The organism is Streptomyces sp. CC228A (genome assembly GCF_021390935.1).
GTDB lineage: Bacteria > Actinomycetota > Actinomycetes > Streptomycetales > Streptomycetaceae > Streptomyces.
Map to the genome: position 1 here is coordinate 113,403 of NZ_JAJPUI010000012.1, position 57,671 is coordinate 171,073.

The 57,671-nt window shown below is 72.2% G+C and carries 36 protein-coding genes, 3 rRNA genes and 2 pseudogenes (2 of these 41 cut by a window edge); 16 read left to right on the forward strand and 25 right to left on the reverse strand.

Translation table 11 applies throughout. From position 1 onward, the window contains the following. Both L6E17_RS27530 and L6E17_RS27535 read left to right on the forward strand, forming a co-directional pair. On the forward strand, positions 1-15 hold the final stretch of the coding sequence (locus L6E17_RS27530; protein ID WP_236243371.1) for a GNAT family N-acetyltransferase. It extends 558 nt beyond the left edge of the window; 15 of the gene's 573 nt are visible here — the last part of the coding sequence; the start codon falls outside the window, past its left edge; the stop codon is at positions 13-15. A gap of 220 nt (positions 16-235) precedes the next feature. After that, positions 236-1,402 carry a winged helix-turn-helix domain-containing protein gene (locus L6E17_RS27535; protein ID WP_236243372.1) on the forward strand — a complete coding sequence of 389 codons (1,167 nt, stop codon included), beginning with the start codon at positions 236-238 and terminating at the stop codon, positions 1,400-1,402. Between the two features lie 614 nt (positions 1,403-2,016). Here the strand turns inward: L6E17_RS27535 and L6E17_RS27540 are convergent. The 7 genes and pseudogenes from L6E17_RS27540 to mtnA all read right to left on the reverse strand — a co-directional run bounded on the left by L6E17_RS27540 (position 2,017) and on the right by mtnA (position 11,690). Then, the gene (locus L6E17_RS27540) at positions 2,017-2,787 is read right to left on the reverse strand and encodes a response regulator transcription factor (RefSeq protein WP_236243373.1); all 771 of its coding nucleotides are present in this window, start codon (positions 2,785-2,787) and stop codon (positions 2,017-2,019) included. A 481-nt stretch (positions 2,788-3,268) separates the two neighbouring features. Continuing rightward, entirely contained in the window at positions 3,269-3,955 is a 687-nt protein-coding gene (gene hpf / locus L6E17_RS27545; RefSeq protein ID WP_236243374.1) for a ribosome hibernation-promoting factor, HPF/YfiA family, read from the reverse strand. Positions 3,956-4,870: 915 nt separating this feature from the next. Then, positions 4,871-5,626 (reverse strand): annotated as a pseudogene (locus L6E17_RS27550) (ComF family protein); the annotation flags it as partial. Between the two features lie 223 nt (positions 5,627-5,849). After that, positions 5,850-7,622, reverse strand: coding sequence for an LpqB family beta-propeller domain-containing protein (locus L6E17_RS27555; protein WP_236243375.1), 1,773 nt, complete (start codon positions 7,620-7,622; stop codon positions 5,850-5,852). A gap of 85 nt (positions 7,623-7,707) precedes the next feature. Beyond that, positions 7,708-9,843, reverse strand: a complete 2,136-nt coding sequence (gene mtrB / locus L6E17_RS27560; protein WP_236243376.1) for an MtrAB system histidine kinase MtrB — start codon at positions 9,841-9,843, stop codon at positions 7,708-7,710. Between the two features lies 1 nt (position 9,844). Next, a complete protein-coding gene (gene mtrA / locus L6E17_RS27565) occupies positions 9,845-10,534 on the reverse strand; it encodes a two-component system response regulator MtrA (RefSeq protein WP_187703247.1) in 690 nt (229 codons plus the stop codon). Between the two features lie 4 nt (positions 10,535-10,538). Further along, on the reverse strand, positions 10,539-11,690 hold the full coding sequence (gene mtnA / locus L6E17_RS27570; protein ID WP_236243377.1) for an S-methyl-5-thioribose-1-phosphate isomerase: 1,152 nt from the start codon (positions 11,688-11,690) through the stop codon (positions 10,539-10,541). Positions 11,691-11,884: 194 nt separating this feature from the next. Between mtnA and L6E17_RS27575 the strand changes: the two genes are divergently transcribed. The 5 genes from L6E17_RS27575 to L6E17_RS27595 are packed head-to-tail and all read left to right on the forward strand — an operon-like array spanning position 11,885 to position 17,304. Further along, positions 11,885-13,102, forward strand: a complete 1,218-nt coding sequence (locus L6E17_RS27575; protein WP_236243378.1) for a hypothetical protein — start codon at positions 11,885-11,887, stop codon at positions 13,100-13,102. 4 nt (positions 13,103-13,106) lie between these two features. Then, positions 13,107-13,805: a DUF4129 domain-containing protein gene (locus L6E17_RS27580; protein ID WP_236243379.1), complete on the forward strand. Its 699-nt coding sequence runs from the start codon at positions 13,107-13,109 to the stop codon at positions 13,803-13,805. Continuing rightward, complete coding sequence (locus tag L6E17_RS27585; protein ID WP_236243380.1) at positions 13,802-15,001, forward strand: DUF4350 domain-containing protein; 1,200 nt, start codon at positions 13,802-13,804, stop codon at positions 14,999-15,001. Before L6E17_RS27580 ends, L6E17_RS27585 begins: the two co-directional genes overlap by 4 nt. Continuing rightward, positions 14,998-15,990 carry a MoxR family ATPase gene (locus tag L6E17_RS27590; protein WP_236243381.1) on the forward strand — a complete coding sequence of 331 codons (993 nt, stop codon included), beginning with the start codon at positions 14,998-15,000 and terminating at the stop codon, positions 15,988-15,990. Before L6E17_RS27585 ends, L6E17_RS27590 begins: the two co-directional genes overlap by 4 nt. 3 nt (positions 15,991-15,993) lie before the next feature. After that, positions 15,994-17,304, forward strand: a complete 1,311-nt coding sequence (locus tag L6E17_RS27595) for a DUF58 domain-containing protein (protein WP_236243382.1) — start codon at positions 15,994-15,996, stop codon at positions 17,302-17,304. Between the two features lie 148 nt (positions 17,305-17,452). Here the strand turns inward: L6E17_RS27595 and rrf are convergent. The 4 genes from rrf to L6E17_RS27615 form a co-directional block, all read right to left on the reverse strand. Next, positions 17,453-17,569 (reverse strand): 5S ribosomal RNA (gene rrf / locus L6E17_RS27600). A 75-nt stretch (positions 17,570-17,644) separates the two neighbouring features. Beyond that, a 23S ribosomal RNA gene (locus L6E17_RS27605) occupies positions 17,645-20,767 on the reverse strand. Between the two features lie 319 nt (positions 20,768-21,086). Then, positions 21,087-22,612, reverse strand: a 16S ribosomal RNA gene (locus L6E17_RS27610). Together the 16S, 23S and 5S rRNA genes form the textbook arrangement of a ribosomal RNA operon. Positions 22,613-23,170: 558 nt before the next feature. After that, positions 23,171-24,178, reverse strand: a complete 1,008-nt coding sequence (locus L6E17_RS27615) for a stage II sporulation protein M (RefSeq protein WP_236243383.1) — start codon at positions 24,176-24,178, stop codon at positions 23,171-23,173. A gap of 168 nt (positions 24,179-24,346) precedes the next feature. Between L6E17_RS27615 and L6E17_RS27620 the strand changes: the two genes are divergently transcribed. Then, entirely contained in the window at positions 24,347-25,489 is a 1,143-nt protein-coding gene (locus L6E17_RS27620; RefSeq protein ID WP_236243384.1) for an RDD family protein, read from the forward strand. Positions 25,490-25,555: 66 nt separating this feature from the next. On the opposite strand, the gene L6E17_RS27625 is transcribed toward L6E17_RS27620, so the two are convergent. The 8 genes and pseudogenes from L6E17_RS27625 to L6E17_RS27660 all read right to left on the reverse strand — a co-directional run bounded on the left by L6E17_RS27625 (position 25,556) and on the right by L6E17_RS27660 (position 36,009). After that, a complete protein-coding gene (locus L6E17_RS27625; RefSeq protein WP_236243385.1) occupies positions 25,556-26,176 on the reverse strand; it encodes a hypothetical protein in 621 nt (206 codons plus the stop codon). Positions 26,177-27,024: 848 nt separating this feature from the next. Further along, positions 27,025-28,482: an adenosylhomocysteinase gene (gene ahcY, locus L6E17_RS27630; RefSeq protein WP_236243386.1), complete on the reverse strand. Its 1,458-nt coding sequence runs from the start codon at positions 28,480-28,482 to the stop codon at positions 27,025-27,027. A gap of 296 nt (positions 28,483-28,778) precedes the next feature. Further along, positions 28,779-29,747, reverse strand: a pseudogene (locus L6E17_RS27635) (cation diffusion facilitator family transporter); the annotation flags it as partial. 134 nt (positions 29,748-29,881) lie between these two features. Further along, positions 29,882-31,060 carry a mannose-6-phosphate isomerase, class I gene (gene manA / locus L6E17_RS27640; RefSeq protein WP_236243387.1) on the reverse strand — a complete coding sequence of 393 codons (1,179 nt, stop codon included), beginning with the start codon at positions 31,058-31,060 and terminating at the stop codon, positions 29,882-29,884. Between the two features lie 164 nt (positions 31,061-31,224). After that, positions 31,225-32,361 (reverse strand): SIS domain-containing protein, encoded by a 1,137-nt coding sequence (locus L6E17_RS27645; RefSeq protein ID WP_236243388.1) that lies wholly within the window; start codon positions 32,359-32,361, stop codon positions 31,225-31,227. Between the two features lie 870 nt (positions 32,362-33,231). Next, positions 33,232-33,414 (reverse strand): Trm112 family protein, encoded by a 183-nt coding sequence (locus tag L6E17_RS27650; protein WP_236243389.1) that lies wholly within the window; start codon positions 33,412-33,414, stop codon positions 33,232-33,234. A gap of 186 nt (positions 33,415-33,600) precedes the next feature. Beyond that, positions 33,601-34,965 (reverse strand): phosphomannomutase/phosphoglucomutase, encoded by a 1,365-nt coding sequence (locus tag L6E17_RS27655; RefSeq protein ID WP_236243390.1) that lies wholly within the window; start codon positions 34,963-34,965, stop codon positions 33,601-33,603. A gap of 609 nt (positions 34,966-35,574) precedes the next feature. Next, positions 35,575-36,009 (reverse strand): DUF3499 domain-containing protein, encoded by a 435-nt coding sequence (locus tag L6E17_RS27660; RefSeq protein WP_236243391.1) that lies wholly within the window; start codon positions 36,007-36,009, stop codon positions 35,575-35,577. 308 nt (positions 36,010-36,317) lie between these two features. On the opposite strand from L6E17_RS27660, the gene L6E17_RS27665 reads away from it, so the two are divergent. Then, positions 36,318-36,788 carry a metallopeptidase family protein gene (locus L6E17_RS27665; RefSeq protein WP_374109165.1) on the forward strand — a complete coding sequence of 157 codons (471 nt, stop codon included), beginning with the start codon at positions 36,318-36,320 and terminating at the stop codon, positions 36,786-36,788. Between the two features lie 195 nt (positions 36,789-36,983). On the opposite strand, the gene L6E17_RS27670 is transcribed toward L6E17_RS27665, so the two are convergent. The 3 genes from L6E17_RS27670 to L6E17_RS27680 form a co-directional block, all read right to left on the reverse strand. Further along, positions 36,984-38,618 (reverse strand): DUF5719 family protein, encoded by a 1,635-nt coding sequence (locus L6E17_RS27670; protein ID WP_236243392.1) that lies wholly within the window; start codon positions 38,616-38,618, stop codon positions 36,984-36,986. Further along, positions 38,615-42,478 carry a glycosyltransferase family 2 protein gene (locus L6E17_RS27675; RefSeq protein WP_236243393.1) on the reverse strand — a complete coding sequence of 1,288 codons (3,864 nt, stop codon included), beginning with the start codon at positions 42,476-42,478 and terminating at the stop codon, positions 38,615-38,617. Before L6E17_RS27675 ends, L6E17_RS27670 begins: the two co-directional genes overlap by 4 nt. A gap of 1,135 nt (positions 42,479-43,613) precedes the next feature. Then, positions 43,614-43,877, reverse strand: coding sequence for a WhiB family transcriptional regulator (locus L6E17_RS27680; protein WP_236243394.1), 264 nt, complete (start codon positions 43,875-43,877; stop codon positions 43,614-43,616). 753 nt (positions 43,878-44,630) lie between these two features. Here L6E17_RS27680 and L6E17_RS27685 point away from each other — a divergent pair. Genes L6E17_RS27685 through L6E17_RS27695 form a run of 3 tightly spaced genes read left to right on the forward strand, consistent with a single transcriptional unit; the run spans position 44,631 to position 47,489 of the window. Then, a complete protein-coding gene (locus L6E17_RS27685) occupies positions 44,631-45,167 on the forward strand; it encodes a cysteine dioxygenase family protein (protein WP_236243395.1) in 537 nt (178 codons plus the stop codon). Between the two features lie 13 nt (positions 45,168-45,180). Beyond that, positions 45,181-46,146 carry a 2-phospho-L-lactate transferase gene (gene cofD, locus L6E17_RS27690; protein WP_236243396.1) on the forward strand — a complete coding sequence of 322 codons (966 nt, stop codon included), beginning with the start codon at positions 45,181-45,183 and terminating at the stop codon, positions 46,144-46,146. Next, on the forward strand, positions 46,143-47,489 hold the full coding sequence (locus L6E17_RS27695; protein ID WP_236243397.1) for a coenzyme F420-0:L-glutamate ligase: 1,347 nt from the start codon (positions 46,143-46,145) through the stop codon (positions 47,487-47,489). Before cofD ends, L6E17_RS27695 begins: the two co-directional genes overlap by 4 nt. 205 nt (positions 47,490-47,694) lie before the next feature. Here the strand turns inward: L6E17_RS27695 and L6E17_RS27700 are convergent, their stop codons facing one another. The 3 genes from L6E17_RS27700 to L6E17_RS27710 form a co-directional block, all read right to left on the reverse strand. After that, positions 47,695-48,702: a DNA-3-methyladenine glycosylase gene (locus L6E17_RS27700; RefSeq protein ID WP_236243398.1), complete on the reverse strand. Its 1,008-nt coding sequence runs from the start codon at positions 48,700-48,702 to the stop codon at positions 47,695-47,697. A 65-nt stretch (positions 48,703-48,767) separates the two neighbouring features. Continuing rightward, the gene (locus L6E17_RS27705) at positions 48,768-49,850 is read right to left on the reverse strand and encodes an NDP-sugar synthase (RefSeq protein WP_308315943.1); all 1,083 of its coding nucleotides are present in this window, start codon (positions 49,848-49,850) and stop codon (positions 48,768-48,770) included. Between the two features lie 397 nt (positions 49,851-50,247). After that, positions 50,248-51,507, reverse strand: a complete 1,260-nt coding sequence (locus L6E17_RS27710) for a peptidoglycan recognition protein (RefSeq protein ID WP_236243399.1) — start codon at positions 51,505-51,507, stop codon at positions 50,248-50,250. 566 nt (positions 51,508-52,073) lie between these two features. Between L6E17_RS27710 and L6E17_RS27715 the strand changes: the two genes are divergently transcribed. The 4 genes from L6E17_RS27715 to L6E17_RS27730 all read left to right on the forward strand — a co-directional run. Continuing rightward, entirely contained in the window at positions 52,074-52,841 is a 768-nt protein-coding gene (locus L6E17_RS27715) for a TIGR03089 family protein (RefSeq protein ID WP_236243400.1), read from the forward strand. Positions 52,842-53,144: 303 nt separating this feature from the next. After that, positions 53,145-54,338: an LCP family protein gene (locus L6E17_RS27720; protein WP_236243401.1), complete on the forward strand. Its 1,194-nt coding sequence runs from the start codon at positions 53,145-53,147 to the stop codon at positions 54,336-54,338. A 251-nt stretch (positions 54,339-54,589) separates the two neighbouring features. After that, positions 54,590-56,395: an LCP family protein gene (locus L6E17_RS27725; protein WP_236243402.1), complete on the forward strand. Its 1,806-nt coding sequence runs from the start codon at positions 54,590-54,592 to the stop codon at positions 56,393-56,395. Between the two features lie 33 nt (positions 56,396-56,428). Further along, positions 56,429-57,671: the 5' portion of an LCP family protein gene (locus tag L6E17_RS27730; protein WP_374109166.1), read on the forward strand. Its footprint extends 542 nt past the window's final position; only the first 1,243 of its 1,785 coding nucleotides appear in the window; it begins with the start codon at positions 56,429-56,431; the stop codon falls past the right edge of the window.

Consider the following 57,671-nt stretch of genomic DNA (forward strand, 5'->3'; position numbering starts at 1 on the left):
ACGCCACGCGGCTGACCCCCGCGCCCCACACCGCACGGCGGGCCCCGACCCGGTGCAGGGGGCGGGCCGCGCCCCTGCACCGCACACCGCAGTGGGCTGCGCCCCCGCCTCGGACCACCTGGCGGACCCCGCCTCACGGAGCGCGGCTCCACCCCGGAGCGGCCGCGGCCCGCTCCGCAGCGGCCTGTGGAAAACCCGCGCCGCGCTGTCAGTACCCGCGTCTATCGTGCGGACCATGACGACGACCCTGCCGCGTCCCCTCACCGAACTGTCCGCCGACGAGGCGCGCCGCATCGCCCTGCGCGCCCAGGGCTTCCTCGGCGCACCGGACCGCCGCGCCGGGGTGCGGGGCATACTGCGCCACCTCGGTGCGGTCCAGCTCGACACGATCTCCGTGCTGGCCCGCTCCCACGAGCTGGTGCCGTACGCCCGGCTCGGCGCGGTCGGCCGCCGCACGGTCGACACCGCGTACTGGACGGAGCGGCACGCCTTCGAGTACTGGTCGCACGCGGCGTGCATCCTGCCCATCGAGGAGTGGCCGCACTTCGCCTTCCGCCGCCGCGCCTACCGGCGCCGCCCGCAGTGGTACCACGACCTGCCCGACGGCGCGTACGACGCGGTCATCGAGCAGCTGAGGGAGCGCGGCCCGCTCACCGCCACCGAGTTGGGCGGCGCCAAGAACGGCGGACCCTGGTGGGACTGGTCGGCGTCGAAGGTGGCTGTCGAGCGGGCCCTGATGTACGGCGAGGTGGTGTGCACCGAGCGGCGCGGCTGGAAGCGGGTCTACGACCTCGCGGAGCGCGCCGTACCGGCCGAGCTGCTCCACGACGAGCTGGACGACACGGAGTGCCTGCGCCGCCTGGTGGCACTGGCCGGCAAGGCCCTGGGCGTCGGTACGCGCGCGGACATCGCCGACTACCACCGCCTCAAGGGCGAGCAGTTCGACGCGGTGGTCGCGGACTCCGGCCTGGTGCCCGTGCGGGTGGAGGGCTGGGACAAGCCCGCCTGGGCCGACCCGGACGCACTGGCGGACGAGCCGCGCGGGCGCCACCGCACGACCCTGCTGTCCCCGTTCGACTCCCTCATCTGGGAGCGGGCCCGCACGGAACGCATCTTCGGCTTCACCCACCGGCTTGAGGCGTACGTACCGAAGCAGAAGCGGATCCACGGCTATTTCGCGATGCCGCTGCTCGCCGGGGGGAAGCTGCTCGGCCGGGTCGACCCCGCCCGCGAGGGCACCACCCTGGTGGCCAAGCAGGTGTCGTTGGAGAGCCCGAAGGCGGTCGCGCCCATGGCACGCGCCCTCCGGGAGGCAGCGGCATGGGTGGGTTGCGACACGGTACGGATCGAACGCGTGGACCACCCCGAACTGGCCCAGCCCCTCACAGCAGCCGTGTCATAGCCGACCCCGCCGCCCGCTGCCGGGCTTGAGGTGTCACGCCGCCGCCGGACCGGCACCCCCTGCGGAACGGGCACTGGGCGGGACGACTGGCCTGGACGCACGGCTTTCGGAGGTGGCGGCGGGTATTGGCCCACGGCTACCGCAGGGGCGGGCCTGGGCTGGTGGCTTCGGTGCGGTGACGGGTGTCGGCCGGCGGCTACCGCGCAGGGGCGGGCGGGCTACGGCCGGACGGCATCGCCCCGGTCAGCGGCGGCAGAGGCGGACGGCGGTCCCGGCCGCGGCCCGCCACTCCGGGCGGCTGACGGCAGCCGGTGGCTGCCGGGCCCGACGGCTGACGGGGCCGGTGGCTGCCAGGCCCGACGGCTGACGGGGGCCGATGGCTGCCAGGCCGACGGCTGACGGGGGCCGATGGCTGAGGCGGCCTGCGACCGCGAGGCAGCCCTGGGCGGACGGCGGCGGCAGGCGGAGGTGCGGTACGGCTCCCCGGCCTGACACGGCCTCGCAGCCTGTCTCGGCCTGGTGGTCTGGCGGCCTGCTGGCCTGTCACGGCCTGGTGGCCTGCGGAAGGGCACCCGTCCGTCGCCGGGTCGCGTCCCACCCGCACGCTACGTCCGTCACCGGATCTCGAGGATCTTCTCCCGCATCGCGTACACCACCGCCTCCATCCTGGAGTGCAGCTGCAGCTTCTCCAGGATGTTGCGGACGTGGTTCTTCACCGTGTTCTCGGAGATGAACAGCTCCTTGGCGATGTCCCGGTTGTTCATCCCGGTCGCCACCAGTTTCAGCACCTCCAGCTCCCGATCCGTGAGCCGGGGCGCGGGCACGAGGCGCCGGTCGTCGGTGCGCTGGATCATGGACTTGAACTCGGTGAGGAGCTTGGACGCCATGGACGGGCTGATCTGCGACTGGCCGTCGGCGACCGCCCGGATCGCCGTGGCGACCTCGTCGGTGGAGATCTCCTTGAGGAGGTAGCCGGTCGCACCCGCCTTGATGGCGTCGTAGAGGTCCGCTTCCTCGTCGCTGATCGTCAGCATGATGATCTTGGCGCTGGGGGCGACCTCCTTGATGGAGGTACAGGCCTCGATACCGCCGCGCTTCGGCATCCGCACGTCCATGAGCACGATGTCCGGAAGCAGGTCGGCGGCCTTGTCGACGGCCTCCGAGCCGTCGCCCGCCTCGCCCACCACCTGGATGTCCTCCTCCTGTGCGAGGACGATCTCCAGGCCGCGCCGGAAGAGCGCGTGGTCGTCGACGACGAGGACCCGGATGGGCTCCTTGCGGGACGCTTCCTCATCCCGGTCGTCGGGGCCGCCCCGCGCGCCCGTCCCGTACCCCGGGGCGCCGGAGCCGCCCGGATGGTGCACCGGGCCGAAGCTTTCCGCCATGGTTCCTCCCCCTGCAGGCCGGGGCCCTGAAGTTCACGGTCAAGACCAACGGCTGCCCGTCACGGCCCCGTTGGCACGCGTCGCCATGATTTCATGCCCGGACGGCGAAGCGGTGATCCGTCGGTGGCACGGGGGTGCCCCTGGGGGCGCACGAGGCGCTTCCAGGGGCACTCGATCGATGCAGGATCAGTCAGATTCGATCACGATCCGCCACAACCGGTCGAGTCGGCTCACGCCCAACCAGCCGGAATGACGTGCCGCTCACTCATTCACCCGTCCTGTTCGGTTCGCTTCCGTTTCCGGTCACCCGGCCACCTTCCGCCCGGATCCATTACCGGGCGCGTACGGCAGATCCGATTCACTCGATCCATTCGCCCGTTCACCCGTTCGCCCGAGCCCTTTCCGGCTCACGGGTGTGCGTCGACGTCCCGTGTTCCGTCGGCCTCCGCGTTCCGTACTCCGTCGCGGCCTCCGCGTTCCGTCAGCCTCCGAGCGCTCCGCCCAATTCGCGGTTCTCCACCGCCAGCGGGTCGTGCTCCAGGTGGATCACGCCGTAGTCGTAGGCGTGGCGCCGGTACACGACGCTCGGCTGCTTGGTGTCCGCGTCGACGAACAGATAGAAGTCGTGCCCGACCAGCTCCATCTCGTAGAGCGCCTGGTCGAGCGACATGGGGGCGGCCCGGTGCGTCTTCTCACGCACGACGAGGGGCCCTTCGCCCTGGACCTCCAGTGACCCCATGCGGGTCGTGGGGACAGCCTCCGTGTCCTCTTCCATGACCGCGACACCGGCTCCGTTGAGCCGGGCGACACCCGGCACCGCGTCGGCCACCTCCGCGGCGGTGAGACGGCCGGCACCGCGGCGCGTGTGGCGCTTGTCGTGCTGCTTGCGCAGCCGCGCCTCCAGCTTGGCAGTCGCGAGATCGAGCGCGGCATACGGGTCGCCTGCAGCCGCCTCCGCCCGGATCACCGGGCCACGGGAGTGAAGGGTGATCTCCACGCGGTCCGACCGGTCGGCCTGCCGCGGGTTGTGTTCCTTGGACACCTCGACGTCCAGGCTGATCACCTTGCCGTCGAGCTTCTGGATCTTCTCCAGCTTCAGCTTCTCGGCCACGTGCTTGCGGAACCGCTCGGGCACCTCGGTCTTGCGGCCCTTGACGACGATGTCCACGCAGAACTCCGTTCCCGGATCGCCCCGACCAGCTCACCAGCCGGCGGGCATCTCCCTTGTGCACCAGACCCCGGTGAGCACCGGGGCCTCGGACTTGGCGACTTCGCTCTCCTCCTCCCCAGTCGACAAGATCCCCACCCCACAACATCGAAGTGCTGGCCGGCTCCGGATTCCGGCCGGACGCATGGCGGCGCATTCGGTGAAGGGCGGCATTCGCCATTCCTGTACAACCGAACATAGCTCGCTCGGACGGCTCTCGGCACCCGCTACCAGCACAAACCTCCAAACAGATGCCCTTGGTCCCTCATCACCTGCAACGTTGCAGTTTTCTCAGGGGTTCCGGTTTATTTCGAACGCTTTTGGAGAGGCTGCAACGACAGCCGCGCCCGCCAGCACCAACCCGCCGCCCCACCCCGCACCACCCGCGACCGCGCAACCCGTCCTGTCCGCGCACAGCTGAAGCACACCCACTGCGCAGGGCCCCGCCCCACCCCGACGGGAACCCTCCTCCCGGTGGAGTCCGGCACAACCTCGACCGGACATGACCTCCCCTGGCGCGGCACGGTCCAGACCGGAGTCCCCCTCCTGGTATCCGGCACCACCGCGGCCACGGACCACCGCAGCATGCTCAGCACAGCCCCGGCCGGAGCCTGCCTCCTGGGATCCGGCCCCACCCCGACGGGAACCCGTCGCCCGCACCCCGGCACCGCCCAGACGTGAGACCGCCTCCCGCCCGGCACCGCCCAGACCGGAGACCACCTCCACGCCCGCCGGCCGCGCCTCGGCCGCGTACCGCCCTCCCCCACTTCCAACGACGGCAGCGCCCCGCGCCACGCCGCACCCGCACCCGCACCCGCACCCGCACCCGCACCCGCAGAGGACAGTGCCCGTGTCGGCCTCCAGCAGCCGACACATGGCCTCGCGGACGGCTCGCGCCGCCTCGGCCAGGGACGCGCCCGTGGTCATGAGGTCGTCGACGAGGACGACTCGTCCACCACGGAGCAGCCGTTCGCGCCCCCGCGCCACTTCGAGAGCGCCAGCCAGGTTCGCCAACCGCCCCGGCGCATCAAGACCCGCTTGGTCGGCAACCGCCCGCCGCTGCCGCAGCACCGGTACCACCACGGCCGCCGCACCCCCTCGCCGCAACTCCCCAGCCGCCGCCCACGCGATCCGACGCACCGCGTCATGGCCCCGAGCCCGTACAGCCCGCCGCGCCGACGGGACGGGCACCAGCAGCAGTTCCTGGCGGCTGCCCTGGGGGTGGGGCCCCTCCCCTCCCCCTCCCTCCCCCCACCCGCCGCTCCTCCTCCCCCGCCGCGTGCCGCGCGCCGTCGCTGTGCCCGCTGCCGTCGTGGATCCGGCGGCCGCGGTGGTCGGCGCGTCGTGCAGGGCCAGCACCGCCCCTGCGAGGGCCGCACCCAGGGGTGCAGCCAGGGCGAGGGCGCCGCGCTCCTTGTGCGCGAGGAGCGCGGCCCGGACCCCGTCCTCGTAGGGTGCGGCAGCCCGTACTTCCGGCAGGCCTGCCGGTACGGGTGAGGGTTGCACCCGTGCGGCGGGCCGTCCGCGCAGTGCCGAGGTGCAGGCGGCGCACAGTGCCGTGCGGGGGCGGCCGCAGCCGGCGCAGGCGGTCGGGAGGACCAGCCCTGTGAGTTCCTGCCACCATCCCCGCATGACGTCCACTGTGGCGGGCGGCCACGGCGGCTGCCACCCCTGTGGATAACTCACGGTCCGACGGGCGATGGAGGCGAACAGGCGGGAGGCACGGGTACCCAGCCACAGGCCCACAGGCCCCACAACGGCCCACGGCAGAGAGAGCCACAGAGCCACAGAGCCACAGAGCCACAGAGCCACAGAGCCACAGAGGAACCGGAATGCGCCCCTCGGGGTGGCGGGCTCAGCCCGGGTAGATGGGGGCTGAGCCCTTGTCGGTCACCGGCTGCCAGTTGGCGCCGCCCTGGAGGCGGACGATGCCGTCGTCGGTGGCGGCGACGAGGGGGACGCGTTCGTCGTTCGCGGCGGCCACAGCCGTGACCTGGTTCAGGCCGGGGATCACTGCAGCGGCTGAGCCGTCCGTCTGGAGGTAGCGGATCTGCTGGACGCCGCCGTCGAGCTTGCCGAGGACGACGAGGCGGCTCGGACCCGCCCACGACATGGACGTCACGGAGTCCATGCGGGGGGCGATGGGCTGGAGGTCGACGACGGAGATCTTCTGCCCGTCGCCGGAGCCCTGCCGTTCGACGCGCCCGATGTGCAGGGTCGTCTTTCCGTCCCGCTGGAGCCGCAGCGCCATGCGGACGCCGTCCTTGGAGACGCGGAGCTCCTCGACGCGTACGTCGCTCGTCAGCCACGGGGCGGTGACCGGGCGTGGCGTGCCGGTGCCGCCGGGAACGATCAGGAGGCGCGGCTCGGCGGGGTTGCGGTCGGCGACCCACAGGTCGTCGCGCCCGTCCCAGCTGGGAGCCGACAGCCGCTGCTCGGGCTTCGCGCCCTTGCTGTCGATGATCGCTTCGGGGAGGTCGCCGTCGGCGACGATGGAGGCCACGCGCAGGGAGCGGCCGTTCTGGGTGACGGCGGCGGCGCGTTGCTCGTCGCGGCTGACGGCGGCCTTCTCGATCTGCAGTTGGCCGTTGCCGAAGGGTCCGTAGACGGGGCGCGGGTCGGCGCCTTCCTTGGCGCCGGGGCGGAGCTGTGCGAGGCGTCCTTCGGCGTCGACGAAGTACGGCGTTTCGCGCAGGGCCGTGGCGTGGTCGACGACGAAGTCGCTGCGCTGGTCCTCGCCGAGTACGCACAGGGTGCTGCGGCCGTCGGAGTGGAGGAGTTCGACCTGCTGGACCTTGGTGGAGGCGAGGTCGGCCACGGTGAAGAGGATTTGTGCGGCCATCTCGCGGCACTGGTCGCGGCCGACGTTGTCGGCTTTGTCGTTGAGGGGGATCTTCAGGGTGTTGCGGTCGTCGGTCGTGAGGGACGTGACGTCCTTCCTGAGTTCCGTGCCGGTCGGGAAGCGGGAGTCGACGACGGGTTCCAGCCAGTTGGTGGGTCCTTCGAGCAGGGCCTTGACGCTCTGCGTGAGGGAGTCCATGTGGGTGACGGGGTCCTGCCGCTTGCGGATGTAGACGGGGTCGGCGAGGACCCAGTCGCGGCCGGACGCGAAGTAGTACTTGTTGACGGAGCGGTAGTTCCGCTGGAAGTCGGACTGACCCATGACGAGGCCCTGCGGCAGGCCGTCGATGCGCCATTCCTTGGCTTTGCCGTCGGCGGAGCGCTGCTGGACGAGGCGGATGGTCTCGTTGTACGCCGCGGGGGCGAGCGGCTGGTAGGCGCGCCGCGCGTCGACGAGGGCGATCTTCTGCCCGGTCAGGGGGTAGAGCAGGGCCTGGGGCTCGTCGGGTGCGCTTCGGTCGTGCTGGCGGCCGTGGTCGGGTCGGGGTACGGGGGCGGCGCTGAGGACCGTGGTGTGTTCTTCGGGCCGCCATGTCTGGGCGGCCTGTTTGGTGAGGTACTTGCGGGCGGTGTCGAAGCCGGGATCGTCGCCGGTCATGGCTTCGAGGAAGCCTTCGACGATCTCGCTGGGTTCGGCGTTGTCGCGGGGCGGCACGGGGTAGACGCGTACCTGCGAGTCGCCTTGCCGGGAGGCTTTGACGGGGTTGACGTCTCCGCTGTCGGGCATGGAGGCGCATCCGGCGAGCAGGGCGGCGATGCAGCCCAGGGTGGCGGCTCGTGTGCCCCTTCGTCCACGGCTGTGCTGACGGCGGTCAGCGCCCACGGGTGGTGCCCTCCTGTGTGGTTCCGGTGGTGTCCGTCGATGTGCGCGGTGCGTTCGGTGTGCCCGGTGCGTCGGGGGGTGGGGTGGCTGCCGGAGGGCTGCCCTGGTCGGGGTCGTGGTCTGCCGGGGTGCCGCTGTCCGGTGTGCTGCGGTCGCCGTGGGTGTCGCTGTCCGGTGTGCTGCGTTCGCCGTGAGTGCGGGCGACGACGCGGGTGCCGTTGCCGGGGAGGGCGGTGGGGTCCGCGGACGGGGTCGGCTGGTGGGTGGGCAGGGGGAGGCCGCTGCGGTGCTGGTGGCTCGGGGGTGCTGCGGGGCGGGTGGTGCCCTGCGGGGTGGTGTTGCCGGTGGGGGTGCGCTGCTTGCGGCGGGAGTCCTCGGGTTCGAGGGGTATGGGGGAGCCGCGCAGGGGTTCGTCGGCGGTGCGGGGCAGGGTGAGCCGGAACTGCGAGCCGCCGCCGGGTTCTCCCCATGCCTGGAGCCAGCCGCCGTGCAGGCGGGCGTCTTCCAGGGCGATGGACAGTCCCAGTCCGGTGCCGCCGGTGGTGCGGGCGCGCGCGGGGTCGGCGCGCCAGAAGCGGTTGAAGACGCGGGTGGCTTCGCCGGGTTTCAGTCCGACACCGTAGTCGCGTACGGCGACGGCGACGGCGCCGCCCGCGGAGGCCAGTTTGACGACGACATCGCGGCCTTCGCCGTGTTCGACGGCGTTGACGACGAGGTTGCGCAGGACGCGTTCGAGGCGTCGGGCGTCGGCTTCGGCGATGACGGGCTGGTTGTCGCCGGTGACGAGGATGCGGCCGCCTTTGTGCTCGGCGAGTGGCTGGGCGCCTTCGATGACGCGGCGGACGACGTCGCGCAGGTCGATCGGTTCTGCTTCGAGGGCTGCGGCGCCGGCGTCGAAGCGGCTGATTTCGAGGAGGTCGCCGAGCAGGGACTCGAAGCGGTCGAGCTGGTCTCCGAGGAGTTCGGCGGAGCGTGCGGTGACCGGGTCGAAGTCGCCTCGGGCCTCGTGGATGACGTCGGCGGCCATGCGGACGGTGGTGAGCGGGGTGCGCAGCTCGTGGGAGACGTCGGAGACGAAGCGGCGCTGCATCCGGGAGAGGTCCTCCAGCTGCTGGATCTTGTGCTGGAGGTTCTGCGCCATCTTGTTGAACGCTTCGCCGAGGCGGGCGATGTCGTCTTCGCCGGTGACCTTCATGCGTTCTTGGAGGCGGCCGGCGGAGAGGCGTTCGGCGACGCCCGCGGCCATGCGGACGGGTGTGACGACCTGCCGTACGACGAGCCAGGCGATGGCGCCGAGGAGGCCGACGACGAAGAGCCCGGCGGTGGCGATGGTGGTTTTGACGAGGGTGAGGGAGGCCTCTTCCTGGGTGAAGGGGAAGAGGTAGTAGAGCTCGTAGGCGTTGCCGTCGACGTCGTTGAGGCGCTTGCCGATGACGAGTCCGGGTTCGGAGTGCTGCCCGTCGGCGTACTGGATGCGGGTGTACGTCTGGTGCGTGTCGGAGCTCTGGGAGACGGCTTCGCGCAGGGCGACGGGGATGCTCTCGATGCGGACGCCGCCGGAGGCGCGGGCGCCGCGGCTTGGTGCGCTTCCGGCGGTGTCGGAGCTGAGGGCGACGACGTCGAAGGCGCCCGCGCCTCCGCTGGCGAGTTGGACGACGAGGTCGGAGCGCCAGTTCAGCAGGGAGCGGGAGGTGGCGGAGGGGGTGTCGTCCCCGTCGGTGCCGGCGGGGGGCCGGGCGGCTGCGGCGGCTTCGTCCTGGGCGGCGGAGAAGCCTCCGGCGGCCTGGGACTGGGCGGCTCGTTCCTTGGTCTCGAGGAGGCCGTTGCGCACCTGCCCGATGACGACGAACCCGAGGAGGAGGACGACGCCGAGGGACATGAGCAGGGTGGCGGCGACCACGCGGAGCTGGATGTTGCGCCGCCACAGCCGTACGGCGGGCAGCAGGGGCCGGCGGAGCCAGCGTGCCAGGAGGCGCAGGACGGGGCCGCCGGGGGCGGCGTCCGTCAGGAAGGGGCCGCTGTGGCGGAGGCGGGTGAGGCGTGAGGGGGTGTGCCGGGTCGCGGCAGCCCGCTCTGCGCGGGCCGCGGGGTGCCCGGCTTGGGGAGCGGAGCTGCCGCGGGGCATGTCAGTTCGGTCCCGCCTTGTAGCCGACGCCGCGGACGGTGACGACGATCTCGGGGCGCTCGGGGTCCTTCTCGACCTTGGAGCGGAGGCGCTGGACGTGGACGTTGACGAGGCGGGTGTCGGCGGCGTGGCGGTAGCCCCAGACCTGTTCGAGGAGGACTTCGCGGGTGAAGACCTGCCACGGCTTGCGGGCGAGGGCGACGAGGAGGTCGAACTCGAGCGGGGTGAGGGCGATGGACTGGCCGTCGCGCTTCACGGAGTGGCCGGCGACGTCGATGACGAGGTCGCCGATGGTGAGCTGCTCGGGGGCGGGCTCTTCGGACCTGCGGAGGCGCGCCCGGATGCGGGCGACGAGCTCCTTGGGTTTGAACGGTTTGACGATGTAGTCGTCTGCCCCCGATTCGAGACCGACGACGACGTCGACGGTGTCGCTCTTGGCGGTGAGCATGACGATCGGCACTCCGGATTCGGCGCGGATGAGCCGGCAGACCTCGATGCCGTCCCGGCCGGGCAGCATGAGGTCGAGCAGCACCAGGTCCGGCTTGGTCTCGCGGAATGCTGCGAGTGCCTTGTCCCCGTCCGCTACGAACGACGGCTCGAACCCTTCACCACGCAGCACGATGCCGAGCATCTCGGCGAGTGCGGTGTCGTCGTCGACGACAAGGACGCGTCCCTTCATAATCGACATCATCCCATTAGCTAATCGTTACCTGGCGTGACCTGGCACACAGCTCTGCGATTCCTGCCCCGGTCACCGGTGATACCACTCCGGCTTCGGTAACGATCGCGGTCACCAATTCGGGCGGCGTCACGTCGAACGCCGGGTTGTACGCCTGTGTTCCGAGCGGCGCCCATTGTGCCCCTGCGCCGGTGCCTGCTGTCGCGGCCCGGGACGCCCCTGGGGGCGTGAGCTGCGTCACTTCGCTGCCGGGGCGCTGCTCGATCTCGATGGACGCCCCGTCGGGGGTGGTGAGGTCCACGGTGGTGAGCGGGGCGACGACGATGAACGGTACATGGTGGTAGCCGGCGAGAACGGCGAGCGGGTAGCTGCCGACCTTGTTGGCGACGGAGCCGTCGGCGGCGATGCGGTCGGCTCCGATGAGGACGGCGTCGACCTTCCCGGCGGCGAAGAGGGACCCTGCGGCGTTGTCGGTGAGGAGGGTGTACGACATGCCGCTGCGTGCGGCTTCGTACGCGGTGAGCCGTGCGCCCTGCAGCAGCGGCCGGGTCTCGTCCACCCAGAGCCGCCGCAGCCGCCCGGCGCGGTGGGCGGCGAGGGCCACGGCGAACGCGGTGCCTTCGCCGCCGGACACGAGGGCGCCGGTGTTGCAGTGGGTGAGGATGCGGTGGCTGCCGCCGGGGAGCAGTTCGCCGAGGAGGGCGAGGCCGCGGGCGGCCATGGCCGCACTGGCCTCGGCGTCCTCGCGGTGGAGCTGCCGTGCTGCGCTGAGGGCGGCCTGCGCGGCCGCCTCGGGCGTGGCGCCGTGCTGCTGGGCGGACCGGTGGGCGTCGAGGGCGGTGCGTACGCCGTGGGCGAGGTTGACGGCGGTGGGGCGGGCGTCGGCGAGGAGGCCGGCGGCTTCCTCCACGTCGTAGCCCCGTGCGGCAGCGAGGGCGACTCCGTAGGCGCCGGCGATGCCGAGTACCGGCGCGCCCCGCACGGCGAGGGTCTGGATGGCGCGTACGAGGGCGGGCACGTCGGTGCAGACCAGTTCGACCTCTTCGGCGGGGAGCCGGGTCTGGTCCAGGAGCACCAGGACGGGGCCCTCCGGGGGCTCGTCCCACCGCAGCACCGGTGGTGCCGGCGGTTTCCGGTCGACAGATGTTGCTGCGTCCTGATCAGCCATTCGCTCAGTCTGCCGCGTGAGCGGGTGACATTGAAGGTGTCGGGGGGTGACGTGCGGAGGCGAGGGCCCTGGCCTGCACGTGGGGGGCGCGTGGCACGATGGCTGGCAGCCCGGTGCCCCTTGGGGTGACCGGGTGCCGTGACCGAGCAGGCTCGATGAGCGGGCCCCGCGACCATGCCACGAGGTGGACGACCGTGAACGACTCTCCGGGCTGGGCCTCGCCCGGGTCTTCTTCCCCGTCCGACGGCCAGGGCGAGGGCGTGCAGCGCCCTGCCGGGGACCGCGGGCCTGCGCCGCAGTGGTCCGGGGACCAGCCGCCTGCCGGCCAGTGGTCGCCTCCGGCGGCTCCGGGGCCGTCCGGGCGGGTCAGGCCGCCCCAGCCGGGCTGGGGTGGCGGCCCTTACGGCGGCTGGGGCCGCCCTGAGGCGCCGAAGCCGGGCGTCATCCCGCTGCGCCCGCTGGGGGTGGGCGAGATCCTGGACGGGGCCGTGTCCACGCTGCGCGCGCATTGGCGCACGGTGCTGGCCATCTCCGTCACGGTGTCCGTCCTTGTGCAGGTGGCGCAGGTCCTCGTCGACCGGTTCCTGCTGCCGAAAGCTCCGGCGATCAGCCCGGACGCGAGTCAGTCCGAGCAGCTCGACCAGGCGGCCGAGGCGCTTCGGGTCAGTCTGGTGTCGATGGTGCCGCTGATCCTGCTGGGCTTGGTGGCGTCTTTCTTCACGACGGCTCTGCTCACTTTCGTGGTGAGCCGGTCGGTGCTCGGCAAACCGGTCACGTTCGGTGAGGTGTGGCGTGATGCGCGGCCTCGCTTCGTCCCGCTGCTGGGCCTGACCCTGCTGCTGCCGTTGATCAGCGTCGCGGTGATGGCGGCGGGCATCGTGCCGGGCGTCCTCGTCGGCTCGGTCGGGGGTGCGCTGCTGGCGGTCTTCGGCGGGTTCGCGGCGCTGGCCGTGATGCTGTGGCTGGTGGTCAGGTTCAGCCTGGCCTACTCGGCGCTGATGCTGGAACGCCAGGGCGTGCTGGCGTCGCTGCGCCGTTCGGCGCGGCTCGTGCAGGGCTCGTGGTGGCGTATCTTCGGCATCCTGCTGCTCACGGCACTGCTCACCATGGTGGTGGCGCTGATCGTGTCCGTGCCGTTCGTCCTCATCGCGGCGCTGGTGGACGGTGAGGGCTTCGCCTCGGCGTTCTCCGGCAGCGCTCCGCAGTTCGGCTGGGCCTTCCTCATCATCACGGGTATCGGTTCCGTGATCTCTTCGGCGATCATGTACCCGATCTCCGCCGGCGTGACGGTCCTGCTGTACGTGGACCAGCGCATCCGCCGGGAAGCGCTCGACCTGGAGCTCGCCCGGGCCGCGGGCGTGCCCGGCTACGGCCCTGCCGCGCCTGGCGGCGACATCCTCCCGAGGAGCTGATGCGGTGCCGACCACGGGGGGAGCGTCGCCGGTGCTGCGTGTGCCGGCGCGCGCGCAGGGCGACGGGGTCCCGGTGGACGTTCCGCGGGTACCGGCACGTGAGGCGGCCGAGCGGGAGCTGTCCAGGCCGATATACGGCAAGGACGAGCCGAACGTCCTGATGCGCGCTCTCGACGCCTTCTGGGAGTGGCTGAACGACTTGTTCGACACGGCGTCGACTGCTGCACCCGGAGGGCTGCTCGGTGTCGCCGTGATCGTCCTCGTGGTGGTGGGCCTGGTGGCCGCGCTGTGGTGGCGGCTGGGCACGCCGCGCCGGACGGCGGGAACGGCGGACGCGCTCTTCGAGGACGCTCCCCGCACCGCGTCGGACCACCGGGCCGCCGCCGAGCGCCACGCGGCCGCCGGCCGGTGGAACCATGCCGTACAGGAGCGGATGCGGGCCCTGGTGCGCTCTCTGGAGGAGCGCACGGTGCTGGACGCCCGCCCGGGACGCACCGCGGACGAGGCCGCCGCGGAGGCCGGCCGGGCACTGCCGGGCCACGCCGGCGAGCTGCGCGCCGCAGCCCGCGAGTTCGACGAGGTGACGTACGGGGGCCGCACCGCCGACCGGCGCACGTACCGGCTTCTGAAGGACCTCGACCGGGCCGTGGAGCGCGCGAAGCCGCTGCTGGACGGTGCCGTCGGCCGGGGAGCCGCCGAGTGACCGCCACCGGTACGTCCTTGTCTCCCGGCGGCCGCCAGGTGTGGGCCCGAGCCCGGGGTGTCCTCCTTGTCCTCGCTCTGGTCGTCGTGGCGGGCATCGCCTTGGCGCTGGCCCGGAGCACGGAGCACCACGGGCGGCTCGATCCCCGCTCCGCGGACCGGAACGGCAGCCGCGCCGTCGCCGAGCTGCTGAAGGACCACGGGGTGTCCACCCGTGTGGTCACGTCCCTTGACGAAGCGGTGGCCGCCGCCGGCCCGCAGGTGACCCTGCTGGTCGCCGGCCCCGATCTCCTCACCGACGGCCGGCAGACCGCACTGCGCGAGCGCACCGCGACCGCCGGGGGCCGCACCGTCCTGGTCGCTCCGGGATGGCCGTCCACGGCGGCGCTGGCCCCCGGGGTCACGGCCGACTTCCCTTCGGGCAGCGAGGTCCTGGAGCCCGGCTGCACGCTCCCGGAGGCGGTTCGCGCAGGCTCTGTCCGCCTGGGCGGCGAGCGGTACGAGGTCGGCGACGCCGTCGACGCGGAGACCTGTTACGCCAGTGACGGCCTCCCCACCCTCGTGAGGCTGAACGACCCGGCCGGCGGCGACACGGTGCTCCTGGGCTCCCCCGACATCCTCTTCAACCACCGCCTCGCAGAAGACGGCAACGCCTCGCTGGCCCTGCAACTGCTCGGTTCGCGTGAGCATCTCGTCTGGTACCTCCCGTCACCTGCGGACTCCTCACCCGGGGGCGACGGTGACACCGACGCCCCCGGCGGGGAGCAGAGCTTCTTCGACCTGATCCCGTCGGGATGGCTGTGGGGCGCCCTCCAACTGGTGGTGGCCGGCGTCCTGGCGGCGATCTGGCGGGGCCGACGCCTGGGCCCCCTGGTCATGGAGCGCCTCCCGGTCGCCATCCGCGCGTCCGAGACCACCGAGGGCCGCGCCCGCCTGTACCACCGGGCCCATGCCCGTGACCGCGCCTCAGCCGTGCTGCGGTCGGCGGCCCGCACGCGCCTCGCCCCGCTTGTCGGGGTCCCGACGAGACAGGCGCATTCCGCTGACGCCTTGCTGCCCGCCCTGTCGGCCCGGCTGGTCGACAGTCAGCGCGACGTGCGGGAGCTGCTGTTCGGGACGACCCCCGCCGATGACGCCGAGCTCGTCCGGCTCGCAGACCAACTCGACGCCCTCGAAAGAGAGGTACGCACCTCATGAGTGCCCCGACCCCCGAGACCGCCGACACCTCGGACGCCGCCCGAGCATCCCTCGAAGCGCTGCGCACCGAGATCGCGAAGGCCGTGGTCGGGCAGGATCCCGCTGTGACCGGGCTGGTCGTGGCCCTTCTCTGCCGCGGCCACGTCCTCCTGGAGGGCGTACCCGGAGTCGCGAAGACCCTGCTCGTGCGTGCGCTCGCTGCCTCCCTCGAACTGGACACCAAGCGGGTCCAGTTCACCCCTGACCTGATGCCGAGTGACGTGACCGGCTCCTTGGTCTACGACGCCCGGACCTCGGAGTTCTCCTTCCAGCCGGGTCCTGTCTTCACCAACCTCCTGCTCGCGGACGAGATCAACCGCACCCCTCCCAAGACCCAGTCGTCTCTGCTGGAGGCTATGGAGGAACGTCAGGTCACCGTCGACGGCGTGCCCCGCCCGCTGCCGGAGCCGTTCCTCGTCGCCGCGACACAGAACCCGGTCGAGTACGAGGGCACGTATCCCCTCCCCGAAGCCCAACTCGACCGTTTCCTGCTGAAACTGACCGTCCCTCTGCCTGCCCGTGACGACGAGATCAACGTCCTCATGCGTCATGCCGAGGGCTTCAACCCTCGTGACCTGAAGGCCGCGGGCGTACAGCCCGCCGCCGGCCCCGCTGACCTGGAAGCAGCGCGCCGCGCGGTCGCTGCCACCTCCGTCGCCCCCGAAATCGCCGGCTACGTGGTCGATATCTGCCGTGCCACCCGTGAATCCCCCTCACTCACTCTCGGCGTCTCACCCCGAGGCGCCACCGCCCTGCTCTCCACCGCACGCGCCTGGGCCTGGCTCACCGGCCGCGACTACGTCATCCCCGACGACGTCAAGGCCCTGGCCCTGCCCACGCTCCGCCACCGCATCCAGCTCCGCCCGGAGGCGGAGATGGAGGGAGTCACCGCGGACTCGGTCATCAACGCGATCCTCGCCCACGTCCCCGCGCCCTCGCTGAGGCAGTGACCCATGGCCCTGACCGGACGCACCGCGCTGCTGGCCGCGGTCGGCTCACTGCCCGTCGGCCTCCTCGCCCCCAGCTGGACGGGGATGCTCGCGGTCAACGCGCCCCTCTGCCTCGCAATTCTGTGCGACTACACACTGGCCGCGCCAGTGCGTACGCTCCGATTCACCCGATCTGGTGACACATCTGTTCGACTGGGTGACGGTGCCGAGGTGCAGCTCACCGTGGCCAATCCGTCGCGGCGCCGCCTGCGCGCGCGGGTCCGCGATGCCTGGCCGCCCAGCACCCTGCCCCCTGATGCCGGCGACGGTTCCGCACGGCATGACGTCACCGTGCCGGCGGGGGAGCGGCGCCGGCTCACCACGGTGCTGCATCCGACACGCCGCGGGGACCACGAGGCCGACCGCGTCACCGTCCGCTCGTACGGGCCGCTCGGTCTGGCCGCCCGGCAGGGCAGCCATCGCGTGCCGTGGAAGCTGCGGGTTCTGCCCCCGTTCACGAGCCGCAAGCACCTGCCGTCCCGCCTGGCCCGTCTGCGGGAGCTGGACGGCCGCACGAGCGTGCTCACCCGCGGCGAGGGCACGGAGTTCGACAGCCTCCGCGAGTACGTCCCCGGAGACGACACCCGGTCCATTGACTGGCGGGCGACAGCACGCCAGTCCTCCGTGGCCGTCCGCACCTGGCGCCCTGAGCGCGACCGGCACATCCTGCTGGTCCTCGACACCGGACGGACCTCGGCAGGCCGGGTCGGGGACGTCACACGCCTCGACGCCGCCATGGACGCCGCCCTGTTGCTCACCGCGCTGGCGTCCCGCGCAGGCGACCGCGTGGAGCTCCTCGCGTACGATCGCCGCGTCCGCGCCCGCGTTCAGGGCCGCTCTGCGAGTGATGTCCTGCCGTCCATGGTGGACGCCATGGCGACGCTGGAGCCCGAACTCGTCGAGACCGACGCGCGCGGCCTCAGCTCGGCGGCTCTCACGAGCGCTCCCCGGCGTTCTCTGATCGTCCTGGTGACCGGCTTGGACACCGCACCGGTCGAAGAGGGTCTGCTGCCCGTACTGCCTCAGCTCACGCAGCGCCATACGGTGCTCGTGGCGTCCGTGTCCGATCCGTATGCCGCGAAGATGGCCCGGGCCAGGGGCAGTGTCCAGGCCGTGTACGAGGCCGCGGCCGGCACCCAGGCCGAGGCTCAGCGGCGTCTCACGGCCGAGCAGCTCCAGCGCCACGGTGTGACGGTCGTGGACGCGACTCCGGAGGACCTTCCGCCGGCCCTGGCCGATGCTTACCTGGCGCTCAAGGCCGCAGGTCGTCTCTGAGGCCCGTCAGTCCCCTGTGCGCCCCGCTCCGGGGAGGCCCGTGCACCGACCGTCCGTAGCGTCGGTGTGCGGGCCCCCTTACCGGACTGAAGTTGTCCGGAAATGCAGGAAGCCCCGCACCATAAGGTGCGGGGCTCCCCCACAAATTGTTCGGCGGCGTCCTACTCTCCCACAGGGTCCCCCCTGCAGTACCATCGGCGCTGAAAGGCTTAGCTTCCGGGTTCGGAATGTAACCGGGCGTTTCCCTAACGCTATGACCACCGAAACACTATGAAGATAACAACTCAACCGGCAAAGGGAGTTCGTTACTTCAGAACTAACACAGTGGACGCGAGCAACTGAGGACAAGCCCTCGGCCTATTAGTACCGGTCAACTCCACACCTCACGGTGCTTCCATATCCGGCCTATCAACCCAGTCGTCTACTGGGAGCCTTACCCCATCAAGTGGGTGGGAATACTCATCTCGAAGCAGGCTTCCCGCTTAGATGCTTTCAGCGGTTATCCCTCCCGAACGTAGCCAACCAGCCATGCCCTTGGCAGAACAACTGGCACACCAGAGGTTCGTCCGTCCCGGTCCTCTCGTACTAGGGACAGCCCTTCTCAATATTCCTACGCGCACAGCGGATAGGGACCGAACTGTCTCACGACGTTCTAAACCCAGCTCGCGTACCGCTTTAATGGGCGAACAGCCCAACCCTTGGGACCGACTCCAGCCCCAGGATGCGACGAGCCGACATCGAGGTGCCAAACCATCCCGTCGATATGGACTCTTGGGGAAGATCAGCCTGTTATCCCCGGGGTACCTTTTATCCGTTGAGCGACGGCGCTTCCACAAGCCACCGCCGGATCACTAGTCCCGACTTTCGTCCCTGCTCGACCCGTCGGTCTCACAGTCAAGCTCCCTTGTGCACTTACACTCAACACCTGATTGCCAACCAGGCTGAGGGAACCTTTGGGCGCCTCCGTTACCCTTTAGGAGGCAACCGCCCCAGTTAAACTACCCATCAGACACTGTCCCTGATCCGGATCACGGACCCAGGTTAGACATCCAGCACGACCAGAGTGGTATTTCAAGGACGACTCCACCTGAACTGGCGTCCAAGCTTCACAGTCTCCCACCTATCCTACACAAGCCGAACCGAACACCAATATCAAACTGTAGTAAAGGTCCCGGGGTCTTTCCGTCCTGCTGCGCGAAACGAGCATCTTTACTCGTAGTGCAATTTCACCGGGCCTATGGTTGAGACAGTCGAGAAGTCGTTACGCCATTCGTGCAGGTCGGAACTTACCCGACAAGGAATTTCGCTACCTTAGGATGGTTATAGTTACCACCGCCGTTTACTGGCGCTTAAGTTCTCAGCTTCGCCCCACCGAAATGGAGCTAACCGGTCCCCTTAACGTTCCAGCACCGGGCAGGCGTCAGTCCGTATACATCGCCTTACGGCTTCGCACGGACCTGTGTTTTTAGTAAACAGTCGCTTCTCGCTGGTCTCTGCGGCCACACCCAGCTCCGGCAGCACGTGCCATCACCAGACATGGCCCCCCTTCTCCCGAAGTTACGGGGGCATTTTGCCGAGTTCCTTAACCATAGTTCACCCGAACGCCTCGGTATTCTCTACCTGACCACCTGAGTCGGTTTAGGGTACGGGCCGCCATGAAACTCGCTAGAGGCTTTTCTCGACAGCATAGGATCATCCACTTCGCCACAATCGGCTCGGCATCAGGTCTCACCCTTACATGAGGGACGGATTTACCTACCCCTCGGGCTACACCCTTACCCCGGGACAACCACCGCCCGGGCTGGACTACCTTCCTGCGTCACCCCATCACTCACCTACTACCAGTCCGGTTCACCGGCTCCACCACTCCGACCTCGTCCGAAGACTCAGCCGACGGCTTCACGGGCTTAGCATCGCTGGATTCAGCGTTGGCGCTTCAAAGCGGGTACCGGAATATCAACCGGTTGTCCATCGACTACGCCTGTCGGCCTCGCCTTAGGTCCCGACTTACCCTGGGCAGATCAGCTTGACCCAGGAACCCTTAGTCAATCGGCGCACACGTTTCCCACGTGTGTATCGCTACTCATGCCTGCATTCTCACTCGTGAACCGTCCACAACTACCTTCCGGTGCTGCTTCACCCGGCACACGACGCTCCCCTACCCATCACAGCGGGCGTTGGCCCTCATGCTGCAATGACACGACTTCGGCGGTACGCTTGAGCCCCGCTACATTGTCGGCGCGGAATCACTTGACCAGTGAGCTATTACGCACTCTTTCAAGGGTGGCTGCTTCTAAGCCAACCTCCTGGTTGTCTCTGCGACTCCACATCCTTTCCCACTTAGCGTACGCTTAGGGGCCTTAGTCGATGCTCTGGGCTGTTTCCCTCTCGACCATGGAGCTTATCCCCCACAGTCTCACTGCCGCGCTCTCACTTACCGGCATTCGGAGTTTGGCTAAGGTCAGTAACCCGGTAGGGCCCATCGCCTATCCAGTGCTCTACCTCCGGCAAGAAACACACGACGCTGCACCTAAATGCATTTCGGGGAGAACCAGCTATCACGGAGTTTGATTGGCCTTTCACCCCTAACCACAGGTCATCCCCCAGGTTTTCAACCCTGGTGGGTTCGGTCCTCCACGAAGTCTTACCTCCGCTTCAACCTGCCCATGGCTAGATCACTCCGCTTCGGGTCTTGAGCGTGCTACTCAACCGCCCTATTCGGACTCGCTTTCGCTACGGCTACCCCACACGGGTTAACCTCGCAACACACCGCAAACTCGCAGGCTCATTCTTCAAAAGGCACGCAGTCACGACGCAAGGACAAGTCCCTGCGCGACGCTCCCACGGCTTGTAGGCACACGGTTTCAGGTACTATTTCACTCCGCTCCCGCGGTACTTTTCACCATTCCCTCACGGTACTATCCGCTATCGGTCACCAGGGAATATTTAGGCTTAGCGGGTGGTCCCGCCAGATTCACACGGGATTTCTCGGGCCCCGTGCTACTTGGGTGTCTCTCAAGCAAGCCGCTGATGTTTCAGCTACGGGGGTCTTACCCTCTACGCCGGACCTTTCGCATGTCCTTCGCCTACATCAACGGTTTCTAACTCGCCCTGTTGCCGGCAGACAACAGAAGAGAGATCCCACAACCCCGCATGCGCAACCCCTGCCGGGTATCACACACATACGGTTTGGCCTCATCCAGTTTCGCTCGCCACTACTCCCGGAATCACGGTTGTTTTCTCTTCCTGCGGGTACTGAGATGTTTCACTTCCCCGCGTTCCCTCCACACTGCCTATGTGTTCAGCAGCGGGTGACAGCCCATGACGACTGCCGGGTTTCCCCATTCGGACACCCCCGGATCACAGCTCGGTTGACAGCTCCCCGGGGCCTATCGCGGCCTCCCACGTCCTTCATCGGTTCCTGGTGCCAAGGCATCCACCGTGCGCCCTTAAAAACTTGGCCACAGATGCTCGCGTCCACTGTGCAGTTCTCAAGCAACGACCAGCCACCCATCACCCCGCCACACAAGCAGCGAGTTCACTGGGGCCGGCGCATGAAGGGCAAGCAACGCTCGCACCCTCAGACACCCAACAGCGCGCCCGACCCGGCCACGTCCGAAGATCACACGTTCCACGCCCCTGACGAGGCAGTACTAGCGGTCTTCGACCCATGCACCAGGCCGAATAGTCAACGTTCCACCCATGAGCAACCAGCATCAGACACTCGCTGATGTACTGGCCTCTGACCAAGCACCAGGTGCTCGGTGAGAAGTGCTCCTTAGAAAGGAGGTGATCCAGCCGCACCTTCCGGTACGGCTACCTTGTTACGACTTCGTCCCAATCGCCAGTCCCACCTTCGACAGCTCCCTCCCACAAGGGGTTGGGCCACCGGCTTCGGGTGTTACCGACTTTCGTGACGTGACGGGCGGTGTGTACAAGGCCCGGGAACGTATTCACCGCAGCAATGCTGATCTGCGATTACTAGCGACTCCGACTTCATGGGGTCGAGTTGCAGACCCCAATCCGAACTGAGACCGGCTTTTTGAGATTCGCTCCACCTCACGGTATCGCAGCTCTTTGTACCGGCCATTGTAGCACGTGTGCAGCCCAAGACATAAGGGGCATGATGACTTGACGTCGTCCCCACCTTCCTCCGAGTTGACCCCGGCGGTCTCCCGTGAGTCCCCAGCACCACAAGGGCCTGCTGGCAACACGGGACAAGGGTTGCGCTCGTTGCGGGACTTAACCCAACATCTCACGACACGAGCTGACGACAGCCATGCACCACCTGTACACCGACCACAAGGGGGCACCTATCTCTAGATGTTTCCGGTGTATGTCAAGCCTTGGTAAGGTTCTTCGCGTTGCGTCGAATTAAGCCACATGCTCCGCCGCTTGTGCGGGCCCCCGTCAATTCCTTTGAGTTTTAGCCTTGCGGCCGTACTCCCCAGGCGGGGAACTTAATGCGTTAGCTGCGGCACGGACGACGTGGAATGTCGCCCACACCTAGTTCCCAACGTTTACGGCGTGGACTACCAGGGTATCTAATCCTGTTCGCTCCCCACGCTTTCGCTCCTCAGCGTCAGTATCGGCCCAGAGATCCGCCTTCGCCACCGGTGTTCCTCCTGATATCTGCGCATTTCACCGCTACACCAGGAATTCCGATCTCCCCTACCGAACTCTAGCCTGCCCGTATCGACTGCAGACCCGGGGTTAAGCCCCGGGCTTTCACAACCGACGTGACAGGCCGCCTACGAGCTCTTTACGCCCAATAATTCCGGACAACGCTTGCGCCCTACGTATTACCGCGGCTGCTGGCACGTAGTTAGCCGGCGCTTCTTCTGCAGGTACCGTCACTTTCGCTTCTTCCCTGCTGAAAGAGGTTTACAACCCGAAGGCCGTCATCCCTCACGCGGCGTCGCTGCATCAGGCTTTCGCCCATTGTGCAATATTCCCCACTGCTGCCTCCCGTAGGAGTCTGGGCCGTGTCTCAGTCCCAGTGTGGCCGGTCGCCCTCTCAGGCCGGCTACCCGTCGTCGCCTTGGTGAGCCGTTACCTCACCAACAAGCTGATAGGCCGCGGGCTCATCCTGCACCGCCGGAGCTTTCCACCACCATCAGATGCCTGAAGTGGTCGTATCCGGTATTAGACCCCGTTTCCAGGGCTTGTCCCAGAGTGCAGGGCAGATTGCCCACGTGTTACTCACCCGTTCGCCACTAATCCCCACCGAAGTGGTTCATCGTTCGACTTGCATGTGTTAAGCACGCCGCCAGCGTTCGTCCTGAGCCAGGATCAAACTCTCCGTGAATGCTTCCCGGTGATCCGGGTCAACACTCGCGTTGAGCGGAACCGGGAGAGGAATAATCTCCCGGTTCACAGCGTCCTCGCTGTGTTTTTCAAAGGAACCTCGTCTCCAAGAGACGGGGTTATCAACATATCTGGCGTTGACTTTTGGCACGCTGTTGAGTTCTCAAGGAACGGACGCTTCCTTCGTACTCACCCTCTCGGGCTTTCCTCCGGGCGCTTCCCTTCGGTGTTTCCAACCTTACCAGATCCTTTTTCCGTTCCGTTTCCGGTTCGGATTTCGTTTCCGGTGGTCGTTGGAGGGCCTTTGCCTTTCGGCTGATCCGACTTTATCAGATTCTTTCGGGACCGAATTTCTTCGGCTCCGCATCCGATGCGGAGGAATCATCGGCTCCGGCTTGCCGTCGGAACGGCTTCGCAGCGGAGCGAGAGAGAGACTAGCTGTTACAGTCGGAGCTGTCCAGCTCCACGCAACCGTTTGAATCTACCTCCCCACGCCACCCGTGTCAACGGGTTTTGCGGGCGAAGAGAAGAGTAACAGGTCGCTGCCGTGCGGTGCACATCAGGCTGCGGTCGGCACCGAGGCGCTGCGGTCGGCGGCTTCGACGTCGCCCGCCTCACCCTCCCTGGCGGCGCGGCCGCCTAGTACGTACACGTACAGGAGGAAGGCCAGCTCGGCGAGGACGCCGATGGAGATGCGGGCCCAGGTGGGGAGGCCGGACGGGGTCACGAAGCCCTCGATCACGCCCGAGACGAACAGCACCAGGGCGAGGCCGATGGCCATGCCGATGGCGGCGCGGCCGCGCTCGGCGAGGGCTGCGCGGCGGGTGCGCGGGCCGGGGTCGATGACCGTCCAGCCCAAGCGCAGGCCGGTGCCGGCGGCGACGAAGACGGCCGTGAGTTCCAGCAGGCCGTGGGGCAGGACCAGGCCGAGGAAGGTGTCCAGGCGGCCCGCCGAGGCCATGAGTCCGATGCCCACGCCGAGGTTGAGCATGTTGATCAGGAGCACCCAGAGCACGGGGACGCCGAGGAAGGCGCCCAGGGCCAGGCAGAGCGCTGCGGCGCGGGCGTTGTTCGTCCACACCTGGGCGGCGAAGGACGTCGCCGGGTTGCTGGAGTAGTACGTCTCGTACTGCCCCCCGGGCCGGGTCATCTCGCGCAGCTCGTCGGGGGCCGCGATCGCGGCCTGGACCTCCGGGTGGGTGCCGATCCACCACCCGATGACCGCCGCGACGACGACCGACAGCACCGCCGTGGGGATCCACCAGTGGCGCGAGCGGTAGACCGCCGCGGGGAACCCCGCGGTGAGGAAGTGGGCGGCGTCCCGCCAGGAGGCGCGGCGGGTGCCGGTGACGGTGGACCTGGTGCGGGCGACGAGCCGGGTGAGGTGTGCGGTGAGTGCCGGGTCGGGGGCGGACGACTGGATGGCGGAGAGGTGCGTGGAGGTGCGCTGGTACAGGGCGACCAGTTCGTCGGCCTCGGCTCCGGTAAGGCGGCGGCCCCGGCCGAGCAGGTGCTCAAGGCGGTCCCACTCGGCTCGGTGGGCGTTGACGTAGACGTCGAGGTCCATCTTCGGCTGCTGCTCCTGGCCCGGGTCCGTACGGCTGGTCGTGCTGCTGCTCCTACGCGCGCATGGTGCACAGGGTGCTCGTCCTGCTGCCTGCTGCGGCGCGCTGTCCGACAGCTTGGCAGACTGGCGTTCGGAGGGGTCGGGCAAGGTCGATGAAGGGTGGGCGCCGTGAGTGAGGTCGTGACGGGGGACGCCGTCGTCCTGGGGCTGCGGCCGGCCCGGCTGCCCAGCAGGGCGCTCGCACTGTTCGTCGACCTGCTGATCGTGTGGACGGCGTTCCTGCTCGTGTCCCTCGTCCTGGCGTTCGCCACGTCGGGTCTCGACCCCGCGGCGGTCATGGCGGTGTCGATCGCGGCCTACATGCTGGTCCTGGTCGGTGCGCCGATAGCCGTCGAGACGCTGAGCCACGGGCGGTCGGTGGGGAAGCTGGTGTGCGGCCTCCGGGTGGTGCGGGACGACGGCGGGCCGATCCGGTTCCGGCACGCGCTGGTGCGGGGGCTGATCGGTCTCGTGGAGATCGTGATGACCTTCGGTGTGGTCGCTTGTATCGCGTCGCTGGTGTCGGCGCGGGGGCGGCGGGTCGGGGACGTGTTCGCGGGAACGCTGGTGGTGCGGGAGCGGGTTCCCGCCGCGCGGACCGCTGCGGTGCCTCCGCCGCCTGCGTGGCTGGTGGGGCGGTTCGCGCAGCTGGACCTGTCTGCGGTGCCTGACAGCCTGTGGCTGGGTGTCCGGCAGTACCTGACGCGGATGGGCCAGCTGGATCCGGTGGCGGGGCAGGCGCTGGCCGAGCGGCTGGCCGGTGAACTCGCGGCGCGGACGGGGACGCCTCCGCCTGCCGGAGTGCCTGCTGCGGCTTATCTGGCCGGTGTCCTGTACGAGCGGCAGACGCGGGACGCGCGGCGGGTCGCCGCGGCGGCGTCTTCCGGTGCGGGTGGGGGTGCGCGGGCGGCTGCTGAGGCCGGTGCGGGTGTTGCCCCTGCTGCGCTGGCGGCTTCCGGCGGGGGCGCGGGCTACGGCACGGGGGCGGGTGCGGCTTCCGGTGCACGTGTGGGATCTGGTGCAGGAGTGGGTCCTGGTGGGGGTGGGGGCCCTGGTGGGGGTGGGGCTGCTGCTCCTGGTGGTGTGGGAGCGGCTGCTTCCGGCTGGGCTGGAGGGGCGGGCGCTTCCGGCTGGGCTGGAGGGGCGGGCGCTTCCGGTGGTGCGGAGTCTGGTGCGCGTGCTGGTGCGAGGTCTGCCGGGGCGAGCGAGGTGACGGGGAACGCGGAGGGGAAGCGGCAGGCTCCCCCCACTGGGTTCGCTCCGCCGGCCTGACCGACTTCGGTTTCCCTGCTGCCCAGTGGGTGGGCGTGCATGGCTCTTGGCCTTCCGGCCGGTCGGTCAGCGCTCGGGGAAGGCGGAGGGCGGAGTCTGCAGGTCCTCCAGTTCGACTCCGGGGGCTGCCAGCACCACGTCCCCGGCGATGTGGATCATGTGCTGTTCGCCGGTGTCCAGGGCTGTGACCTGGTACGCGTCCACGATCAGGGGGCCGTTGTCAGTGGCGTGCGCTTCACTGGTCACCAGGGCCCAGGACTGGTCGACGGTGAGAGGTGCGAGGACCGGGTCCGTGAACGCCACCAGGCGGACGCGGGTCGCACCGGAATCGGGGGTGAGGCGGAGCAGGCGGGATGTCGCGACGAGGAATGCCGGGGACGTGCCGGTGAAGGCGTGGGCGCGGACGTTGCCTTCTGTGGCGTGGGTCCCGGTCGGGTCGGTCCTGACCCAGGTGACGCCTTCGAGGGCGGCGCCGCGCACTTGCCAGCCGCCGGCGTGGAGCTCTATGCGGAGGGGACGGCCGAGGTCGTCGAGGGTGAGGTCGACGGAGCCGGCGTGGTCGCCGGAGGGGGTGGTGATCTGCGAGACGTAGCGCCAGCCGGTGGGGCCGGGCGCGCAGTGGAAGTGCTCTTCGCCGAGGGGGGTGTGGTCGTGCGGGTCGTGGAGCGAATAGCGGCCGCGGGGCATGGGTCCTCGAGGGCGTCGGTGTGGAGGGGCAGGAGGGTGTGACGGTCGGGGTGTGGCCGGAGTGAATGTGGCCGGAGTGAATGGTGTCGGGGATTGGGGGGTGTCGGGGGTTAGGGGTCAGGGGTGTCGGGCGTCGTTGGTGGGGCTGCGGGCTTGGCGGTCAGCGGTGTGGTGTCGCGGAGGGGCTCAGTGATGCGGTTGTCGGGGCGCTGAGGGAGTCGCGTCGTGAGGCGCAGACGGGGCCGTCCTGCGGGGGCGGGCACGCGGGGCCCTCACATGCGGGGGCGGGCACGCGGGTCCCTCGCATGCGGGGTCGTCGCCCAACGGTAGTCGGGTGGGCCCCGTGGGGCCCATGTGGCTGCGGCGGTCGCTGCGCGAGGCGTTCGGGCCGGTCCGGGGGGCTGCCAGCTGCCGGGAGGTCGGCCAGGATGGGCTCCGGCCGACCTCCCGGCGCCGGGCGCACGGGCTGGGGGCCCGCCCAGCGCCGGGGCTGCCGGTGCGCCTCCGGCCCCCACGGGTCCGCCGGGCACGGGGCGACGTACGGGCCAGCCGAACACGTACGGGTAGGCGGGCACTTACCGGCCGGCTGTACACGTACCGGCTGGCCGGACACGTGCGGGTCGGCGGGCGCGTACCGGCTGGCCGGGCGCGTACGGGCCGGCGGGCGCGTACGGGTCGGCGGGCGCGTACGGGTCGGCCGAACACATACGGGACGGCGGGCGTGTACGGGTCGGTGGGCCGTGCGGCCTGACTTGCAGCATGGTGCCGGGGAGACAGAGGGCGCGGGAAAGGGGAAGGCCCCCCGGCGGGCTGCGCGGGGGGCCTTGGGTGGGGCTGGGGGGGAGGCGTCAGTAGCGGTAGTGGTCGGGCTTGTAGGGGCCTTCGACCTTGACGCCGATGTAGTCCGCCTGCTCCGGGCGGAGGGTCGTGAGCTTCACGCCGAGCGAGTCGAGGTGGAGGCGGGCGACCTTCTCGTCCAGGTGCTTGGGGAGGACGTACACGTCGGTGGGGTACTGCTCGGGCTTGGTGTACAGCTCGATCTGGGCCAGGGTCTGGTCCGCGAAGGAGTTGGACATCACGAACGACGGGTGGCCGGTGGCGTTGCCGAGGTTCAGCAGGCGGCCCTCCGACAGCACGATGATGGTCTTGCCGTCGGGGAAGGTCCAGGTATGGACCTGCGGCTTGACCTCGTCCTTGACGATGCCGGGAATCTTGGCGAGGCCGGCCATGTCGATCTCGTTGTCGAAGTGGCCGATGTTGCCGACGATGGCCTGGTGCTTCATCTTGGCCATGTCCGAGGCCATGATGATGTCGCGGTTGCCGGTGGTGGTGATGAAGATGTCGGCCGTCTCGACGACCTCGTCGAGGGTGGTGACCTGGTAGCCGTCCATCGCGGCCTGGAGGGCGCAGATGGGGTCGATCTCGGTGATGATGACGCGGGCGCCCTGGCCGCGGAGGGACTCGGCGCAGCCCTTGCCGACGTCGCCGTAGCCGCAGACCACGGCGACCTTGCCGCCGATGAGGACGTCGGTGGCGCGGTTGATGCCGTCGACGAGGGAGTGGCGGCAGCCGTACTTGTTGTCGAACTTGGACTTCGTCACCGCGTCGTTGACGTTGATCGCGGGGAAGAGGAGGGTGCCGTCGCGCTGCATCTCGTACAGGCGGTGGACGCCGGTCGTGGTCTCCTCGGTGACGCCGCGGATCTCAGAGGACAGGCGGGTCCACTTCTGCGGGTCCTCGGTGAGGGTGCGGTTGAGGAGGCGCAGGATGTGGCCGTACTCCTCGCTGTCCGCGGTGGCCGGGTCCGGGGCGGCGCCGGCCTTCTCGAACTCGACGCCCTTGTGGACGAGGAGGGTGGCGTCACCGCCGTCGTCGAGGATCATGTTGGGGCCGCCGGTGGGGCTGTCCGGCCAGGTCAGGGCCTGCTCGGTGCACCACCAGTACTCCTCCAGCGTCTCGCCCTTCCAGGCGAAGACGGGGACGCCCTGCGGGTCGTCCGGGGTGCCGTCGGGGCCGACGGCGATGGCGGCGGCCGCGTGGTCCTGGGTGGAGAAGATGTTGCAGGAGGCCCAGCGGACCTGGGCGCCGAGGGCGACCAGGGTCTCGATGAGGACGGCGGTCTGCACGGTCATGTGCAGGGAGCCGGTGATGCGGGCCCCGGCGAGCGGCTGGGACTCGGCGTACTCCTTGCGGATCGCCATCAGCCCCGGCATCTCGTGCTCGGCGAGGGTGATCTCCTTGCGGCCGAACTCGGCCAGGGAGAGGTCGGCGACCTTGAAGTCCTGTCGGTTCTCGACAGTCGTCATTTCGAGCTGCTCCTCGTTGTCGTGGCGAGGTGGGTACGGCCGGCTCCGCGGTGGCGGGCATGCGGGCGGTGTACGGCTCGTCGTGGCCGTACGCGGGCATGCTCGGCACGCGCGGAGCAGTCGTCGGAGGCCCTCTCTCCCTCGGCCGGCCCTGGGGGCCGCCCGACCGCCATCAGCAGCGACGTCTGGCTCTCGGTGTCTGCCATCGAATCTACACCGGTCGGGGCGGCGGCATTCAAGTGCGCCGTGGGGTGGGGGGCCTGGCGCCCCGCCGTTTCGGTGGCGGGGCGGCAGGGTCAGGAGGCGGCGACCGAGGTTCTGACGATGTCGGGTTCGAGGTGGATGACGCGGGCGGTGGGGACGGCGGCGCGGACGCGGGCTTCGGCGGCGTCGATGGCGGTGGCGAGGCGGGCGGCTGTGTCGTCGCTCTGGACGGCGATCTTGGCGGCGACGAGGAGTTCGTCGGGGCCGAGGTGGCGGGTGCGCATGTGGATGATGCCGGTGACGGTGGTGTGGTCGACGAGGGCTTCCTCGATCTTCTTGACCTGGTCGAGGCCGGCTGCTTCGCCGAGGAGGAGCGACTTCGTCTCGACGGCGAGGACGAGGGCGATGAGGTCGACGGCGAGGACGAGGGCGATGAGGTCGACGGCGAGGAGGATCAGCAGCACGCCGATGCAGAGGGTGCCGATGCCATCCCAGACGCCGTTGCCGGTGAGGAGGGCGAGGCCGGTGCCCCCGGAGGCGAGGCCGACGCCGCCGAGAGCGAGGATCAGGCCGACGAGTGCGCCGAGGTCCTCCAGGAGGACGACGGCCAGTTCGGGAGCCTGGGCGTGGCGGACGAAGTTATTCCAGGACCGGTCGCCACGGAGCCGGTTGGACTCCTTGATGGCGGTACGGAAGGAGAAGACCTCGGCGGTGATCGCGAAGACGAGGACGCCGACGGGCCAGTGCCAGGCCTCGGTCTCGTGCGCGTGGTTCATCTTCTCGTAGCCGCCGACGGAGAAGAGCGCGATGGAGGCGAGGAAAGGCGTGGATGCAGCGCTCGCGGCCGTAGCCGAAGGGGTGCTGGGGGGGTCGCCTCCCGTTTGGCCTTCTTGCCGCCCGGCAGGAGGAGGCCCTGGTTGCCGGAGTCGGCGAGCGAGTGGACGCTTTCGGCGAGCACCGACGACGAGCCGCTGGAGGGGAATGCCACGAACTTGCTCACCGCGATGGCGAGGTTTGGCGGCGAGTGCCGCCGCGCTCCCCTTGGCTCCGCCTGCCGCGCTCTTGCGGGTCGTGTCCCTTCACCTGGTGATGACGCGGCCGTGCATGCGGCAAGGGGGCGGGGGTGCCGAGGTGTGTGCCCCCGGTGCACGGCGGGACACTCCTGCGTGAGCGGGCGGCGGGCGGCGGCGCCGTGTCAGAGGGCGACGGTGGCCCGGAAGACGGTGCCCGTGCCGGAGAGTTCGACGCGTTCGCCGGCGGGCACGTACACGGACTGGCCCGGGTCGAGGGTGAGTCCGCTGAGGTGCGGGGTGCCGGCGGTGGCGAGGACGACCTGGGCGGAGGGGACGGTGAGGTCGACGGGGGCGGCGCCTTCGGGCCGTACGAAGCGGGAGAGCCGGAAGTCGTCGACGGGGGCCTCGTACAGTTCCTCGCCGGACTCGGACGCCTCGGGGCGCAGGATGTCGGGGGCGGCCGCGTCGAAGCGGACGACGCGGAGGAGTTCGGGGACGTCGACGTGCTTAGGGGTGAGGCCGCAGCGCAGCACGTTGTCGGAGCTGGCCATGATCTCGACGCCGAGGCCCTTGATGTAGGCGTGGGGCACGCCGGCGCCGAGGAAGAGGGCTTCGCCGGGCTGGAGCCGTACGTGGTTGAGGAGCAGGGCGGCGATGACGCCGGGGTCGCCCGGGTAGTGGTGTGCGAGGTCGGCGTACGGGGTGAGGTGGCCGCCCGTGCGGGTGCAGGCGGCGGCGGTGGCGGCGACGGTGTCGGCCATCGCGTCGGGGTCGGCGGTGAGGACGGCGGTGAGGACCTCGCGGAGTGCGGCGTCCTCGGGGTGGGCGCGCAGGACGTCGACGTACGGCTTGAGGGAGTCGACGTCGAGGGAGGCGAGGAGGTCGGCGGTCTCGGCGGGCGGGCGGAAGCCGCAGAGTCCCTCGAAGGGGGTGAGGGCGCAGATGAGTTCGGGCTTGTGGTGGGGGTCCTTGTAGGTGCGGTGGGCGGCGTGGAGGGGGATGCCGGCCTGCTCTTCCCGGGCGTAGCCGGCCTGGGCCTGGGCGCTGTCGGGGTGCACCTGGAGGGAGAGGGGCGCCGCGGCGGCGAGGATCTTGAGGAGGAAGGGCAGGTGGGGTCCGAAGCGGGTGGCGGTCTCGGGTCCGAGTTCACGTTCCGGGTCGGCGGCGATGACGTCGGAGAGCGTCCGGTCGTGCGGGGTGCCGTCGGGGCCGGTGCGGGTGACGCGGGAGGGGGCTGCGGGGTGGGCGCCCATCCACATCTCGGCCTGCGGCTCGCCGGTGGGGGCGGTGCCGAGGAGGTCCGGGATGGCCGTGGTGGAGCCCCAGGCGTAGGGGCGGACGGTGTTGGAGAGGCGGTCCATGGCGCTGTTCCCTTGGTTCGTTGCTGGTCGGGCTGGTCCCAGGGTGCGGCTCCGGGGTGGCGGGTGGTTGGCGCCGGGGTGTGGTGGGGGTGTCTTCGGTGGCGCCGGCGGGTGGTTCCGGCGCCGGGGTTCGAAGCCGACGGTGGCGTGGGCGGGGCTGCGGGTCAGCCGGTGCCGGCCGCGAGGGCCAGGTAGCCGGCGGCGAAGTCGGTGACCGCGAGGAGTTCGGCGAGGGCTTCGAGGTCGGTGCCGGGTTCGGGTTCCAGTTCGCTGACGGCGGTGCCGTTGCCGAGGGCGAGTTCGCGGGCGGCGGGGGCGGCGGTGAGGCCGCCCTCGTCGGCGGGCCGGTCGCGCAGGAGGACGACACGGGCGTGGAGGGCCTGCGCTTCCTCGACGCGGTCGCGGAAGAAGTCGTCGGGGTCGGCGCCGGCGGCGAGGGCGCCGGCGAGGAGTCCGCCGTGCGCGGGCAGTGCTTCGGGGAGCTGGGCGGCCAGGGCGGGCCGGCAGGCGAGTTCGGCGAGTACGGCGGTGAAGCGGCGGCCGACGGGGGCGGCGTAGGGGCCTTCGGTCCAGATGAGCGGCAGCGAGTCGGCGAGTTCGGCGGCCAGCGTCTTGGCGGGGTTGCCGTAGGTGGCGATGGCGGGGCCGCAGCGTTCGGCGATGCGGTCGAGGCGGTCGGCGACCTTCTCCAGGGTCTCGGCGGGCGCGGTGATCAGGCCGACGCGGTCGAGGAGGGCGAGGAGGGGCGTGAACAGCGCCCACAGCGCGCCGGGGCTGGCGGCCTGGGTGTCCTCGTACTCCTCGTGGGGGGCTGTGGCGAGGGGGACGGCGAGGCCGTGGCTGCCGTGGACGGCCTCGGTGAGGGGGGAGCGGCGCGGGGCGACCGTGACGACGGTGACGCCGCGGCGGTACGCCTGCTCGGCGAGTTGGGCGAGGCCGGGTTCGGAACCGTCGGTGGTGGCGAGCAGGAGGAGGTCGACGGAGCCGGTCCAGCCGGGAAGGGCCCAGCGGAGGGCGCCCGCGGCGGGGGCGACGCCGGTGGGGTGGAGGCGGGTGACGGGTGCGGACGCCCCGGCGAGGGCGGCGACGAGGTCGGCGACGCCGGTGGCCGCCGTGCCGGAGCCGGCGATGAGGACGGCGCGGGGGCGGCCTTCCGGGTTGAGGGCGCCGACGCCGGCCTCGGTGGCGTGCCGGGCGGCGGTCCGGACGCGGGCGCCCGCTTCGGCGGCTCCGCGCAGCAGGCCGCGGTGGTCGGCGCGGGCCAGTGCCTCGGGGTCGTCGAGCAGCGACTCGTCGAGCATGGGTGGGGCCTCCGATCGCCGGGGCGGATACGTACGCGGGGTGCGGCGCCTGTCCGGTGCGGCCGGGCGGGCGCGAGGTGCGGGTGCGGTGCGGGTTCCGGGCTGGTTGCGGGGCGGGGCTGGTGGCCGGGTGCCTGGGGCCGGGAGGTCCCGGGCCGGGTCGGGCACCGGGGTGCCGGGGCCGGGGGTGACGGCCCGGGAAGGGCCGGGCGGGTGCCGGTGGTTCGGATGGTCGCGGGTGGCGGACTGGGCGGTTCCGGAGTCGCGGGCCGCCGACGGGTGATGCGGAGGGCGGTCAGCGGTGGGCGGCTGCCGGGTGGGGCTGGTCCGGTGGTGGGTGGTCCTGTGGTGCGGGGGGCTTGTCGGCGGTGGCCGGTGGCCGGGTGGTGGTCCTGTGGTGCAGGGGGCTTGTCGGCGGTGGGCGGCGGCCGGGTGGTGGCCTTGTGGTGCCAGTGGTTGTCGGCGGGGGCGGCTGCCGGGAGGGGCGGGTGATACGGGTGGCGTGCGGTTGACCGGACGGGGCCCCGCGGGGCGTGCCGCCGGCTCGGGGTCTGCCGGGCTCGGTCGCCCGGTGCGGCCGTCCGGTACGGGCGTCCGGCCGGGACGAGTGGGTCGCCGGGGGCGCGGTCGGCGCGGTCGGGAGGTGACGGCGCAGTCGTACGGGGGCCGTGCGGGCGGTGCCGTGTGCCGGGCAGGCCCTGGGCGGTACGGACTCTCGGGCCGCTGTACCGGATGAGGCACCGCACCCGGGGCGGCAGCCGGGCCCGGCCCGTCCGTGCGTCACCGGTCCGCGGTCCGGTCGGACCGTACCGGCCGGTGGCCGTCGGTGGCCGTCGGCGGCCGTCGGCGGTCCGCATGTCCGGCCGGGCGTCAGGACGGGCGGCGGGCCTCGTCGACGAGGAGGACGGGGATGCCGTCGCGTACCGGGTAGGCCAGGCCGCAGTCCTCGCTGGTGCAGACCAGTTCGGGGGCCTCGTCGGCCGTGTGGTCGCTCAGCCGGGCGTGGCAGGCCGGGCAGACGAGGATCTCCAGGAGGCCGGCTTCGAGCGACATGGGAGGTTTCCCTTCGGGTCGGTACGTCGTGGTGCTGGTGGGTGCGGTGCTGCGCCGCCCCCCGGCGCCGCCAGCCTACCGCCGGGGCGCCAGGGGCGCGGCCCGACCTGTCCGGGCGGGTGGGCCGCGCCTTCACGTGCCCTGGGCGGGGCCGCGCCGGGTGGGGCGGGGCGTACGCGGACGGGGTCAGGAGCCGCGGACCAGGGAGAGGACCTCGTCGCGGATCTTCGCCATGGTGGCTTCGTCCTGGGCCTCGACGTTGAGGCGGAGGAGGGGCTCGGTGTTGGAGGGGCGGAGGTTGAACCACCAGCCGTCGCCGTTGACGGTCAGCCCGTCCATCTCGTCGGTGGTGACACCGTCGCGGGATCCGAAGGCCGCGCGGACGGCGTCGGTGCGGGCGGTCTGGTCGTCCACCTTCGAGTTGATCTCGCCGGAGGCCGCGTAGCGGTCGTACGAGGCGACGAGCTCCGACAGCGGGCCCTCCTGGCCGCCGAGGGCGGCGAGGACGTGGAGGGCGGCGAGCATGCCCGTGTCGGCGTTCCAGAAGTCGCGGAAGTAGTAGTGCGCCGAGTGCTCGCCGCCGAAGATGGCGCCCGTGCGGGCCATCTCGGCCTTGATGAAGGAGTGGCCGACGCGGGTGCGGACGGGGATGCCGCCGTTCTCGCGGACGACCTCCGGCACGCACGACGACGTGATCAGGTTGTGGATGACCGTGCCGCCGGGGTGCTTGGCGAGCTCGCGGGCGGCGACGAGGGCGGTGATGGCGGACGGCGAGACCGGTTCGCCGCGCTCGTCGACCACGAAGCAACGGTCGGCGTCGCCGTCGAAGGCGAGACCGAGGTCGGCGCCCTCGGCGCGGACGCGGGCCTGGAGGTCCACGATGTTGGCGGGGTCGAGCGGGTTCGCCTCGTGGTTGGGGAACGTGCCGTCCAGCTCGAAGTACATCGGGACGAGGGTGAGGGGCAGCCCCTCGAAGACGGTGGGGACGGTGTGGCCGCCCATGCCGTTGCCCGCGTCGACGACGACCTTCAGCGGCCGGATGGACCTGAGGTCGACGAGCGACCTCAGGTGGTCGGCGTAGCCGGTGAGGGTGTCCTGCTCGGTGACGGTGCCGGGCGTGTCCGCCGGGGCCGGGGCGCCCGACTCCAGCCACTCCTCGACGAGCGCCCGGATGTCGGCGAGCCCGCTGTCCTGGCCGATGGGGGCCGCGCCCGCGCGGCACATCTTGATGCCGTTGTACTGGGCGGGGTTGTGCGACGCCGTGAACATCGCGCCCGGCAGGCCGAGGTGCCCCGAGGCGAAGTAGAGCTGGTCGGTGGAGCACAGTCCGATGACGGTGATGTCCGCGCCCTGGGCGGCGGCGCCGCGTGCGAAAGCGGCGGTCAGGCCGGGCGAGGACGGGCGCATGTCGTGGCCGACGACGATCGCGTCGGCTCCGGTGACTTGGGTGAAGGCGGCACCGAACAGCTCGGCGAGCGCCTCGTCCCACTGATCCGGCACGACTCCGCGCACGTCGTACGCCTTGACGATCTGCGACAGATCAGCAGCCACTGATCAACCTCCTGCGAGCCCTGTATGGAGTACACAACCTACCCGGGGGGTGCAATGGGGGCGTACGGAGTGTCAGGGTTGCGCCACTGTGGCGTGAACCGCGCGGTGCCGGGCGACGGGGGTGGCGCCGTGCACGCCCGGACACCCGGGCGTGCGCCGGTCGGCCTTCCTGCGGCCCGCGTGCGGGGGCGGTCCTGCGGCACCCGGGCGGGCCCCCGGGACCTGCGGGCTCGGCGGGAGGTACGGAACCGTCTGCCGGGACGGGGCGGGGCGAGCGGACGGGAGGCGTGGGCGTGGGGCGTACGGCGTCAGGCGTCAGGCGTCAGGCGTCAGTGCGGTGCGGCCGCGGGTACGGCTTGGGGCGGGCGGCCTCGGACGCCGCGTGCAGGTGGCAGACGTCGGGTGCAGGCGGCAGACGTCAGGTGTGGGTGTAGGACGTCAGGTGCAGGCTGAAGACGTCAGGTGCAGGTGTAGGACGTCAGGCGTCGGATGTCGGGCACGGGCTTCGGGCGCCAGGTACGGGCGTAGCCGGAGGGCGTCAGGGGCCGAGTGCGGGCGTAGCCGGAGGGGCCAAGCGTCGGGCGCCAGGCGCAGGTGACCCGGAGGGCGTCAGGCGTCAGGGGAGCGGAGGACGCGCAGGTGGCCGCGGCGGCCCACCTCCACCGGGTCGCCGCCGCGACTGCCGCCGGCCTTGCCGCCGCCTGCCTGGGCCGCGCGCTCCTGCGGACGGGCCGCTTCCCGGACCGCGTTCGCCAGGGCCTCCAGGTCGTCGCCGCTGGGCCGGGACGGTGCGGAGCCGTCGGAGAGCCGGACGACCTCCCAGCCGCGGGGCGCGGTGAGGCGTTCGCTGTGCTCGGCGCACAGGTCGTAGCAGTGGGGTTCGGCGTAGGTGGCGAGCGGGCCGAGGACCGCGGTCGAGTCGGCGTAGACGTACGTCAGCGTCGCGACGGCAGGGCGGCCGCACGCGGTGCGCGAACAGCGACGTACAGGGCTCACGACGTTGGACGGTACCGCACTCTTGAGCGGGCCGCGACGACTCTCCACCAGGTCACTCGGCCGTGTCGCCGTGTGATGTCCCCCACATGGGTGTTCGAGGCGGGCCTCGCGACCTGCGACGGAGGCGGTAAGGGTGTGCGGCGGGCTACGCCGTGTGGCGGATGAGGCGTGTGAGGCGCTCGGGCCGGTGCTGCGCACATCCGGCCGTTTTCCGCCCCCGCGGTGCGCGAACCCGCCTGCGGGGGCGGACTCACCGGGCGAAGGGCGTTGCCGTGCGCAGCGCGTCGGAGGACCGGGCGCGCCCGGGTCGCCGCTGCGGTGAACGCGGTGCGCCCGGGAGAGCTACGCTGCGTCAGGTGAAGGACAGTGCCGTGCCTCCCCCGGCCGCAGCCGGCGGGACACCTGGAGGGAACCCCCGGCCGACCGAGCCGCGGCCGCGCCGCCGCGACCGCCACGGACGGGGGATGCGCGGCCCCGTGGCGCCGCCGCAGGTGCCGCTGTCCGTGACGCGGGCGGACACGTTCCGGGACCTCGTGCAGGACTCGGTGGAGCGGTTGGAGCGGCGCTGGCCGCAACTGGCGGACGTGGACATCCACGTCCTGGAGGTGCCGACCTCGCTGGACGGTTTCTCCGTGCCGCTGGGCAGTGCGGCCCCGGCCACGCGCGACCAGCCGGCGCGGATCGTGGTCTACCGGCGGCCGGTGGAGCTGCGGGCGAAGACCCGGGACGAGCGGGCGCTGCTGGTCCACGAGGTCGTGGTGGAGCAGGTGGCGGAGCTGCTCGGGCTGGCCCCGGAGTCCGTCGACCCGCGATACGGCGAGGACTGAGGCACCGCCCGGACCGACGCGAAACCCGAACGCCCGAGGCACCGCCCGGACCGACGCGAAACCCGAACGCCCGAGGCACCGCCCGGACCGACGCGAAACCCGAACGCCCGAGGCACCGCCCGGACCGACGCGAAACCCGAACGTCCGGGGCACAGGTCGGGCACCCGGGGAAGGAGCCCGCGGTGCCGCGCGGGCTCAGTCCAGGACCGTCAGGTCCTGCTCCGCGCGGGGGACGGCCACGCGGGAGCCGTCGTTCGCCAGGGGCTGGAGCGTGAACATCTGCACCCCGTCCTCCGTCTGCGTCAGCATGCGCGAGGCGTGGACCGGGCCGCCGGACTCGGTTTCGACCGTGAGGGCGTACGTGCCCTTCAGCCCTGCCGGGACGGGGGCGGTGACCGCCTGGGTGGTGCCGCCCTTGACCGTGTACGTCTCCGTGGCCGGGGTCCCTCCCCCGGTCCCCGCGGACGCCGTCACCTTGACCTTGGCGGAGTCCTTGCCGGGGACCGTGAGGAACAGGGTCGCGCCCTTGGCGGTGTTGCCCGCCACGGTGGCGCGGTCGCCGACGGGCGCGCTCGCGGGGAGGAAGGCCACTTCCTGCTTCTCGCCGGTGCCGCGGATCACCCGCAGGGCCGCCACGACCGGGGTGGCCTGGCTCGGCCGGGCCGGTGTCAGCAGCAGCGAACCCGGCTCGCCGCCCGTCAGCGCCTTCAGGTCGGCGGCGGCCGTCATCCCGGACTTGATGCGGATGGTCTGCTGCACCGCCGGGGTGATCGTGCCGTTGGCGCCCATGAGCTGGATCCTCAGCTCGGCATCGGTGTCCCCGGGGGCGTACGCGATCAGCTGGACGGATGTGGCGTCCGCCGGGATGCCGGGCAGGACCAGGGTGGCGGCGGGTCCGGCGGACGCGGTGAGCCAGTCGCTGCCGAGCTGGTCGACGGCGGACTGCACGGCGGCGCCGACCCGGCCGCTGCGCGTGGTGACGTGGGCGGTGACGTCGGTGGCGGCGGCGTCGGCGGTGAGGGTGGACAGCAGTACCGGCACACTGGACCGGGCGGGGACACCGACGCCGTCGGTGAGCTGGGACTTGAGGGGGCCTTCTGGGCCGTACAGCTCGATGTCGACGACGGCGGCGGTGTCGTCGGGGTTGGTGAGGTGGACGTAGTCGCGGCGGTTCTCGGCCGTGGACACCCCGGGGAACCAGAAGTCCGTGTCCGGTGCGGTGCAGCTCAGGCCGAGCAGCCCGCGGGCGCCGCCCGCCGGGACCAGGGTGGTCTGCTGGGTGGTCCAGCCGGGGGCGAGGCGGCCGGAGGCCAGGCCGACGAGGGCGGGGGCGGCGGCGCCGTCGGCCTCCGCGGAGACCGGTGTGCCGGGGGTCGTGGCGGTGAGGACGGCCTTGTCCGCGGCGGCGTCCCGCTTCGCCCGTGCCTGCTGGTCCTTCTGGTCCTCCCCGTCCGCGGCGGGCTGCTCGGCCGGGTCCTCCGGCTTCTCGTCCTGCGGGTCGTCCGGCTTCTTCGCGGCGGCCGCGGCGTCCTTCGAGGCCGCCGACGGCTTCAGCTCCGCCTTGCCGGCCTCCTCGCCCTGCTGCCCGCCGGTCTTGCCGCCGCCGGCCGCCTTCGCGTCCTGCGGGGTGTAGGAGGTGTACGTCGTCTCCGCGAGCTCCGAGGTGCTGGGCGCGGGGCAGAGGAGGCTGCTGCGCTCCACGGGCAGCAGCGCCGGCGCCGCGGTGCCCGTGGCGGTGTCGCCCTCCCCCGGCGCCGCCACGGCGGCGAGGCCCGTGAGGGCGGCGAGGGCGGTGGCGGCCGCGAGGAGGGAGAGGGTGCTGCGGTTCACTGGTGGCTGCTCCCGTCGGGACGCGGCTGGTTCTCGTGGCCGTACGGGTCGTACGGGTCGTACGGGGGCTGGGGGCCGGGGTCGTGGCCCTGCGGCTGCCCCCCGTACCGGGTCGCCCCGTGGGAGGGGTCGCTGTACGGCTGGTCGCTGGAGGACCGGTCGTTGTGGGGCGGTTCGCTGTAGGGGGAGTCCGCGTACCCGGTGTCCCCGTAGGTCCCGTCGCCCTGGGGGCGGCCGTACGTCCGGTCGGCGTACTGCTGGTCGCCGCGGCCCTGGTCGGGCTGCGGGGCGTACTGCTGCTCGCCGTGCGGCGCGTCGTACGGCTGCTGCCCGTACGCGGCGGACGGGTCGTGGCCGTACTGCGGGTACTGCCGGTCGTACGACTGCCCGCCGTACGGGTCCTGGTGGTCCTGGCCGCCGTTCCAGTCGCCGTACTGCCGGGCGCCGGTCATGGCGTACGGGTCGGCGTCCTGGAACTGGGCCTCGCCGGTCTCCGCGGGTACGTCCCCGGGGTCGCCGTCGCCCCCGGTGCCCGCGGCAGGGGTCCGGCCCGCCTGCTCCGCCTCGGCGGCGGCGCGCAGGCGGCGGGCGCGGCGGCCGTCGCCCGAGGCGTCCTGGGCGGGCAGGGCGACGGCCTCCTCCGGCAGGTCGTCGTCGACGGTGCGGCGCCGCCCCGGCAGGGCGAGGACCAGCAGGACGACGGCCAGGGCGCACTGGGCCCACAGCCAGGCCGTGCGGCCGACGGGTGCTTCGTGGGTGAGGTCGAGGCGGCCGCCCTGCGCGGGCAGCTCGAAGCCCTGGGCCCAGCCGTCGACGGTGGTCTTCTTCAGGGGCGTGCCGTCGAGTGTGGCCCGCCAGCCGTCGTCGGCGCGGTCCGCGATGCGCAGCACCCGGCCCGCGCCGCCCGCCGGGATCTCGGTGTGGGCCTCGACGGGTCCCGAGGCGACGGGCAGGGGCTCCGCGGCCGCCTCGGCGCGCTCGTCGGCGCCGGGGACGATGACGGCCCGGGCCACCTGCCGGTCGACGCGCCACAGGGCGCTGCCGTCGCGCTGGCTGAGCCGGCTGAGGCCGGGGGTGGCGTCGAGGACGCGGCTCATGGTGCGGGGCGCGCCGTCGCGGACCAGGACGTAGCGGATGGCGAAGCCGCTGAGCTCGGCGGTCTGGTCGGCGCCGGAGCCGGCGACGAGGTGGGCGACGACCTCGTCCAGCAGCGGGTCGCCGCCTGAGGCGGCGGTGAGTTCGGCGTCGCCGAGGCGGACGCCGGAGCCGCGCACCAGGGCGTAGTCGACCTTCGCGGTGGACGTGCCGTCGAGGACGAGGGTGCGGGGCTGGTCGCGGGTGATGCTCTCCTCCGCGACGAAGGCCGGCACCTGGGTGGGGTCGCGGCGCTCCAGGGGGCCGGCGGCGCCGCCGATCATCCAGGCGGCGGCCGATACGAGGGGGCCGACGGCGGCCGCGAGGGCGACGAGCGCGGCGACGGGCTGCCGCCAGCCGAAGCTCTGGGCGGCGACGCGGCTGCGGGCGCCTTCCGCGCCGACCATGCCGGCGGCGAGGAGGGCGATGCCGTACACGAGGGTGGCGGGCCCGGCCCAGCCGGCGGCCCGGTCGCCGGAGCCGTTGGTGAGCACGGCGGCGAGCAGACCGGTGAGGGCGACGGCCCAGGCGGTGCGGACGGCGAACCGGCGTTCGCTGCGCAGCAGGGCGCCCAGCGCGGCGAGGACGACGCCGATGAGGACGAGGCCGCTGACGGTCCGCGGCCCGCCGGGGCTGATGCCGAGGAGGTCGAGCGGCCCGGCCGGCCCGGTGGCGAGCTCCGCGCCGGCTTCGGTGAGGAAGGCGGCGGGGCGGGTGAGCAGGTCCAGTGACCAGGGGGCGAGGACGAGCAGCGGGGTGCCTGCGACGGCGAGGAGGCGGAGCCCGTAGGCGGTGATGTCGTCGCGGCGCAGGACGAGCGCGGCGATGCCGAGGACGACGGCGAGCGGCCACACCAGGGGCGTGAAGGCCATGGTGAAGGTGAGCAGGAAGGTGTACGCCCAGGTGGCGCGCCAGGAGCCGCGGGGGGCGCCGGGCCCGCCGTCGCGCAGTCCGTACGCGGCGACGGCGGCGCGGGCGACGAGCGGCAGGAGGACGGCGAGGACGGCGGTGCCGAGGCGGCCGGTGGCAAGGGCTCCGGTGGCGGCGGGCAGGAAGGCGTAGGCGACGGCTCCCCAGGCGCGCAGGACGCGGGACTCCACGAGGGAGCGGGACGCGAAGTACGCGGTGATGCCGGCGAGGGGGACGGAGCAGACCAGGAGGACGGTCAGTGCCAGGCCCGTGGAGCCGGCGAACAGCCCGGAGAGGGCGGCGAGCAGCGCCAGGTAGGGCGGGGCGCTCTGGGTGCCGCCGGTGCCGAGGGGGTGCCAGGCGTCGGCGTAGCGGCCCCAGAGGTCGCCGACTGTGTCGGGGACGGGCAGGAGGGCGCCGCCGGCGAGGGAGCCGCCGCCGAACAGGCCGCGGCAGGCGACAAGGGAGACCAGGAGGAGCAGCGCGAAGAGGACCGGGCCCGGCTTGCGGCCGATCTTCTTGAGGCGGGCGAACTGCTCGACTTCCAGGTAGTCGGCGTCGTCGCCGCCGGGCCCCGACTCGACGGCGCCGTGGCGGGAGCCGCCGGAGTCGGTGTCGCGGCCGACGAAGTGGGACGCGGCCTGTTCGACCGCGGCGCGGACGGTGGCGCCGGGCGGCGGGAACAGCGGCCGCAGTTCGGCCGGGTCGACGGCGTCGGCGGCGCGGGCGCGGCGGGCGGCGATGATCCGTTCGGGGCGCAGGAGGACGGCGAAGAGGCCCATGACCTCGTCGACGGCCTGGACCGGCGCCTTGCCCACGAGGTAGGCCAGGGTGCGCAGGAGGGTGCCGAGGACGAGGCGGACGAAGACGTACGGCAGGGCGATGCCGCGGGTGTTGGCGAGCAGGGTGTAGACGGCGCCGGCCTTGTCGACGCGGTGCGGGTTGGACGCGGTGCGGCCGACGCAGTCGACGGTGCGGCGCTCGCGGGAGGCGGCCTCGGCGTGGCGCAGGACGGCGTCGGGGGCGACGAGGACCCGGTGGCCCGCGGCGTGGACGCGCCAGCACAGGTCGACGTCGTCGCGCATGAGGGGCAGCCGGCGGTCGAAGCCGCCGAGTTCCTCGAACACGTCGCGGCGGATGAGCATGCCGGCGGTGGAGACGGACAGCACGGGCCGGATCTGGTCGTGCTGGCCCTGGTCCTGTTCGCGGCGGTCGAGCCCGGTCCAGCGGCGGCCGCTGCGGGCGATGGTGACGCCGACTTCGAGGAGCTGCTTCTTGTCGTACCAGCCGCGCAGCTTGGGGCCGACGACCGCGGCGTACGCGTCGGAGTCGGCGACGCGGAGCAGTTCGGCGAGGGCGTCCGGGTCGGGGGCGCAGTCGTCGTGGAGCAGCCACAGCCACTGGACGGGTTCGCCGTGCGGGAGCTCCGGCATGTCGTAGGCGTCGTCGCGCCAGGTGCGGCTGACGGGGTCCCAGCCGCTGGGCCGCTTCAGGTACGGCAGGTCGTCGGGGCCGAGGACGGGCGCGGAGCGGGCCGCCTCGTCGACGGCGGCGCCGAAGCCGGTGCGGCGGGCGAGGTGCAGGACGCGGTCGTCGCCGATGGCATCGCCGAGGAGCCGGGCGGAGTCGTCGGCGCTGCCGGTGTCGGCGGCGACGACGTTCTGCACCGGACGCTCCTGGCCGAGGAGCCCGGCGAGGGCGTCGGGCAGCCAGCGGGCGCCGTCGTGGGAGACGAGCACCGCGGTGACGACATGCCGGGGGAACTCGGGCTGCTGCGGCGCAGGAGCGGAGGAGAACGCGGCGGTGTTGGCGGACATCGGGGTACGGGCCCTCCGGCCAGGGGGGCGCCCCCGGCTCGGGGGCGTCGGAGCGTCTGACGGGGCTCCACACTAATGGCTGGCACGGTGGCGGTCCGCCGCCTGTGGACAGACCGCGCTCGCGGGTGGTCCGGTACCTGTGGACAGACCGTGCCGGCCTGCGCGCCCGCCCGCTCCCCCGCTCGCGCGGACGCCGGCACCCGCCCGTCCGGGGACCACGCGGGGCCCTCGCGTGTCCGGCCAGGTCGGCGAGGCACCCGGGCGCCCGCCCGCCGGCAGGCCGGGCACCGCCTCTGGGGTCCTCTACCGACACCCGTCCGATGCCGCCCGCCCGCCGACAGGCTGGGCACGGACTGCCTCCATGGGCACGGACTGCGTCAGCACGGACTGCCGCCGCAATGGGCACGGACTGTGTCAAGAGGGGGGTGCACCGCCCGCCGACGCCCCGCCGCCCCTCCCCTCAGCGGTTCCCGCCGACCCGCGGCGGGCGCCCGCCTGACCCCGTGGGAGCCGCATGCATGAGCGGCGGGGAAGAACCCCGCTCCGGGGGCCCGCGGCGACAGGGCCAAGGGGCGCCGCCGCCGACGCCTGCCTGTTCGCTGCGCCGTGCCGCGGGCTCGCCGGGCGAGCGCGGAGGTGGCGGTGGCGGGGGCGGTGGCGGTCAAGCGGGAGGCGCAGGCCCGGGAGTGGTGGGCGCCGTCGCGGTGCCGGGTTTCGGGCGGCCGGGCGGTCGTGCGCCGGGGTACGGGCGGTCGGGCGGCGCCGCGTCATGGCGGGGGCTGCCGCGGCGCGGTGGCGCGAGGACCGGCGGTGTGCGGGCCCGTGCGAGCGGAGAGGTGGCCGGTCCCCGCCGGGCCGCCCCGAGCGTGCGTGCCCGCAAGGAGCCCTCCACGGCGATCTCACGGAACCCGCCGAGAATCCCTGGGCGTGTGCGCCCGCGGGGAGCCCGCGTCGTCGTGGACGCCCACCTTCTCCACGCCGAGTGGGCGTGCGCGCCCGCGGGGAGCCCGTCCCGCTCCGGGTGCCGCCCTCGGGGCGTTGCCCCTGCACGTCATGACGGTCCGTCACCAGCGTGGGGGCTTGCAGCCGCACGGGGGTCGCCCGGTCGGCGATCACGTACAGTGATCAGAAGGGGTCAGACGGCGGCCTTCTTGAGGCGGCGGCGCTCGCGCTCGGACAGCCCGCCCCAGATTCCGAAACGCTCATCATTCGCAAGTGCGTATTCCAGGCATTCCGATCGCACTTCGCAGGCGAGGCACACCTTCTTCGCCTCGCGGGTCGACCCGCCCTTCTCGGGAAAGAAGGACTCCGGATCGGTCTGGGCGCACAACGCGCGCTCCTGCCAGCCGAGTTCCTCATCCTCGTTCTCGACCAGCAGTTCCTCGAACAACTCGGTCATGTGCGCCCCTCGTCGGTCATTACGTCCCCGTGATGCCGCCGTTTCCGTTTTCGGCCGAACGACACGAGTGAAATTACAAGTGTGAGGCTCCGGGGCAGTCAAGCCGAGATCTGCTATTGAGCCCGGTATTCACTCTGCGGAACCAAGGCCATGCAGAAAGTGTTCAAATCGGCATAAACGAGACACAGGACTCCTGCCGCCCCGACGGCTCCGCTCGCGGCGCCTCCGTCAGGGAGGACGTACGCGGACTCGATCTTGTTGCGGTCCGTACCGCGAAGCGATCCGGATCACAGTCGGGTCACGGGACCTTCCCAGCTCCCTCACGAAGCCACCCTGCGGCCGCCTGTCCCCGGGTTCCGCCGGGACAAACCTTTCTGCTGAGCGTGCAACCGGATGTGGTGAAAGATCGCCGCCAAACCGGCCATCGGGTTGACAGACGCAACGGCGGTCGGCCACTTTGGGGGCATGCCAGCGACCGCAGTGCCCTCCGCGACCCACGGTGACCGTGGGTCGCGCCGCGCTGTCCACGTGCCCGCCCACGTGAGCTGTTGTCGCTGCCGCCGCTGTTGCTGTTGACGCCGTAGGGCTCCAGCCGCTCTCCCCCTTCCGCGCCGCCGCGCGCCCGGTCCGCTTCCGCGTACCCGGACGGCCCCGTGCCGCCGTACCCGCGCGGGACGTGTCCCCCTCTCGTCGATCTTCGTTCGCCTGGTGTCGACCGCACCGCACCTCTCAGCCGAGGAACCACCGCAGCCCATGAACAGCGACAGCGACCTCCAGATCGCCGGCGACATCCTCGCCGTCCAGCACCTCCTCCAGCCGGCCAAGCCGCACCCCACCACCGTCGCCGAGTTCGCCGCGCTGGCCCGCGCCGTCGCGGCCGACCGGGACCGGTGGGCGCCCCTCGTCGCGTACGACGCCACCACCCGCTGGTACCACCGGCTGGAGACCGGCCCCGGCTACGAGGTCTGGCTGCTGTCCTGGCTGCCCGGCCAGGGCACCGGGCGCCACGACCACGGCCGGTCGTCGGGCGTGATGACCGTGCTGGAGGGAGAGCTGACGGAGCACACGGACCGGGGCGTACGCCTGCTCGACGGAGGCGCGCGCGGGGCGTGGGGCAGGGTCTTCGCGCCCGGCCAGGTGCACGAGATCGTGAACGACTCGCTCGAACCGGCGGTCAGCCTGCACGTCTACTTCCCGGGACTGACCGAGATGCCGATGCACCCGAAGCAGTCCGCGGCCGCAGCCGCCGCGACTTCCGGGCCGAGCACCCGGGCGGTCGTGTCCGCCTGACAGACTGCACGGCATGCGCATTGTGGTTCTGGCCGGCGGCATCGGCGGTGCCCGTTGCCTGCGCGGCCTCAAGGCGGCCGCGCCCGACGCGGACATCACGGTCATCGGCAACACCGGTGACGACATCCATCTGTTCGGGCTGAAGGTCTGCCCCGACCTCGACACGGTGATGTACACCCTCGGCGGTGGCATCGACGAGGAGCAGGGCTGGGGGCGGGCCGACGAGACCTTCCAGGTCAAGAGCGAACTCGCGGCGTACGGCGTCGGGCCGGAGTGGTTCGGGCTCGGGGACCGCGACGTCGCCACCCACATCGTCCGCACGCAGATGCTGGGCGCCGGATACCCGCTCAGCGCCGTGACCGAGGCGCTGTGCGACCGCTGGAAGCCGGGGGTGCGGCTGCTGCCGATGTCCGACGACCGGGTGGAGACGCACGTCGCCGTCGAACTCGACGGGCAGCGCCGGGCCATCCACTTCCAGGAGTACTGGGTGCGGCTGCGGGCCTCCGTCGACGCGCACGCGGTCGTACCGGTGGGCGCGGAGCAGGCCAAGCCGGCGCCGGGGGTACTGGAGGCGATCGCCGAGGCGGACGTGGTGCTGTTCCCGCCGTCGAACCCGGTGGTGAGCATCGGCACGATCCTCGCCGTGCCCGGCATCCGGGAGGCCATCGCGGAGGCCGGTGTGCCGGTCGTGGGCCTCTCGCCGATCGTGGGCGGCGCCCCGGTGCGCGGCATGGCCGACAAGATGCTCGCCGCCGTGGGCGTCGAGGCGACGGCCGCCGCCGTGGCCGAGCACTACGGCTCCGGACTGCTGGACGGCTGGCTGGTGGACACCGCCGACGAGGAGGCGGTCGCCGGGGTCGAGGCCGCCGGCATCCGCTGCCGGGCCGTGCCGCTGATGATGACCGACGCGGCGGCCGCCGCCGCGATGGCCCGCGAGGCCCTGCGGCTCGCGGAGGACGTCCGAGAGGTGCGGGGATGACCCCCGGGGACGGACTCGCAGACCGGCCGGCGGGCGGGGCGGAGGCGGCGTACCGGGTGTGGGCGCCCGGCGGGCTGCCCGAGGTGCGGGAGGGCGACGACCTGGCGAAGCTGATCGCCGCCGCCGAGCCAGGCCTCGCGGACGGGGACGTGGTCCTGGTCACCTCCAAGATCGTGAGCAAGGCGGAGGGGCGGGTCGTCGCCGCCGGCGACCGCGACGCCGCCATCGACGCCGAGACGGTACGGGTGGTGGCCCGGCGCGGCACGCTGCGCATCGTCGAGAACCGCAACGGGCTCGTCATGGCCGCCGCCGGGGTCGACGCGTCGAACACCCCCGCCGGGACGGTCCTGCTGCTGCCGGAGGACCCCGACGGCTCCGCGCGGGCCATCCGCGCCGGCCTGCGGGACGCCCTCGGCGTCACCGTCGGCGTCGTCGTCACCGACACCTTCGGGCGCCCCTGGCGCAGCGGGCTGACGGACGTGGCGATCGGGGCGGCCGGGGTGCGGGTCCTGGACGACCTGCGCGGCGGCACCGACGCCTACGGAAACCCGCTCGTCGCGACCGTCGTGGCGGGGGGCGACGAACTGGCCGCCGCCGGGGACCTCGTGAAGGGCAAGACGGCCGGGCGGCCGGTCGCCGTCGTCCGGGGCCTGCCCCACCTCGTCACCGCGGACGGCGACGACGGGCCGGGCGCGCGGGCGCTCGTCCGGGACCCGGGCAGCGACATGTTCCGGCTCGGCACGTCGGAGGCGGTCCGGCGGGCGGTGACGCTGCGGCGCACCGTACGGGCGTTCACGGACGCGCCCGTGGACCCCGGAGCGGTGCGGCGGGCGGTCGCGGCGGCGGTGACGGCGCCCGCGCCGCACCGCACCGCGCCGTGGCGGTTCGTGCTGCTGGAGTCGGCGGACGCGCGGCGGCGGCTGCTGGACGCCATGCGGGACGCGTGGGTCGCCGACCTGCGGAAGGACGGCCTCGACGAGGCCGCCGCCGCCCGGCGGATACGGCGCGGCGACGTGCTGCGCAACGCGCCCTGCCTGGTCGTGCCCTGCCTCGTCACCGAGGGCGCCCACTCCTACCCGGACGCGCGCCGCGCCGCCGCCGAGCGGGAGATGTTCGTGGTGGCCGCCGGTGCCGGGGTGCAGAACTTCCTGGTGGCGCTGGCCGGCGAGCGGCTGGGCTCGGCGTGGGTGTCGTCGACGATGTTCTGCCGCGACGTCGTACGGGACGTGCTGGGCCTGCCGGACACCTGGGACCCCATGGGCGCCGTCGCCGTCGGCCACCCGGCGCAGCCGCCGGCGGACCGCCCGGCGCGCGACCCGGAGGACTTCGTCACGGTGCGGTGACGTCCGGGGCGGGCGGCGCGGGCTGCTGCACGGGGCGCTCCGACCGGACCGGCTCGCCCGGCGGTGGTCGGCGGTGGTCGGCGGCGGTCGGGCTCCCGGCGGGGTGGCGCCGGGAGCCGCGGCCGGAGGCGCCGCGGCCGGAGGGCCCGAACGGCGCGTCCTCGGCGGGGACCCGCGCCCAGGGTTCCGGGCCGGCGGCGCCGTCCTACAGCGCCGCGATGTCGCCGGGTGTCATGCGGGGCGCCCTGCGGGGCGGTGTGCGGCCGCTGAGCAGGATGAGGCGGGCCGCCCGGTGGCGCTGGCCCGCGTACGGCTCCAGGAGGCGGAGCATCTCGGTGTCGTCGGCGTCGCGGTTGCCGGCCAGGGCGTGGCCGACGATGCCGGGCAGGTGGTAGTCGCCGACGGACACCGCGTCGGGGGCGCCGTTGCTGCGCTGCACGGTCTCGGCGGAGGTCCACGGGCCGATACCGGGCACCAGTTCCAGGCGGCGCCGGGCGGCCTCGGGCTCCATCGCGGCCGCCTCCTCCAGGCGGCCGGCCACCCGCACCGCCCGCAGGACGGTCGCCGACCGCTTGCCGTCCACGCCTGCGCGGTGCCACTCCCAGGACGGCACCAGCGCCCAGGTCCGCGGCTCCGGCACCACGTACAGCCGCAGGTCCGCCGCCGCTGCCGGGCCGGGGGCCGGCTCGCCGTACGCGCGGACCAGGAGCCGCCACGCGCGGTACGCCTCGTCCGTCGTGACCTTCTGCTCCAGGATCGACGGGATCAGCGACTCCATGACCAGGCCGGTGCGGACCAGCCGCAGGCCGGGGCGGCGGTGCCGGGTCAGGGCGAGCAGCCGGTGGCGCGGCGTGAACGCCTCCGGGTCGTCACGCCCGCCCAGCAGGTCGGGCAGCGTGTCCAGCAGCCATGCGGCGCCCGCGCCCCACGCCTGCGCCTCGACGTCGGCGCCCCGTGCGGCGACCCGCAGGGTGCCGGGGCCGTCCGGGGTGCGGCAGGTGCGCCAGACGGCGCCGTCGGGAGCCGTGCGGAAGGTCGGGTCGGCGGGTCCGCGGCGCAGCGGGGCCAGGGTCAGGGCCGGTTCCAGCGGCCAGGGCGGGGTCCACGTGCGGGTGCGGGCGCTGCTCCCCGGCCGGGCCGGTGCGGGGCGGGCGGGGTGCGGGAGCCGCCCGCCCGCGAGGGCGCCGGCGCGTGGAGCGTAGCGGCCTGCCACCGGGCCTCCGGGGGTTCTCGCTGCGGGTGTCGGACCCGAACAGCGTAGCCCCGGCCCGCTCCGCCCTACTGGTCCGAGGAGAAGCGGACGGAGCCGGCGGCCAGGTGGGCGCCGCACCAGACCCGTACGCCGCCGCGCAGTTCGTTGTCGGGGCCCACGTGCGCGCCGTCGCCGATGACCGCGCCGTACAGCTCCGTGCGGGCGCCGATCCGGGCGCCCTCGCCGACCAGGGAGTCGACCACCACAGCGCCCGGCTCCACGGTGGCGCCCGCCATGACGACGCTGCCGTCCACGGTGGCGCCCGCGCCGACCACCGCGCCCGCGCAGACGACCGTGCCGCCGGTCAGCTTGGCGTCCTGGGCGACCTCCGCGCCCTCGATGACCAGCCGCTCGCCGCGCCGGCCGGGCACGGCGGGGGACGGGGCGCGGCCGAGGACGAGGTCGGCGGAGCCGCGCACGAACGCCTGCGGGGTGCCGAGGTCCAGCCAGTACGTGGAGTCGACCATGCCCTGGAGGTGGGCGCCGGCGGCCAGCAGGTCCGGGAACGTCTCGCGCTCGACCGAGACGGGGCGGCCGGCGGGGATGGTGTCGATGACGGAGCGGCGGAAGACGTACGCGCCGGCGTTGATCTGGTCGGTGACGATCTCCTCGGGCGTCTGGGGCTTCTCCAGGAACGCCGTGACGCGTCCGGTGGCGTCGGTCGGGACGAGGCCGAAGGCACGCGGGTCCTCGACGCGGGTGAGGTGCAGGGAGATGTCGGCGCCGGACGTGCGGTGGGTGTCGACGAGGGCCCGGATGTCGAGGCCGGTCAGGATGTCGCCGTTGAAGATGAGGACCGGTTCGTCCGGGCCGGAGCGGAGTCGCGAGGCGACGTTGCGTATCGCGCCGCCGGTGCCGAGCGGCTCCTTCTCGGTGACGTACTCCAGGTGCAGGCCGAGCGCGGAGCCGTCGCCGAAGTACGGCTCGAAGACCTCGGCGAGGTAGGAGGTGGCCAGCACGATGTGCTCCACACCGGCCGCCCGTGCCCGGGCGAGCTGGTGGGTGAGGAACGGCACGCCCGCGGCGGTCACCATCGGCTTGGGCGTGTTGACCGTCATGGGCCGCAGCCGGGTTCCCTTGCCACCGACCAGAAGGATCGCTTCTGTCACCTGTCGTCTCTGCTTCCTACTGGGGCCGGCCGATGAGTCACGCTCTGCGTCGTGGGGGGTCGTCTGCGTCCTGCGGTCTGTGGCCTGCTGTCGGGTCTGCTGTGTGCTTGTCTGCTGTGTGCTTGTCTGCTGTGCGCTTGCGCTGTGGGTCGTCTGCTGCGGGTGCTGCGGTCTGTCGTCGCGGGCGCGGGGCGCCCCGCCGGGAGCGCCTCGCGCCGTACGGCCGCGTGCCCGGGGTGGGGCCCCGGCGCCCTGTCCGGGCGCCTTTCCCCCGGGCTCGTCCGGCCGGTCCCCCGTCCGGAATCGCGGTCATACGATCAGTACGAGCGGACAGTGTAGGCAGAACGCGGAGCGCCTGCTCAGGGGGCTGACGGAGTGGTCCGGAACTGACGCGCCCTCAGCTCCTTCCCTGGTACGCGGCGGCGGCGGTGCGGATCGCGCCGAGCTTCTGGTAGAGCTTCGCCCCCGGGCATTCCGTGGCGTATCCGTCGCGGTGCCCGGAGACGGCCTTCAGTTTGGCCTTCGTGCCCTTCTTGTACAGGTTGCCGCCGCCGGACGTCAGGGTGGCCGTGCCGCGCGGGTCCCTGCCGTGCAGCCCGAGTTTCCACGCCGTCAGCTTGGCCGCGGCGGTGGTGACCGCGGCCGGTGGGGCGCTGGAGGTGAACGTGCCGAGGACGGCGATGCCCGTGGTCTGGGAGTTGAATCCGAGCGTGTGCGCGCCCTGCACGGGCTTGGCGACCCCGCCGGCCCGGCCTTCGTAGATGGTGCCGCACTTGTCGATGGCGAAGTTGTAGCCGATGTCCCGCCAGCCCAGGCTCGTCACGTGGTAGCGGTAGATACTGCGAAGGACGGAGGGGGCCTGCGCACAGGTGTAGTCGTTGCCCGTGGCGCTGTGGTGGACGAAGGCCGCCCGCACGGTCGAGGTGTAGAGGAACGCGCTCTCGCGCAGCGACTCGTCCGCGCCCCAGCCCTTCCGAGTGACGATCTTGGGCTTGGGGGCGGTGTGGGCCGCGGCCGCGTCGGCCTCCGCAGCGGTCCCGGCGTCTCCCTCGGCCTCCGCGGCGGCCCCGGCGTCTCCCTCGGCCTCGGCCTCGGACGCGCCCCGGCCTCGCCCCCGGCCTCGGCTGCGCCGGCCTGCGCGACCGGGTCGGCCGCGGGCTGCCGACCGGTGCCGGGCCCGGGTCCGGGGCCGCCGGCGGGGCGGACCCGGCGGCGGATCCCGCGGGCGTCGGGGCGGGGTGGCGGTCGCCGCTCCGGCGGCCTGCGGCCGCGCCGTACCGGCCGCGGCCGTGGCGGGGGCCGCACCTGTGGCGGAGGAGGCGGCCGTGGCGGCTGGGCCGACGGTGCCGGGCGCACTGCCCGCGCCGGGCGCGTCGGCAGTCCCGGGCGTGTCGGCCGCCGCCGTCGCCGCGCCGGAGGTCCCCGTACCGGCCGCGCCCGCGCCGGAGGCCGCCGTACCCGCGGTGCCCGTACCGGACGGGGCCGTACCGGACGGGTCCGTACCGGCCGACGTGCCTCCCGGGCGGGAGGCGCTCGCCGCGGGCTCCGGGTCGGTGCCCGGGTCGATGAGGTCGACGCGCAGGCCGCGCGGCAGGTCCTGCGCCGAGGCCCCGCCGGTCGGCCGTACGCGGACCTCGACGCCGTCCGCGGCGCCCACCCACAGGGGGCGGTGGCGCCGCGCGGCCTGCCCGCGGCGGCCTCCGCCGTGCCCGGGTCGGCGCCGTGCTCGTGGTAGTGGGTCTCCAGGTCCCGCCAGGGCGACCAGGCACCGGTCCCCGCGGCCCGGGTCCGCACCTGGACCGTGCCGGGGAGTTCGGCGCGCGCGTCCTCCCACACCACGCCCAGCAGGGAGAACGGTTCCACGTCCCGGCGGGGCAGCCCTTGGTGGGGCGCGCCGCCCCCGGCCGCCGCCGGTCGGCGCCGAGCGGCACCAGGGGAAGGGACCGGGTGGCGCCCGGCTCCGCGGCGGCGCCGCGGGCACCGGCGTGGGGGACGGCCGGGGAGCGCCCGGAGGCGTCGGACAGGGTGAGTGACAGCGGAACGGCGAGGGCCGCTGCGGCCGCCACGCCGATCGAGGAGACAAGAAGCGAACGCATAACGTGATAGTGGGCATGTCGGACCGTGCACGCTCACCCGTTTCCTGACGGCCCATCGGTCCGTACGGAGTAACGCGTCACCCGCTCGGCCCTCGCCCGAGCGCTGCGGGGACGTACCCTTGCCCGGATGAACGCCAGCGACCGCACCCCCGCCGACCTGCTGCGATCCGCGCTCGCCGCGGACCCCGCCCGCCCCCTCGTCACCTATTACGACGACGCCACCGGTGAGCGCGTCGAACTGTCCGTGGCCACCTTCGCCAACTGGGTGGCCAAGACGGCGAACCTGCTCCAGGACGGACTGTCCGCCGAGCCCGGCGAGCGGGTGGCGCTGCTGCTGCCCGCGCACTGGCAGACCGCGGTGTGGCTGCTCGCCTGCGCGTCCACGGGTGTGGTCGCCGACCTGGACGGCGATCCGGCGGCGGCCGACCACGTGGTGGCGGGGCCGGACCGGCTCGACGAGGGGCGGGCCTGCTCCGGGAGCCGCCTGGCGCTGTCCCTGGCCCCGCTGGGCCGGCGCTTCCTGCCGGGACCGCCCGACGGGTACGACGACTACGCCGTGGAAGTCCCCGGCCAGGGCGACCGGTTCGTCCCGTACGTCCCGGTCGACCCGGAGGCCCCCGCGCTGGCCGTGCCCGGTGCGGGCGCGGAGCTGAGCGGCGCGGAACTGGTGGCGCGGGCGCGTGAGGACGCCGTGCGGCTGGGGCTGAAGGACGGGTCGCGGCTGCTGTCGGGGCTGGCCTGGGACTCCTGGGAGGGCGTGTCGGCGGGGCTGTACGCGCCGCTCGCGGCGGGCGGCTCCGTCGTCCTGTGCCGCCACCTCGACCGGCTGGCCCCCGACGCCCTGGCGCAGCGGCTGGAGAGCGAGCGGGTCACCGACCGCGCCGGCGCGGCCTGACCCCCCGTACGGTGGACCGGGCGCGGCGTCCCGCCCGGCCGGGCGGCCTCCCGGTGGATGATCGGCGGTGCGCACCCCGCGCGGGCCCGCACCCCGGTCTCGTACGAACGTCTCGTACGGGGGCCTCGTACGGGGCTCTCGCAGGAGGTCTCGTGGGCCGCGTCCGTGTGTCGGCCTCGTGCCCGGTGCGCTTCGCGTACCACTGTGGACACGACCACGTGCCCGGGGCGGCCGTCTCACCGGATGCAGACCGGGGTGCGGCCACCCCTGACGCCGCCGACGCCCCGAAGGACGGACTCTGACGTGACGGACCCCTCCGGCGCCTCCGACTCCCCCGGACCGGACACCGCGCCGCCCGGCGGCGAGGCGGCGGGCGGGCGCCACCCGCGCGCCCGGCGGTGGATGCGCTGGGGGGCCGTGGGGCTCGCGCTGGCCGTGCTGGTGGCGGCCGGGGCGGGCTGGTGGGTCTACCGGAAGCTGGACCGGAACATCACCACGGACGACACGGCCGTCGCGGAGCTGAGGCGGTACGAGCGGGAACGGCCGTCGCCCGTGCCGCGCGGCGGCACGAACATCCTGGTGATCGGGTCCGACACCCGCTCGGGCGACGGCAACGCCGCGTACGGCAGGGACGCGGGGACGCAGCGGTCGGACACGGCGATCCTGCTGCACCTGTCGACCCGCCAGAAGAGCGTCACGGCGGTGTCCGTCCCGCGGGACCTGATGGTGGACGTGCCGGAGTGCCGCACGCCCCGCGGGAAGACCACGGCGGCGCGGTTCACCTCGTTCAACGCGGCGTTCCAGATCGGCGGGGCGGCCTGCACGATCCGCACCGTGGAGAACCTCACGGGGATCCGCGTCGACCACCACATGGTGATCGACTTCCGGGGCTTCAAGGACATGGTGGACGCGGTCGGCGGGGTGCGGGTCTGCGTGGAGGAGCCGATCGACGACCCGGACGCCCGCCTCACGCTGGACGCCGGGCCGCAGACCCTGCACGGCGAGCAGGCCCTCGGCTACGTGCGGGCCCGCAAGACCCTGGGCGGCGGCAGCGACACCGAGCGCATGGGCCGTCAGCAGCGGTTCCTCGGGGCGCTGGTCAACAAGGTGCAGAGCAACGGGGTGCTGCTGAACCCGGCCCGGCTGTACCCCGTGCTGGACGCCGCTACCCGGTCGCTGACCACGGATCCGGGGCTGGACTCGCTCAAGGACCTCTACGACCTGGCGCGCAGGCTGCGGAGCGTACCTTCGGAAAAGGTGCAGTTCCTGACGGTTCCCCGGAAGCCATATCACGCAGACCCGAACCGGGACGAGTTGGTGCAGCCGGAGGCCGATCGGCTGTTCAAACGACTGCGGGTGGACGCGCCCGTCCTGGTGGTCCCGACCGAGGAGCGGGAGGCGGGCACGACCCCCTCCCCGGACGCCGGGGCGTCGCCCCGCCCGTCGGGGACGCCGACCTACGCCGGAACCAACGCCGCAACCAGCGCCTGCCCGTAGGGATCCGACGACGGGGGCGCGAGAAATGTGTGAGAGAAGGAATAACAGACAGGGCAATACGGGGGCTTTGGGGAGGATTGCCCGTTTGTAAGGGCCGTGGAATTTGTCACGGCCGTCGCCCTACGTTGAACTGGGCGGATATCGTGACGCGATCCGGTGCGGTGGCCACATACGTCACGCGCCCGGATCGAGAGGCCGAGCGCCGGACGGGGAGGCGTCTGGCGTGGCACCGACGGAGGACTCAAGCAACCGTGGACGCGCACAGCCGTGGACGGGCGGAGGACATCGACCCCGCCGACCAGTGGGTGCTGAACCCGCAGACCGGTAACTACGAACTGCGACTGGACCCTTCCTCTGCGCAGCCCACCCCGTCCGTGCAGGCGCACCCCTCAGGGGCCGCCCCTCGCGGCGGCTCCGCCCACCCCCCCGCGCAGCGGACCGCCTCCGACGCGCCCGACGCAGCCGACCGGTCGGCTGCGTCCGGCCGCAGGGCCGCCGAGGTCCCCGGCCAGCGCAGGCGCCGCGCCGCCGAACCCGCCGCGGGCGAGGGCGGCCGCAGGGCCGCAGGGCAGGGGCCCGCCAGCAGGCGCAGGCCCAAGCAGAAGAAGTCCCGCGGCAGGAAGGCCCTCATGTGGACGGGCGGGGTCACCGCCTTCGTCCTGGTCGGCACCGCGGCCGGCTACTACTACGTGAAGGGCCGCCTCGACGACAACATCACGACGTACGACGTCGGCAACGCGGGCGGCAGCAGCGGCTTCAAGAAGGACCAGGCCATCAACATCCTGGTCATCGGCACCGACAAGCGGACCGGCTCGGGCAACACCGGCTACGGCGACAGGAACAGCCCCGGCCACGCCGACACCACGATCCTGCTGCATGTCTCCAAGGACCGGACGAACGCGACCGCGCTGTCCATCCCGCGCGACCTGAAGACCCAGATCCCGGACTGCACGGTGGACACCGGCGAGGGGAAGCGGGTCATCCCCGGGCAGGTGTCGGCCCGCTTCAACGAGAGCCTCGGGCAGGCGGAGCGCGGCCCCGACTGCACCATGGCCACGGTCAGGAAGCTGACCGGCGTCCCGATCGACCACTTCATGATGGTCGACTTCAACGCCGTGAAGACGCTCTCCACCGCCGTCGGCGGGGTCGAGGTGTGCGTGGAGAAGGACGTCGACGACAAGAAGTCCGGGCTGAAGCTGCCCGCGGGCACGAGCGTCATCGAGGGCGAGCAGGCCCTGGCGTTCGTCCGCACCCGGCAGGCGTTCGGGCTGAAGAGCGACCTGTCCCGCATCCAGACGCAGCAGCAGTTCATGGGCGCGATGATCCGCAAGATGAAGTCGGGGGACACCCTGACCGACCCGGGCAAGCTCTGGGACCTCGCGAACGCCGCCACGCAGGCCCTCACGGTGGACACCGGCATAGGGAGCGTCGACCGGCTCACCGAACTGGCCCAGGAACTCGCCAAGGTCGATCCCGAGAACATCAGCTTCGTGACGCTGCCGGTCGTCGACAATCCGAACGAGACGGTCAAGGCGACCGTCGTCCTCGACGAGGCCCGGGCCCCGCAGCTCCTGTCCATGCTCCGCAACGACATCTCGCTCACCGAGGTGAAGAAGAAGGAGCAGGACGCCAAGAACGCCCAGGCCAAGGCGCAGAACGCGCTCCTCGAAGGACCGCGTGCCGAGGCCGGCCGGGTCCGCGTCGACGTGTACAACGGCAGCGGAGTGCGCGGCGGCGCCCAGTCGACCATCAGCTGGCTGCAGAACGAGCAGGGCGTCCGGCTGTCGACGAACAAGGCCAACGCGCCGGCGGACATCCCGAAGACGACGCTGGAGTTCGCGCCGAACCAGATCGAGCAGGCCCGGAAACTGGCCGACCTGATGGGGCTTCCCGCGTCGGCGCTCAAACAGGGGACCGCGGAAGCCGGGGAGCGGGAGCCGATGGTGCTCACCCTCGGCCAGGACTTCACCGCCGCGGGCGTCCCGATCACCGGTCCGGCGAAGGCGCCGGAGGGTGTGCAGAAGGTAGAGGCGGACAAGCAGGTGTGCGCCAAGTGACGTGCGCCGCCTGCCCATACAGGGGAGACGCGGGTGGGACACAGCAGCGTGCGTGGGGAGGGAACGCGGGGAGGCGTTCCGCACGCCCGTGAGGTCCGGGAGCCGGACTGGGACGACGGATCCGGAGGGACCGGCACAGGGGTTGCCGACCGCCCGGACGGCCGCGACGGCACGGGTACGGACACGGGTACGGGTACGGGTACGGACGGCGGCAGCGGTGACTCCGGCGGCCGCGGCCGGCGCAGGAGGAGCGCGGGCGGTGCGGCGGGCCGGGCGCGGGGCCGCCGCAGGGCGAAGAGCCGCAAGCGGAAGGTGCTCCGCTGGACCGCCTCGGTGCTGTCGCTGCTGATACTCGGCACGGCGGCGGCCGGCTACCTCTACATCGAGCACCTCAACGGCAACATCCGCAGCGGCAACCGGGCCGGCGGCGACAGCGGCGTGAAGAAGGCCGCACCGAACGCGCTCGGCGACACCCCGCTCAACATCCTGCTGATCGGCTCCGACAGCCGCAGCGACCCGAAGAACGTGGCGCTCGGCGGCGGCAAGGACCTCCGGGACCAGCAGCCCCTCGCCGACGTGCAGAAGCTGCTGCACGTCTCGGCGGACCGAAAGCACGCCGCGATCGTCTCCATCCCGCGTGACACGATCGTGCGCATCCCGGAGTGCGTCGGCGACGACGGCACGACCTACGCGCCCGTCGCCGACCGGCCCATCAACGAGACGCTCGGGCGCGGCGGCCCCGGCTGCACCCTCACCACCTGGGAGACCATCACCGGGGTCTACATCGACTACTGGATGATGGTGGACTTCGCCGGGGTCGTGGCGATGGCCGACGAGGTCGGCGGCGTCCCGGTGTGCGTCAAGACCGGCGTGTGGGACCGGCCGACCCGCCAGGTGAAGGGCGGCTCGGGGCTGAAGCTGCCCGCGGGCACCCACGAGGTCAAGGGCGAGCAGGCGCTCCAGTGGCTGCGCACCCGGCACGCGTTCCGCAACGACCAGGGCCGGGCCAAGGCGCAGGCCATGTACATGAACGGCATGATCGAGAAGCTCCAGGGCCAGGACGCCTGGACGGACACCGGGCGGCTCATGGGGCTGGCCGAGACCGCCACCAAGGCGCTCCAGGTGTCCGAGGAGATCGACTCGGTGCAGAGCCTGTTCGACCTGGCGATGCAGCTGCGGGACGTCAAGCTGGACCGCCTCACCACGGTGACCGTGCCGACGACCGAGTGGAGCGGGAACCGGAACAAGCTCGTCATGGTCGAGCGGGCCGACAAGA

Coding starts and splice junctions, on each gene's coding strand:
- L6E17_RS27535 (WP_236243372.1), top strand. CDS start 236: ATGACGACGACCCTGCCGCGTCCCCTCACCGAACTGTCCGCCGACGAG.
- L6E17_RS27540 (WP_236243373.1), bottom strand. CDS start 2,787: ATGGCGGAAAGCTTCGGCCCGGTGCACCATCCGGGCGGCTCCGGCGCC.
- L6E17_RS27555 (WP_236243375.1), bottom strand. CDS start 7,622: ATGCCCGACAGCGGAGACGTCAACCCCGTCAAAGCCTCCCGGCAAGGC.
- mtrB (WP_236243376.1), bottom strand. CDS start 9,843: ATGCCCCGCGGCAGCTCCGCTCCCCAAGCCGGGCACCCCGCGGCCCGC.
- mtrA (WP_187703247.1), bottom strand. CDS start 10,534: ATGATGTCGATTATGAAGGGACGCGTCCTTGTCGTCGACGACGACACC.
- mtnA (WP_236243377.1), bottom strand. CDS start 11,690: ATGGCTGATCAGGACGCAGCAACATCTGTCGACCGGAAACCGCCGGCA.
- L6E17_RS27590 (WP_236243381.1), top strand. CDS start 14,998: ATGAGTGCCCCGACCCCCGAGACCGCCGACACCTCGGACGCCGCCCGA.
- L6E17_RS27595 (WP_236243382.1), top strand. CDS start 15,994: ATGGCCCTGACCGGACGCACCGCGCTGCTGGCCGCGGTCGGCTCACTG.
- L6E17_RS27615 (WP_236243383.1), bottom strand. CDS start 24,178: ATGGACCTCGACGTCTACGTCAACGCCCACCGAGCCGAGTGGGACCGC.
- L6E17_RS27625 (WP_236243385.1), bottom strand. CDS start 26,176: ATGCCCCGCGGCCGCTATTCGCTCCACGACCCGCACGACCACACCCCC.
- ahcY (WP_236243386.1), bottom strand. CDS start 28,482: ATGACGACTGTCGAGAACCGACAGGACTTCAAGGTCGCCGACCTCTCC.
- manA (WP_236243387.1), bottom strand. CDS start 31,060: ATGGACCGCCTCTCCAACACCGTCCGCCCCTACGCCTGGGGCTCCACC.
- L6E17_RS27645 (WP_236243388.1), bottom strand. CDS start 32,361: ATGCTCGACGAGTCGCTGCTCGACGACCCCGAGGCACTGGCCCGCGCC.
- L6E17_RS27650 (WP_236243389.1), bottom strand. CDS start 33,414: ATGTCGCTCGAAGCCGGCCTCCTGGAGATCCTCGTCTGCCCGGCCTGC.
- L6E17_RS27675 (WP_236243393.1), bottom strand. CDS start 42,478: ATGTCCGCCAACACCGCCGCGTTCTCCTCCGCTCCTGCGCCGCAGCAG.
- L6E17_RS27680 (WP_236243394.1), bottom strand. CDS start 43,877: ATGACCGAGTTGTTCGAGGAACTGCTGGTCGAGAACGAGGATGAGGAA.
- L6E17_RS27685 (WP_236243395.1), top strand. CDS start 44,631: ATGAACAGCGACAGCGACCTCCAGATCGCCGGCGACATCCTCGCCGTC.
- cofD (WP_236243396.1), top strand. CDS start 45,181: ATGCGCATTGTGGTTCTGGCCGGCGGCATCGGCGGTGCCCGTTGCCTG.
- L6E17_RS27695 (WP_236243397.1), top strand. CDS start 46,143: ATGACCCCCGGGGACGGACTCGCAGACCGGCCGGCGGGCGGGGCGGAG.
- L6E17_RS27715 (WP_236243400.1), top strand. CDS start 52,074: ATGAACGCCAGCGACCGCACCCCCGCCGACCTGCTGCGATCCGCGCTC.